Origin of the sequence: Cupriavidus sp. CuC1 (assembly GCF_044627735.1) — a bacterium.
GTDB classification, from domain to species: Bacteria; Pseudomonadota; Gammaproteobacteria; order Burkholderiales; family Burkholderiaceae; genus Cupriavidus; species Cupriavidus ulmosensis.
The window spans coordinates 1-57671 of record NZ_JBIUHC010000049.1 but is presented as its reverse complement, the minus strand read 5'-3'; the positions used below and the strand labels follow the sequence as shown (position 1 = coordinate 57671).

At 66.1% G+C, this 57671-nt stretch carries 46 protein-coding genes; 27 read left to right on the top strand and 19 right to left on the bottom strand.

Annotation, left to right across the window (positions count from 1 at the left end):
* Positions 1–241: 241 nt before the first annotated feature.
* Together ilvA and queF are read left to right on the top strand one after the other, a co-directional pair.
* Entirely contained in the window at positions 242–1768 is a 1527-nt protein-coding gene (gene ilvA, locus ACGLHR_RS21505) for a threonine ammonia-lyase, biosynthetic (protein ID WP_400096272.1), read from the top strand.
* Between the two features lie 15 nt (positions 1769–1783).
* Positions 1784–2617 (top strand): NADPH-dependent 7-cyano-7-deazaguanine reductase QueF, encoded by an 834-nt coding sequence (queF, locus tag ACGLHR_RS21500; protein WP_400096271.1) that lies wholly within the window; start codon positions 1784–1786, stop codon positions 2615–2617.
* A gap of 78 nt (positions 2618–2695) precedes the next feature.
* Here the strand turns inward: queF and ACGLHR_RS21495 are convergent, their stop codons facing one another.
* Positions 2696–4105 carry a carbohydrate porin gene (locus ACGLHR_RS21495; RefSeq protein WP_400096270.1) on the bottom strand — a complete coding sequence of 470 codons (1410 nt, stop codon included), beginning with the start codon at positions 4103–4105 and terminating at the stop codon, positions 2696–2698.
* Positions 4106–4312: 207 nt separating this feature from the next.
* Here ACGLHR_RS21495 and ACGLHR_RS21490 point away from each other — a divergent pair, with 207 nt between their 5' ends.
* From ACGLHR_RS21490 to ACGLHR_RS21470, 5 genes are read left to right on the top strand one after another with little or no spacing between them, the layout of a single operon-like run.
* Positions 4313–5017, top strand: a complete 705-nt coding sequence (locus ACGLHR_RS21490) for a TetR/AcrR family transcriptional regulator (RefSeq protein WP_400096269.1) — start codon at positions 4313–4315, stop codon at positions 5015–5017.
* Positions 5018–5044: 27 nt separating this feature from the next.
* The gene (locus tag ACGLHR_RS21485; protein WP_400096268.1) at positions 5045–6043 is read left to right on the top strand and encodes an HlyD family secretion protein; all 999 of its coding nucleotides are present in this window, start codon (positions 5045–5047) and stop codon (positions 6041–6043) included.
* Complete coding sequence (locus ACGLHR_RS21480) at positions 6040–7047, top strand: ATP-binding cassette domain-containing protein (protein ID WP_400096267.1); 1008 nt, start codon at positions 6040–6042, stop codon at positions 7045–7047. The genes ACGLHR_RS21485 and ACGLHR_RS21480 overlap by 4 nt, the downstream gene beginning before the upstream one ends.
* Positions 7044–8222: an ABC transporter permease gene (locus ACGLHR_RS21475; protein ID WP_400096266.1), complete on the top strand. Its 1179-nt coding sequence runs from the start codon at positions 7044–7046 to the stop codon at positions 8220–8222. Before ACGLHR_RS21480 ends, ACGLHR_RS21475 begins: the two co-directional genes overlap by 4 nt.
* A gap of 11 nt (positions 8223–8233) precedes the next feature.
* A complete protein-coding gene (locus ACGLHR_RS21470) occupies positions 8234–9724 on the top strand; it encodes an efflux transporter outer membrane subunit (RefSeq protein WP_400096265.1) in 1491 nt (496 codons plus the stop codon).
* 918 nt (positions 9725–10642) lie between these two features.
* Here ACGLHR_RS21470 and ACGLHR_RS21465 read toward each other — a convergent pair.
* The 4 genes from ACGLHR_RS21465 to ACGLHR_RS21450 form a co-directional block, all read right to left on the bottom strand.
* Positions 10643–11842: a pyridoxal phosphate-dependent aminotransferase gene (locus tag ACGLHR_RS21465; protein WP_400096264.1), complete on the bottom strand. Its 1200-nt coding sequence runs from the start codon at positions 11840–11842 to the stop codon at positions 10643–10645.
* Positions 11843–12186: 344 nt separating this feature from the next.
* Positions 12187–12507 (bottom strand): hypothetical protein, encoded by a 321-nt coding sequence (locus ACGLHR_RS21460; RefSeq protein WP_400096263.1) that lies wholly within the window; start codon positions 12505–12507, stop codon positions 12187–12189.
* A 175-nt stretch (positions 12508–12682) separates the two neighbouring features.
* On the bottom strand, positions 12683–18574 hold the full coding sequence (uvrA, locus tag ACGLHR_RS21455) for an excinuclease ABC subunit UvrA (RefSeq protein WP_400096262.1): 5892 nt from the start codon (positions 18572–18574) through the stop codon (positions 12683–12685).
* 359 nt (positions 18575–18933) lie between these two features.
* Positions 18934–20286 (bottom strand): cytochrome-c peroxidase, encoded by a 1353-nt coding sequence (locus ACGLHR_RS21450; protein ID WP_400096261.1) that lies wholly within the window; start codon positions 20284–20286, stop codon positions 18934–18936.
* Between the two features lie 229 nt (positions 20287–20515).
* Between ACGLHR_RS21450 and acpA the strand changes: the two genes are divergently transcribed.
* Positions 20516–22651, top strand: a complete 2136-nt coding sequence (acpA, locus tag ACGLHR_RS21445) for an acid phosphatase (protein WP_400096260.1) — start codon at positions 20516–20518, stop codon at positions 22649–22651.
* Between the two features lie 167 nt (positions 22652–22818).
* Here acpA and ACGLHR_RS21440 read toward each other — a convergent pair whose 3' ends face one another.
* Positions 22819–23571: a GntR family transcriptional regulator gene (locus tag ACGLHR_RS21440; protein WP_318231558.1), complete on the bottom strand. Its 753-nt coding sequence runs from the start codon at positions 23569–23571 to the stop codon at positions 22819–22821.
* Positions 23572–23731: 160 nt separating this feature from the next.
* On the opposite strand from ACGLHR_RS21440, the gene ACGLHR_RS21435 reads away from it, so the two are divergent.
* The 5 genes from ACGLHR_RS21435 to ACGLHR_RS21415 all read left to right on the top strand — a co-directional run bounded on the left by ACGLHR_RS21435 (position 23732) and on the right by ACGLHR_RS21415 (position 28223).
* Positions 23732–24013, top strand: a complete 282-nt coding sequence (locus ACGLHR_RS21435) for a UxaA family hydrolase (RefSeq protein ID WP_006159396.1) — start codon at positions 23732–23734, stop codon at positions 24011–24013.
* Between the two features lie 47 nt (positions 24014–24060).
* Complete coding sequence (locus ACGLHR_RS21430; RefSeq protein ID WP_400096259.1) at positions 24061–25236, top strand: UxaA family hydrolase; 1176 nt, start codon at positions 24061–24063, stop codon at positions 25234–25236.
* Entirely contained in the window at positions 25236–26171 is a 936-nt protein-coding gene (locus tag ACGLHR_RS21425) for a hydroxyacid dehydrogenase (protein ID WP_400096258.1), read from the top strand. The genes ACGLHR_RS21430 and ACGLHR_RS21425 overlap by 1 nt, the downstream gene beginning before the upstream one ends.
* The gene (locus ACGLHR_RS21420) at positions 26168–27172 is read left to right on the top strand and encodes an Ldh family oxidoreductase (RefSeq protein WP_318231561.1); all 1005 of its coding nucleotides are present in this window, start codon (positions 26168–26170) and stop codon (positions 27170–27172) included. The genes ACGLHR_RS21425 and ACGLHR_RS21420 overlap by 4 nt, the downstream gene beginning before the upstream one ends.
* 67 nt (positions 27173–27239) lie before the next feature.
* Positions 27240–28223, top strand: coding sequence for a Bug family tripartite tricarboxylate transporter substrate binding protein (locus ACGLHR_RS21415; RefSeq protein WP_400096257.1), 984 nt, complete (start codon positions 27240–27242; stop codon positions 28221–28223).
* 27 nt (positions 28224–28250) lie between these two features.
* On the opposite strand, the gene ACGLHR_RS21410 is transcribed toward ACGLHR_RS21415, so the two are convergent.
* Complete coding sequence (locus ACGLHR_RS21410; RefSeq protein WP_400096256.1) at positions 28251–29207, bottom strand: LysR family transcriptional regulator; 957 nt, start codon at positions 29205–29207, stop codon at positions 28251–28253.
* Between the two features lie 202 nt (positions 29208–29409).
* Here ACGLHR_RS21410 and ACGLHR_RS21405 point away from each other — a divergent pair, with 202 nt between their 5' ends.
* The 9 genes from ACGLHR_RS21405 to ACGLHR_RS21365 all read left to right on the top strand — a co-directional run bounded on the left by ACGLHR_RS21405 (position 29410) and on the right by ACGLHR_RS21365 (position 37797).
* Positions 29410–30123 carry a 2Fe-2S iron-sulfur cluster-binding protein gene (locus tag ACGLHR_RS21405; RefSeq protein WP_318231563.1) on the top strand — a complete coding sequence of 238 codons (714 nt, stop codon included), beginning with the start codon at positions 29410–29412 and terminating at the stop codon, positions 30121–30123.
* Entirely contained in the window at positions 30120–30473 is a 354-nt protein-coding gene (locus ACGLHR_RS21400) for a succinate dehydrogenase (RefSeq protein ID WP_267605445.1), read from the top strand. Before ACGLHR_RS21405 ends, ACGLHR_RS21400 begins: the two co-directional genes overlap by 4 nt.
* A 20-nt stretch (positions 30474–30493) precedes the next feature.
* On the top strand, positions 30494–30832 hold the full coding sequence (gene sdhC / locus ACGLHR_RS21395) for a succinate dehydrogenase, cytochrome b556 subunit (protein WP_400096255.1): 339 nt from the start codon (positions 30494–30496) through the stop codon (positions 30830–30832).
* Between the two features lie 64 nt (positions 30833–30896).
* The gene (locus tag ACGLHR_RS21390; protein WP_400096254.1) at positions 30897–31892 is read left to right on the top strand and encodes a tripartite tricarboxylate transporter substrate binding protein; all 996 of its coding nucleotides are present in this window, start codon (positions 30897–30899) and stop codon (positions 31890–31892) included.
* A 41-nt stretch (positions 31893–31933) separates the two neighbouring features.
* Entirely contained in the window at positions 31934–32809 is an 876-nt protein-coding gene (locus ACGLHR_RS21385; RefSeq protein ID WP_400096253.1) for a fumarate hydratase, read from the top strand.
* Positions 32810–32811: 2 nt separating this feature from the next.
* The gene (locus ACGLHR_RS21380) at positions 32812–33426 is read left to right on the top strand and encodes a FumA C-terminus/TtdB family hydratase beta subunit (protein ID WP_318231567.1); all 615 of its coding nucleotides are present in this window, start codon (positions 32812–32814) and stop codon (positions 33424–33426) included.
* Positions 33423–35150: an L-aspartate oxidase gene (locus ACGLHR_RS21375; protein ID WP_400096252.1), complete on the top strand. Its 1728-nt coding sequence runs from the start codon at positions 33423–33425 to the stop codon at positions 35148–35150. The genes ACGLHR_RS21380 and ACGLHR_RS21375 overlap by 4 nt, the downstream gene beginning before the upstream one ends.
* Positions 35151–35176: 26 nt before the next feature.
* Positions 35177–36163, top strand: coding sequence for a Bug family tripartite tricarboxylate transporter substrate binding protein (locus ACGLHR_RS21370; protein WP_400096251.1), 987 nt, complete (start codon positions 35177–35179; stop codon positions 36161–36163).
* A gap of 8 nt (positions 36164–36171) precedes the next feature.
* Positions 36172–37797, top strand: a complete 1626-nt coding sequence (locus ACGLHR_RS21365) for a thiamine pyrophosphate-binding protein (protein WP_400096250.1) — start codon at positions 36172–36174, stop codon at positions 37795–37797.
* A gap of 20 nt (positions 37798–37817) precedes the next feature.
* Here the strand turns inward: ACGLHR_RS21365 and ACGLHR_RS21360 are convergent, their stop codons facing one another.
* Complete coding sequence (locus ACGLHR_RS21360) at positions 37818–38570, bottom strand: sulfite exporter TauE/SafE family protein (protein WP_400096249.1); 753 nt, start codon at positions 38568–38570, stop codon at positions 37818–37820.
* A 201-nt stretch (positions 38571–38771) separates the two neighbouring features.
* Here ACGLHR_RS21360 and ACGLHR_RS21355 point away from each other — a divergent pair, with 201 nt between their 5' ends.
* Entirely contained in the window at positions 38772–39710 is a 939-nt protein-coding gene (locus tag ACGLHR_RS21355) for a LysR substrate-binding domain-containing protein (RefSeq protein ID WP_400096248.1), read from the top strand.
* 106 nt (positions 39711–39816) lie between these two features.
* Positions 39817–40800, top strand: coding sequence for a Bug family tripartite tricarboxylate transporter substrate binding protein (locus ACGLHR_RS21350; protein WP_400096247.1), 984 nt, complete (start codon positions 39817–39819; stop codon positions 40798–40800).
* Positions 40801–40841: 41 nt separating this feature from the next.
* Here the strand turns inward: ACGLHR_RS21350 and ACGLHR_RS21345 are convergent, their stop codons facing one another.
* The 10 genes from ACGLHR_RS21345 to ACGLHR_RS21300 all read right to left on the bottom strand — a co-directional run bounded on the left by ACGLHR_RS21345 (position 40842) and on the right by ACGLHR_RS21300 (position 51343).
* Positions 40842–41456 (bottom strand): membrane integrity-associated transporter subunit PqiC, encoded by a 615-nt coding sequence (locus ACGLHR_RS21345; RefSeq protein WP_400096246.1) that lies wholly within the window; start codon positions 41454–41456, stop codon positions 40842–40844.
* Positions 41453–43123, bottom strand: coding sequence for an intermembrane transport protein PqiB (locus tag ACGLHR_RS21340; protein ID WP_400096245.1), 1671 nt, complete (start codon positions 43121–43123; stop codon positions 41453–41455). The genes ACGLHR_RS21345 and ACGLHR_RS21340 overlap by 4 nt, the downstream gene beginning before the upstream one ends.
* Positions 43101–43742, bottom strand: coding sequence for a paraquat-inducible protein A (locus ACGLHR_RS21335; protein ID WP_400096244.1), 642 nt, complete (start codon positions 43740–43742; stop codon positions 43101–43103). Before ACGLHR_RS21335 ends, ACGLHR_RS21340 begins: the two co-directional genes overlap by 23 nt.
* Entirely contained in the window at positions 43739–44389 is a 651-nt protein-coding gene (locus ACGLHR_RS21330) for a paraquat-inducible protein A (RefSeq protein ID WP_400096243.1), read from the bottom strand. The genes ACGLHR_RS21335 and ACGLHR_RS21330 overlap by 4 nt, the downstream gene beginning before the upstream one ends.
* A 258-nt stretch (positions 44390–44647) precedes the next feature.
* Complete coding sequence (locus ACGLHR_RS21325) at positions 44648–45313, bottom strand: DUF3313 domain-containing protein (protein ID WP_400096242.1); 666 nt, start codon at positions 45311–45313, stop codon at positions 44648–44650.
* A 537-nt stretch (positions 45314–45850) separates the two neighbouring features.
* A complete protein-coding gene (locus ACGLHR_RS21320) occupies positions 45851–46432 on the bottom strand; it encodes a TetR/AcrR family transcriptional regulator (protein WP_400096241.1) in 582 nt (193 codons plus the stop codon).
* A gap of 739 nt (positions 46433–47171) precedes the next feature.
* On the bottom strand, positions 47172–47930 hold the full coding sequence (locus ACGLHR_RS21315; protein WP_400096240.1) for a hypothetical protein: 759 nt from the start codon (positions 47928–47930) through the stop codon (positions 47172–47174).
* 918 nt (positions 47931–48848) lie between these two features.
* Positions 48849–49121, bottom strand: a complete 273-nt coding sequence (locus ACGLHR_RS21310; protein ID WP_400096239.1) for a hypothetical protein — start codon at positions 49119–49121, stop codon at positions 48849–48851.
* A gap of 214 nt (positions 49122–49335) precedes the next feature.
* A complete protein-coding gene (locus ACGLHR_RS21305) occupies positions 49336–49896 on the bottom strand; it encodes a single-stranded DNA-binding protein (protein WP_318231578.1) in 561 nt (186 codons plus the stop codon).
* Between the two features lie 190 nt (positions 49897–50086).
* On the bottom strand, positions 50087–51343 hold the full coding sequence (locus tag ACGLHR_RS21300) for an MFS transporter (RefSeq protein ID WP_400096238.1): 1257 nt from the start codon (positions 51341–51343) through the stop codon (positions 50087–50089).
* A 383-nt stretch (positions 51344–51726) separates the two neighbouring features.
* On the opposite strand from ACGLHR_RS21300, the gene uvrA (ACGLHR_RS21295) reads away from it, so the two are divergent.
* From uvrA (ACGLHR_RS21295) to ACGLHR_RS21285, 3 genes are all read left to right on the top strand, one after another.
* Entirely contained in the window at positions 51727–54591 is a 2865-nt protein-coding gene (gene uvrA, locus ACGLHR_RS21295) for an excinuclease ABC subunit UvrA (protein WP_400096237.1), read from the top strand.
* 6 nt (positions 54592–54597) lie between these two features.
* Positions 54598–54951 (top strand): hypothetical protein, encoded by a 354-nt coding sequence (locus tag ACGLHR_RS21290; protein WP_267606659.1) that lies wholly within the window; start codon positions 54598–54600, stop codon positions 54949–54951.
* 112 nt (positions 54952–55063) lie between these two features.
* A complete protein-coding gene (locus tag ACGLHR_RS21285) occupies positions 55064–55549 on the top strand; it encodes an adenosine-specific kinase (protein WP_267606580.1) in 486 nt (161 codons plus the stop codon).
* A 28-nt stretch (positions 55550–55577) separates the two neighbouring features.
* On the opposite strand, the gene ACGLHR_RS21280 is transcribed toward ACGLHR_RS21285, so the two are convergent.
* Positions 55578–57263, bottom strand: a complete 1686-nt coding sequence (locus ACGLHR_RS21280) for a Na/Pi cotransporter family protein (protein WP_400096236.1) — start codon at positions 57261–57263, stop codon at positions 55578–55580.
* Positions 57264–57671: the final 408 nt, after the last annotated feature.

The following is a 57671-nucleotide window of genomic DNA, read 5'->3' as shown; positions in this document are numbered from 1 at the left end:
CGTTACACCGTATCACGAGTGTTCCGGCACCGTCCACCGGGCTTCGTCCTACAAGGTGCGCAAGCGCCCCTTCGGCGCGCCACGACGGTGCCTGCGCCGCTGCGGTGCGCAGCGCGCGCCAGCGCCCGAAGGTGCACTTGCCTGCCCTTCGCAGCCGCTTGCGCAGGGGTGCAGTCATCGACGCACCCCGCCATCCTTTATCATTAGCGGTTTCCGCCAATCCCCGCCCCGGCTGTCCACGATGACCCGCAAACCCGATTACCTGAGAAAGATCCTGACCGCCAAAGTGTACGACGTGGCCCAGGAGACCGATCTCACCTACGCAACCCTGCTCTCCGCGCGCACCGGCAACAAGGTGTGGTTCAAGCGCGAGGACACCCAGCCGGTGTTCTCGTTCAAGCTGCGCGGCGCGTACAACAAGATGGCCTCGCTGTCGCCGGAGGAGCTCAAACGTGGCGTGATCGCCGCCTCGGCCGGCAATCATGCGCAGGGCGTGGCGCTATCGGCTGCGCGGCTCAAGTGCAAGGCGCTGATCGCGATGCCGGTCACCACCCCGCAGGTGAAGATCGACGCGGTGCGCGAGCGCGGCGGCGAGTGGGTGGAAATCGTGCTGCACGGCGACTCGTACAGCGACGCCTACAACCACGCCGCGGAGCTGGAGAAAAAGCACAAGCTGACCTTCATCCACCCCTTCGACGATCCCGAAGTCATCGCCGGCCAGGGCACCATCGCCATGGAAATCCTGCGCCAGCACCCGGGCCCGCTGCACGCGGTGTTCGTGGCGATCGGCGGTGGCGGCCTGATCTCCGGCATTGCGGCCTACATCAAGGCCGTGCGCCCGGAGATCAAGGTGATTGGCGTGCAGACCGTGGACTCCGACGCGATGAAGCGCTCGGTGGACGCGGGCAAGCGCGTGGAACTCAAGGAAGTGGGCCTGTTCTCGGACGGCACCGCCGTGAAGCTGGTCGGCAAGGAAACCTTTCGCATCACGCGCGAGCTGGTCGACGAGATCATCCTGGTGGACACCGACGCCATCTGCGCCGGCGTCAAGGACGTGTTCCAGGACACCCGCAGCATCCTGGAGCCGGCAGGCGCCATGGCCGTGGCCGGCCTGAAGCTCTACGCCGAGCGCGAGAAGCTCAAGGGCCAGCACCTGGTAGCCATTGCCTGCGGCGCCAACATGAACTTCGACCGCCTGCGCTTTGTCGCCGAGCGCGCCGAGGTGGGCGAGGCGCGCGAGGCGATCTTCGCGGTCAGCATCCCCGAGGAACGCGGCAGCTTCAAGCGCTTCTGCGAGCAGCTCGGCACGCGCAACGTGACCGAGTTCAACTACCGCATCGCCGACAACAGCATGGCGCACATCTTCGTGGGCGTGCAGATCGCGAGCCGCGCGGATAACGAGAAGATAGCCGCCGGTTTCCGCCGCCACGGCTTCGATACGCTGGACCTGTCCAACGATGAGCTGGCCAAGCAGCATATCCGCTACATGGTCGGCGGCCATTCGGCGCTGGCGCATGATGAGCTGCTGTACCGCTTCGAGTTCCCGGAGCGTCCGGGCGCGCTGATGCGCTTCCTGTCGAGCATGAGCCCGAACTGGAATATCAGCCTGTTCCACTACCGCAACCAAGGCGGCGACACCTCCAACATCCTGGTTGGCATCCAGGTGCCCAAGAACGAGAAGCGCGCCTTCCGCGCCTTCCTCGCCACGCTGGGCTATGTACACTGGGAAGAGACCGAGAACCCCGTGTACAAGCTGTTCTTGTCCTGATCATCCGAGGCAACCATGAGCCTTCCCGAACATTCGCCGCTAGGCAAACCTTCGGCCTACAAGACCGAGTACGACCCCACCCTGCTGTTCCCGATCCCGCGCCAGCCCAAGCGCACCGAGATCGGGCTGGCGGAAGGCCGCGCCCTGCCGTTTTTCGGCGTGGACATCTGGAACGCCTACGAGCTATCGTGGCTGAACATGAAGGGCAAGCCGCAGGTCGCGCTGGCCAGCTTCATCATTCCGGCCGACACGCCGAACATCGTCGAGTCCAAGTCGTTCAAGCTGTACCTGAATTCGTTCAACCAGAGCAAGATCGCCTCGCCCGAAGCCTTGCAGCAACTGCTGCACCACGACCTGTCCGAAGCCACCGGCGGCACGGTGCAGGTGCGGCTGGTGACCGAGGCCGATCTCGGCACGCAGAAGATGGGCGAGCTGGACGGCGTGCAGCTGGACCGGCTCGACATCGAGACCGACATCTACGAGCCCGCGCCGCACTTGCTGCATGCCGCCCAGGACGAATCGCCGGTGGAAGAAACGCTGGTCTCGCACCTGCTCAAGTCCAACTGCCTGGTGACCGGCCAGCCCGACTGGGGCAGCCTGCAGATCCGCTACGTGGGTGCGCCGATCAACCAGGAAGGGCTGCTCAAGTATTTGATCTCGTTCCGCAACCATAACGAGTTCCACGAGCAATGCGTGGAGCGCATCTTCACCGACGTGATGCGGGAGTGCAAGCCGGTGAAGCTGGCGGTTTATGCGCGCTACACGCGGCGCGGTGGGCTGGATATCAATCCGTTCCGCACCAACTTCAACACGCCGTGGCCGGACAACCGGCGCAACGCGCGGCAGTGAGCAACGCGAAGGCGTGAAGCAAATAAAAACCCCGGCACGCACGCCGGGGTTTTTATTTGCGCAAAGATCCCGGCCTGCTCAAAACTCAGCATGGAAGCGCACGCCATAGAACTTCGCCGGCCCGCGATCGCGGTTGTAGCCGGGATTGCGGATGTACTGGAAGTCCGGGCTGATGCTCAGGTACTTGACCGGCTGGAAGCTATAGAACAGCTCAACGATCTGCTCAGGCCCATACCGCAACGCGCCATCGCCAAGAAAAGCGCCCTGCCCGCCGGCAGCCAGGTAAGCCTGGTGCCGCGCCCCCAACATATTCACCGACACCGCCAACCCCACCACATCGCGCGGGCGGCCCCAGGCAGTGCCATTGAGCACGCCGCCGGCGGCGACCTGGCGGCCGATTTCCGTAAAGGCGTAGGTCTCGGTCTTGTCGTCCGACATATTGGCGCGCGCGAACACACCGAGTGAATCGTTGACCCGCTGCATCAGCGCCAAGCCCGCGCCGAGCTTGGCGTGCTCCTCGCGCACATTGGCCACGTCCGGTGCGGCGCCGGTGGCGGCGCCGAGCTGCAGCGCATCGCTGAACGCGCCCATGCGCGCCTTGTTGCGCCAGAGCATCAGGCGCGCCACGCCGGGCTGGCCGGCCAGCTTGTAGCGCTTCTCGAATTCGAGAATGTCGCCATAGTGCTGGAACATCCGCGTATCGAGCTCCAGCCCGTTGGATTCCAGCGGCTGCAGGAAGCGGCCAAGCCGCACCGACCACATGTCGCCGATGTATTCCAGCGCCATGCCCCAGTTGTAGCCGCGCGCATCGGCCGGGTAGTCGAAGGAGCCGTGCGCCATGAAAGACCAGTTCATGAACTGGGTGCGCGGGTCGGAGCCGTACTCGTTCTGGTCGAACACGTCGAGCACGCCGAAGTTGCCGGCGGTCAGCACCACGCGGCGCTTGTCGACGCTGCCGGCCAGCTGGTTGAAATCGGCGTCCACTTGTTCGCTGCCGCCGCCCAGTCCCCAGGTCTGGCGGATAAACGCGCGCGCCCGGTAGAACACCGGGTTGGTGCTCGATACCTTGGCCAGCTCGCCGTTGGTCGGCCCGCCCAGGCCGTGCAGCTCGGAGAACGGTACACCCTGGGTCACTTCCGGGTTGAAGTGAAACTCCGCGCCGCGCCACAGGCGCAAGCCAAGATCGAGCGTGGTGCTGAACGAGTAGCTCTTGGCGCGATCCGCCGTCAGGCTGTTGGCGCCGGAGTAGGCCGAGCCGAAGGACGGCTTGCGCTGCCAGATATAGGTGGTCTGGCCGTGGAAGGCATAGTCCTCAGGGGCCTCGGCCTGCACCGGTGCGTCGCTGCTTGCCCTGGCCTGTTCCTGCGCCAGGGCGGGCATGGCCGCCATACCGGCAAGGCCGGCCAGCGACAAGGCCACACCCGCAAGGCGAGTGGCAAAAAACAGGCGTGGCCGCACTGGGGCGGCTGGGAAGCGACAAAGCAGCATGAAAAGTCCGGGGAACGGCAGCGGGCGCAATAGGGGTCAAGCCCGGCTGACGGGCGGACGAAGCATAGCCAAGCCTTTATGACATGTCTACCTTGTATTGCTGCGATGCAACATGATTCAAAGGCGGGTGGCCACAACATTACGTTGTAATCGGCCTTGAATTAATTAATTCATAAATTAATATTATTTGCAGATTCAGGAGCCGCCATGCCGCCTGCTGCCGACCACCCGCCCCCAAGCCGACGCCCGGGCCGGCCCGCCGCCGGGGATGCGGGCAGCGCTGGCCAGCGCGAGCAGTTGCTCGACGCCGCCACCGAACTGTTCGCCCAGCGTGGCGTTGCCGCCACAGCGATCAAGACCATTGCCAGCCATGCGGGCGTCACGCCGGCGCTGGTGCACTACTACTTCCGCGACCGCGACCAGTTGCTCGATGCCGTGATCGACGAGCGCCTGCAGCCCCTGGTCGAGCTGGTATTCGCGCCGGCCGCCGCCGACAGCGCGGACCCGGCCGCCATGCTGGTGGGCATTGCCGGGCGGCTGATCCGCACCGCCGCCGCCACGCCCTGGTTTCCCGGGCTGTGGATCCGGGAGATCGTCGGCGCCAACGGGCAGTTGCACCAGCGCGTGCTGCAGAAGATCGCGCTGCAGCGCGCCGGCCTGGTGCTCGGCCCGCTGGCGGCGGCGCGCGCGCGCGGCGAGATCAACGCCAGCCTGGAGCCGGCGCTGCTGATGGTGTCGCTGATCGGCCTGACGCTGCTGCCGCTGGCCACCACCCATATCTGGCGCCGCCTGCCCGGCGCCGGCGCCATCGACAGCGAGGCACTGGTGCGCCACGTGAGCGCGCTGCTGGCGCACGGCCTGGGCGTACCGCCGGTACTGCAGCCCGGGTCGGCCGCGCCGCCGTCTGCCTGAATCCAGCCTGCCCGCCACGGAGCCCGCATGCCTCGCCACGCTCAGCCTGATTCACCCCGCCCCGACCCGATCCTGGGTACAGGTTGGCCGTCGGCCGCCCTGATCGGCGTGGCGCTGCTATCCGCCTGTGGCGAGCCGGCGCCCACCTCCTGGCAAGGCTATGTCGAGGGCGAGTTCGTCAGCGTGGCCTCGCCCTTTGCTGGCCGGCTGGACCAGATCTCCGTCCAGCGCGGGGAGCAGGTGGCAAGTGGCGCGCCGCTGTTCGCGCTGGAGGCCGACGACGAGCGCGCCGCCCGGCAACAAGCGGCAGAACAAGTGCGCGCGGCCGAGTCCCAGCTGGCCGACCTGCAAACCGGCAAGCGCGTGCCGGAAATCGACGTGAGCCGCGCGCAGCTGGCGCAGGCCCAAGCCGCCGCCGCGCGCAGCGCCGCGCAACGCCAGCGCGATGAAGCCCAGTACGCCATCGGCGGAATCGCGCTGGCACAGCTGGAAGACAGCCGCGCCACCGCCGCCTCCGATGCCGCCCGCGTGCGCGAGCTGCAGCGCGATATCGACGTGGCCCGGCTGCCGGGACGCACCGCGCAGCAAGCGGCCCAGCAGGCCCAGGTGGCCGCCGCGCGCGCCGCGCTGGCGCAGGCCGAGTGGAAGCTGTCGCGCAAGACCGTGGGCGCGACCCAGGCGGGCCTGGTCTACGACACGCCCTTCCGCCTCGGTGACTGGGTGCCCGCGGGCAGCCCGGTGGTGCGGCTGCTGCCGCCGGGCAACGTCAAGGTGCGTTTCTACGTGCCGGAAACCGTGCTCGGCGCGTTCAAGAACGGCGAGTCCGTGCGCGTGCGCTGCGATGGTTGCGCCGCGCCCATTGCCGCCACGGTCACCTACATCTCCAGCCAGGCCGAGTACACGCCGCCGGTGATCTACAGCAATGAAACGCGCCGCAAGCTGGTGTTCCTGGTGGAGGCACGGCCCGCGGCGGCGGACGCGCCGAAGCTGCACCCGGGCCAGCCGGTCGAGGTGGCAAGGCCATGAACGCAACCGTTGCTCCCCAGGACGGCGTGCCTGCCGATGCCAGCGCCCCGGTCATCGACGTGCATGACATCAACAAGCACTACGGCGACAAGCACGTCGTCAACAACCTGACGATGCAAGTCGCGCGCGGCGAGATCTTCGGCTTCCTCGGCCCCAACGGCAGCGGCAAGACCACCTCCATCCGCATGATGTGCGGGCTGCTCACGCCGGACTCCGGCACCGGCACCTGCCTGGGCTACGACATCCTGCGCGAGACCGCCGAGATCAAGCGGCGCGTGGGCTATATGACGCAGAAGTTCTCCTATTGGGACGATCTGTCCATCCGCGAGAACCTGGATTTCGTGGCGCGCGTGTACGGCATGCCGAGGCGCCGCGAGGTGGTGGACCGGGCGCTCGAGGACCTGGGCCTGGCCAGCCGCGCGCAGCAACTGGCCGGCGCGCTCTCGGGCGGCTGGAAGCAGCGCCTGGCGCTGGCCGCCTGCCTGCTGCACGAGCCGGAGCTGCTGCTGCTCGACGAGCCCACCGCCGGGGTCGACCCGAAGGCGCGCCGCGATTTCTGGGAGCAACTGCACCAGCTCGCCGCGCGCGGCATCTCGGTGCTGGTCAGCACGCACTACATGGATGAAGCCGAGCGTTGCCACAAGCTCGCCTATATCGCCTACGGCAAGCTGCTGGCGCAGGGCACCGCGAGCGAAGTGGTGGCCAGCCAGCAGCTCGTCACCTGGAGCGTGCAGGGCGAGCAGCTCTTCGCGCTGTCGGATCAGCTAAGGGGCGCACCGGGTGTGGAGCAGACCGTGGTGTTCGGCAGCGCGCTGCACGTCACCGGGCACGATGCGCCCGCACTGGAAGCCACGTTGCGCCGCATCACCGGCCCGCAGCACCGGATCGAGCCGATCGAGACCAGCCTGGAGGACGTCTTCATCCACATGATGAGCGGCGCTGAGGACAATATGCGCGCCGGCAAGCAAAGACAGAAGCAGGACGGCAAGGAGGCCCGAGCATGACGCGCGACGCAGGCGCACCTGCCAAGGCCACCAACGGCGCGCGTCTCCCGCTCTCCCTGCAGCGCTGGTGGAGCATCGTGCTCAAGGAGTTCCTGCAGCTGCGCCGGGACCGCGTCACCTTCGGCATGATCGTTGGCCTGCCCATCGTGCAGCTGATGCTGTTCGGCTTCGCCATCAACACCGATCCGCGCCACCTCACCACCGCGGTCATCGCCGCGGACCAGAGCGAGTTCACCCGCTCCTTCGTGGCCGGCATGCAGGCGACCACCTACTTCAACGTGATCGGCACCCTGCCCGACGAAGCCGCCGGGCGCGAAGCGCTGATGAAGGGCGAGGTGCAGTTCGTGCTCACCATCCCGCCCGACTTCACCAGCCGGCTGCTGCGCGGCGAGCGCCCCGCGCTGCTGGTCGAGGCCGATGCCACCGACCCGTCCGCCACCGGCTCGGCCATCGCCGCGCTGGCGCAGCTGCCAGTCTCGGTCGCGGACAAGGACCTGCAGGGCGCGCTGGCGCACCTGGCGGGCGGCAAGCCGCCGTTCGACGTGCAGGTGCAGCGCCTCTACAATCCGGAGGGGCTCACGCAGTACAACATCGTTCCCGGGCTGATGGGCGTGATCCTGACCATGACGATGGTCATGATGACGGGCCTGGCGATGACGCGCGAACGCGAGCGCGGCACCATGGAAAACCTGCTTGCCACGCCGGTCCGGCCGCTGGAGGTGATCAGCGGCAAGATCGTCCCCTACATCTTCATCGGCCTGATCCAGGCCACCATCATCCTGCTGGCCGCGCGCTGGGTCTTCGACGTGCCCTTCGTCGGCTCGGTGGTGGCGGTCTACCTGGCGGCGCTGCTGTTTATCGCCGCCAACCTGACGGTGGGCATCACGCTGTCGTCGCTTGCGCAAAACCAGTTGCAGGCGGTGCAGCTGACGTTCTTCTACTTCCTGCCGAACCTGCTGCTGTCGGGCTTCATGTTCCCGTTCCAGGGCATGCCCCGCTGGGCGCAGGCGATCGGCAACGTGCTGCCGATGACCTACTTCAACCGCCTGATCCGCGGCATCCTGCTCAAGGGCAACAGCTGGGCTGAGCTTTGGCCGAACGTGTGGCCGATGGCGCTGTTCACGGTAATCGTCATGACCATCGCAGTGCGCTTTTATCGCCGCACGCTGGATTGAGGGAGCCTGCCATGCAAGCCTCGCCACACGGCAAGCCCACATCCCACACGGTCCTCGCCGCACTGGCGGCCGCCATGCTTTCGGCCTGCGCAGTGGGCCCGGACTTCACCGAGCCGGCCACGCCCGCCGCGCCGTCCTATACCGCCGGCACGCAGCCCACCCGTACCAGCGCCGCCGACGTGCCGCACGGCCAGGCGCAAACGCTGGAGAGCGGCGCCGACGTGCCGGCGCAATGGTGGGCGCTGTTCCGCAGCCCGGCGCTGGACCGCACCATCCGCGCGGCGCTGGATGCAAGCCCAACGCTGGCGCAGGCACAGGCCCGCATCGAACAGGCGCGCCAGGAGCTGGTGGCCACCACCGGCGCGCGCCTGCTCCCGCGCGTGGACGCCAAGCTGAACACCACGCGCCAGCAGGTCGACTTCAACTCGCTCGGCATCACCGCCTTCCCCAGCCCCGGGCCGTTCACGCTGTACGGCGCCAGCGTGGAAATCTCCTACACGCTCGACCTGTTCGGCGGCCAGCGCCGCGAGCTGGAAGGCCTGCGCGCAGCGGTGGACTACCAACGCTTCGAGCTGGAGGCCGCGCGCCTGACGCTGGCTGGCAACGTGGCCACGGCCGCCATCCGCGAGGCCGGCTTGCGCGCGCAGATTGCCGACACCGAGGCCATCGTGGCGGCGCAGCAGCGCCAGCTCGCCATCACCGAGCAGCGCTTGCGCGCCGGCGGCGTGGCGCAGGTGGACGCACAGCGCCAGCGCAATGAACTGGCGCAGAGCCAGGCCTTGCTGCCGGGCCTGGCGCAGCAGCTTGCGGCCACGCGGCATCAGCTTGCCGTGTACCTGGGACAGGCGCCCGCCAGCGCCGAGCTGCCCGAATTCCGCCTGGAAGATCTCACGCTGCCCACCACGCTTCCGGTGAGCCTGCCCTCCGCCATGGCGCGGCGGCGCCCGGATATCCGCGCGGCCGAAGCGCTCCTGCACCAGGCATCAGCCAATATCGGCGTCGCCACCGCGCAGCTCTACCCGCAGCTCACGCTGTCCGGCAGCGCCGGCACGCAGGCGCTGTCCGCGCGCAATTTGTTTGACAGCCTCAACGTGTGGTCGCTGGCCGCGGGGCTGGTGCAGCCGGTGTTCCGCGGCGGCGAACTGGTGGCGCGCAAGCGTGCCGCCGAGGCTGCCTACGAGCAATCGCTGGCGGCGTACCAGCAAGCGGTGCTGCAGGGCCTGCGCGAAGTCGCGGATTCACTGCGGGCGCTGGAAGCCGATGCCAACACCTTGCAGGCGCGCGCCGACAGCGCGAAGCAGGCGGCCGCCACGCTGTCCGTCGTGTCCGGCCAGTACCGTCTCGGCGGCGTCAGCCAGCTTGCGGTGCTCGATGCCGAGCGGCAGTACCGGCAGGCTGCTCTCGCACTGTCGCAGGCTACCGCCAGCCGATTTACGGATTCCGCGGCGTTGCTGCAGGCGCTGGGGGGTGGATGGTGGCAGGTGGACGCAGCAGCCCGCTGACGCGGGGGGGGGGTCTCTTGAGGGTGGGATTTTATTGCTTCTAGCTGCTGTCGCGGCTGTACGGTGTTGCCGTTTTGGAACATGTGGGATGGTGGGGTTTTCACGCCACTAGCCCCGCTGACGCGGGAATCTCGTTTGTGGGCGGGATTTTGATGCTTCTAGCTGCTGGCGCGGCTGTACGGGGTTGGCCGATTTAGAACGTGTGAGATGTCACTTCTCTTTACTCGTAAAGAGAAGTGACCAAGAGAAAGCGATCCTTGCAGGAGGCTGGCTTGTCGGGGTTGCGTAGCCCGGTGGTTTCGTCGTCAGGCCCTGGGTTCTAATGGCCTCATGCCGTTACCGGTTTGAATGGCCACGATCCAGCGGAACACGCTGGTTTCGTGGTGAGGCTGCTCGGTAGCAGCATCCCTGCCCATTCGCCCATCTGCCGGTACCGGATCGGAGCATCACGATATATCACGCCGTGATGGTTTCGTGGTGGGGTGGGCGCGGTGGTGAATCCCTCAAAACTATTCCGGCGGTGCCACCGCGCCCACGACGAAAACGGGACGCTTGCAACTTCGTGGCCGCCCGCGCCGCGAGCGACAGACGGCATGAAACAAGTGGTGGTGGCTACCGGTGGGGGCCACCACGAATCCCCGGGCATTGGCAGCGTCGTGGTGGTCTAAACTGGTAACGGCACGAGTCGGTTAGCACCCGGGGCCGTACGACGAAACCATTGGGGTTCCCAATGACGCCACGCCAGCCTCCTGCAAGGATCGCTTTCTTTTGGTTACTTTTCTTTACGAGTAAAGAAAAGTGACATCTCACACGTTCTATTTAAAACGGCCAACCCCGCACAGCCGCGACAGCAGCTAGAAGCCTCAAAACCCCGCCCACACAAGAGACACCCCCCGCGTCAAGCGGGACTACAAAGCATCAAACTCCCAACCCTCCCCTCAACCTCCTGACCCCCTCCTCCAACCTCCCCAAATCACACGCATAACACCACCTGACAAACCCCTCCCCCTCCTCCCCAAATGCACTCCCGGGCGCCAGCCCGATCCGCGCCTCGCGCACCAGCCGCTTGCAAAGCGCGAGGCTGTCGCCGGCACCGGCCAGCCGGAAGAACACATACATCGCCCCGTCCGGCGCATGCACATCCACGCCCGGCAGCTCGGATAGCGCCCCCACTAGGTGATCGCGCGCGGCGCGCAGCCGCCCTACCAGTTCGCGCGTAAAGGCTTCGCCCTCTCGCACCGCCACGATGCCGGCCTCCTGCACGAAGGAAGGCGCGCAGGACGTGTTGTACTCGATCAGCTTGCCGAGATCGTCGGTCAGTGCCGCGGGCAACACCATCCAGCCCAGCCGCCAGCCGGTCATCAGCCAGGCCTTGGAGAAGGAGTTCACGCAGATCACGCGCTCGTCGCGGCTGGCGATGTCGAGGAAGGACGGGGCGACGGCGGCTTCGCCGCCGCCGTCGCCGTAGTACAGCCGTTCATAGACCTCGTCGGCAATGATCCAGATGCCATGGCGGCGGCAATGCGCCAGCACGGCTTGCTGCTCCGCGCGGGACATCACCCAGCCGGTGGGATTGTTGGGCGAGTTGATCATCAGCAGCCGCGTGTCCGGCGTGAGCGCGGCCAGCAGCTTGTCGAGGTCCAGGGTCCAGCCGTGCGCACCGTAATCGAGCGAGACGGTCTCCACCTCGGCGCCAAGGATCTTGGGGATCTCCACCAGGTTGGGCCACAGCGGCGTGACGGCCACCGCGCGGTCACCGGGCCCGGCCACCAGCTGCGCGGCCAGCATCAACGCGTTGACGCCGGCACTGGTTACCACCACGTTGTCCAGAGCGGTTGCGCCGTGCAGTGCGCTGACGTAGCCGGCCAGCGCGCTGCGCAGCGGGGCAATGCCAAGGTTATGCGTGTAGAAGGTGGCGCCGCCGGCCAAGGCGCGGCTGGCGGCGTCGCGGATAAAGGCGGGCGTGACCTGGTCGGACTCACCGAACCAGAAGGGCAGCACGTCGGGCAGGCCGATGCCGGCATTGGCCACCTCGCGGATGCGCGATGCGCGCAGGTGATGGACGGTGGCGCGGGCTACGGCCGGGGCGGACGCAAAGCCGGACTGGCTGGTGGACATCTGAGCTCCTTGCGGTGTAAGGGTCGGACTGCGGGTCGGACTGCGGAATCCATAGAGCGTACCGCAAAGGCACTCCCGCCGGTATGCCCGGAAGCATGGCGGCCGCCCGTGCTGCACTGCGCCGCGGAAATTTCTGCCTTGCGGCATGACAGGCCTCAGGGTTGCAGAAACCGCGCAAGCCGTGCGTGCGGATGACCTGCTGGATGTGCTGGAAGCGCGCGACGCCGAAGGCCGTACCGCGTTGCTCGAAGCCATCCTGCTCTCCGATGGCGCAACGCCGCGGCTACCAGTCCGTCAGTGCTTTGCTGCGCGCCGCGGGCGCGCGTTGAGGCAACCCCGGGTTGCTAACGCCCGGGACCGGCGGAATCGTCCTGCTGCGGCCAGCCGGGTTTCATCCGCAGGCCAAAGCTGCTGCGCGGCTGCACGTCGCGCTCGGGGCGCAGTGCGTATTGGTCGTGGTTGACCTGGGACGACGTGGTGGCTTGCTGGGCAGCCCGGGACGTTGGCGTCGGCGCGGAGGCCGCACGCTTGCCCGCCTTGGCAGGCGCGCGTGCGCCGCTGGCGTCCGATGCGCCAGCGGCCGCCGCCGGCACGGACGTGCTGGCCAGGGCGAGCCATAGCGCCGTCACGATGGAGAGGAGGGAGAAAAGGGGTTTTGCTGTCACGCTGTCATGCGGCGGCTACGCATGGCCCGCCCGGCCGCCACCTCTACGGCGCACGGCTGGACCGGCGGCGGCCGCCAGTTGCTGAATCCGTCATTGTGTCAGCTACCGGGGCCGCCAGGTGAAAACGGCCTGCAGCCTCGCCTTCCGGGAGGGTGGCGAGGCTGCCGCGGCGGCTTTACTGCGCCGCCGCGAGGCGGCGCCTGCCGCCGTTGCCACTCTCGGCCGCCTCCTTGCCCTGCTCCTTGCCGCGCGCCAGCACCGGTGCCAGCGCCGCGCCGGTGTGGCTGGCCCGCACGCGCACCAGCCCCTCGGGATCCGTCGCGGCCACGATGCCGCCGCCCGCCACGCCGCCTTCCGGGCCCAGGTCGAGGATCCAGTCGGCCTCGGCGATCACATCGAGGTCGTGCTCGATCACCACCACGCTGTGCCCGCCATCGGCCAGCCGGTGCAGCACGCGGATCAGCTTGGCCACGTCGGCCATGTGCAGGCCCACGGTAGGCTCATCCAGCACGTACAGCGTGTGCGGCGCCTGCTGCCCACGGCGGGTGATGTCGTCCCGCACCTTGGACAGCTCGGTCACCAGCTTGATGCGCTGCGCCTCGCCGCCGGACAGCGTGGGCGAGGGCTGGCCCAGCGTCAGGTAGCCCAGGCCCACGTCCTTCATCAGCTGCAGCGGGTGCGCGATATTGGACATGGCGGAGAAGAACTCCACCGCCTCGTCGATCTCCATCGTCAGCACGTCGCCGATATTCTTGCCGCGCCAGGTGACCGCCAGCGTTTCCGGGTTGAAGCGCTGGCCGTGGCAGACATCGCAATGCACCTTCACGTCCGGCAGGAAGCTCATGCCGATGGTGCGCACGCCCTGCCCCTCGCAGGCCGGGCAGCGCCCGTCGCCGGTGTTGAAGGAAAAGCGCGAGGCGGAATAGCCGCGCGCCTTGGCCTCCAGCGTCTGCGCGAACAGCTTGCGGATGGTGTCCCACACGCCGATATACGTGGCCGGGCAGGAGCGCGGCGTCTTGCCGATCGGGGTCTGGTCGACCTCCAGCACGCGGTCGATGCTTTCATAGCCGGTGATGGACTCGCAGCCCTGCCAGTTGTGCGTGACCTCCAGCTTGCGGCGCGGCTCGGCGCGCGCGGTGGCTTGCGAGCGCGCGGGCGCTTCGCTGCCGGCGGCCTTGCGCGCGCGGCGCGTGGCCGGCGAGGACATCACCGAGCGGCCCACCGCGTCGAGCAGGTTGGCCATCAGCACGTCGCGCGCCAGCGTGGACTTGCCAGAGCCGCTGACGCCCGTGATGGCGACCAGCCGCGCCAGCGGAATGCTGGCGGTGACGTTGCGCAGGTTGTGCTTCGTGGCGTTATGCACGGTCAGCCAGCGCTCGGGCACAGCCTCGCTGTTCTTGCCCTCCGGCTTGACCACGCGGCGCGGCTGCAGCGGATGCAGGATGGGTTGCGCAAGGAACTGGCCGGTGAGCGAATCGGGGCTGGCCGACAATGCCGCCACGCCGCCCTGCGCCACCAGCGTGCCGCCGCGCTTGCCGGCGCCGGGCCCGATGTCGATGATGTGGTCGGCGCGGCGGATGGTGTCTTCATCGTGCTCCACCACCACCAGCGTGTTGCCCTTCTCGCCGAGCTTGCGCAGGGCGTCGAGCAGGATCTGGTTGTCGCGCGGATGCAGGCCGATGGTGGGCTCGTCCAGCACATAGCACACGCCCTGCAGGTTGCTGCCGAGCTGCGCGGCCAGGCGGATGCGCTGCGCCTCGCCGCCGGACAGGCTGGGCGCGGCGCGGTCCAGGCTCAGGTAGCCCAGGCCGACTTCCTCAAGGAACTGCAGGCGGCTGCGGATCTCGCTCACCACGTCGCGCGCGATCTCGCCTTCACGGCCGGCCAGGTGCAGGCCCTGCACCCAGCGGTGCGTGTCGGACACCGTCCACTGCGCCACTTCCACGATGGGGTGCGCATCAAAGGTGACCGCGCGCGCCACCGGGTTCAGCCGTGTGCCGCCGCAGTCCGTGCACGGCGTATCGGCCACGTCATCGGGCTCTTGCTGCTCCGAGGGCAGGGTCTGCTCGCGCCCGCGGTTGTCGTCGGCCATCACGGTATCGTCGTAGACGGCGCGCTGCTCACGGGTGAGGGTCAGGCCGGTGCCCACGCAGCTGGTGCACCAGCCGTGCTTGCTGTTGTAGGAGAACAGGCGCGGATCCAGTTCCGGATAGCTGGTGCTGCACACCGGGCAGGCGCGCTTGGTCGAGAACACGGTGGTGCTGCCGACGCGGGCGGTGCCGCCGTTGCCCATCGCATGCTGCAGGCCATCGAGCGGGGCCAGCAGGTGCATCACGCCCTTGCCGGCTTCCAGTGCCTGCCCGAGCATCGCGCGCAATGCGGCTTCGTTGTCCGCCGATACGTTGATGTCGCCGACCGGCAACTCGATGGTGTGCTCGTGGAAACGGTCCAGGCGCGGCCACGGGTCCACCGGCAGGAATTCGCCGTCCACGCGCAGGTGCGTGTTGCCGCGCGCCTTGGCCCATTTGGCCAGGTCCGTGTAGACGCCCTTGCGGTTGACCACCAGCGGCGCCAACAGGCCCACATGCTGGCCCTTGTAGTCGCGCAGCAACTGCGCGGCGATCGACTCCGGGCTTTGCGAAGTGACCGGCGTGCCGTCATGGATGCAGTGCTGGATGCCCAGCTTCACATACATCAGCCGCAGGAAGTGCCAGACCTCGGAGGTGGTCGCCACCGTGCTCTTGCGGCCGCCGCGCGACAGGCGCTGCTCGATGGCCACCGTGGGCGGAATGCCATACACCGCATCCACCTCCGGGCGCCCGGCGGGCTGCACGATGGAGCGCGCGTAGGCATTGAGGGATTCGAGATAGCGGCGCTGCCCTTCGTGGAACAGGATGTCGAACGCCAGCGTGGACTTGCCCGAGCCGGACACGCCGGTGATGACGTTGAACTTGCCATGCGGAATATCGACGTTGAGCGCCTTCAGGTTGTGCTCGTGCGCGTTGACGATGCGCACCACGTCCTCGCCCTCGATGGCGCGGCGCGCGCGGGCGGCGCGCAAGGCGGCCTGCAGCGGCACGCCCGCATCTTCCGCGACAAAGGCGTGGCCCACGGCGCGGTCGTACTGCAGCAGGGCCTTGCCGGTATGCGAGTGCGCACAGCGCTTGACATCTTCCGGCGTGCCCACGCACAGCACTTCACCGCCGGCGTCGCCGCCTTCGGGGCCCAGGTCGATGATCCAGTCGGCAGCGCGCACCACGTCGAGGTTGTGCTCGATCACGATCAGCGAATGGCCGCCATCCAGCAGCTTGCCGAAGGCGCGCATCAGCTTGGCGATATCGTCGAAGTGCAGCCCCGTGGTGGGCTCGTCGAACATGAACAGCTTGCATTCGTACGGCATCGGCTTGACGCGTACATTGCTCGCCTGCGCGGTCTCGGCGAGGTAGCCGGCCAGCTTCAGCCGCTGCGCTTCGCCGCCGGACAGTGTCGGCACCGGCTGGCCCAGCTTCACATATTCCAGGCCCACGTCGACGATCGGCTGCAGCACCCGCAGCACGGCCGCGTCGCCAGCAAAATGCGCCACGGCCTCGCTCACTGTCAGCTCAAGCACATCGGCCACGCTGAGCGCGCGCGGCGGCTGGCCCGGCAGTGCGCGCTCGATCTTCACCTCAAGGATTTCCGCGCGGTAGCGCCGGCCATCGCAATCCGGGCAGCGCAGGTAGACGTCGGAGAGGAACTGCATCTCGACGTGCTCGAAGCCCGAGCCGCCGCAGGTGGGGCAGCGCCCGTCGCCCGAGTTGAAGCTGAACATGCCCGCGGTATAGCTACGCTGCAGCGCCATGGGCGCCTTGGCGAACAGCTTGCGGATCTCGTCGAAGGCGCCTACGTAGCTGGCAGGGTTGGAGCGCGCGGTCTTGCCGATGGGCGACTGATCGACGAAGACCACATCCGCCACCTGTTCCGCGCCGGTCAGGCTACGGAAGGCGCCGGGCGCATCCGTGGACTTGCCGAACTGGCGCGCCATGGCGGGATACAGCACGTCCTGCAGCAAGGTGGACTTGCCCGAGCCGGAGACGCCGGTCACGCACACCAGGCGCTGCAGCGGGATCTCCACCGTGACCTCTCGCAGGTTGTGCTCGGTCGCGCCTTCCAGCACGATGCGCGGCGTGTTGGCCTCCACCGCGCGCGGTTGCCAGCGAGAGAGATCGGTCACCTGGCGGTGCCCGGCAAGGTACTCGCCGGTGAGCGTGCCTGAGCTACGGATATCGGCAGGCGTGCCGTCGAAGATGATGTTGCCGCCGCGCTCGCCCGGGCCGGGGCCCATGTCGATGAGCCGGTCAGCCGCGAGCATCACCGAAGGGTCGTGCTCGACCACCACCAGCGTGTTGCCGGCATCGCGCAGGCGATGCATGGCTTCGACGATGCGGTTCAGGTCGCGCGGGTGCAGGCCGATGCTGGGCTCGTCGAGCACGAACAGCGTCTTCACCAGCGAGGTACCCAACGCCGTGGTCAGGTTGATGCGCTGCACCTCCCCGCCGGACAGCGTGCGGCTCTGGCGGTCCAGCGTGAGGTAGCCCAGGCCCACGTCGCACAGGTATTTCAGGCGCGTGCGCACTTCGGCCAGCAGCAGCTTGAGCGCGTCGTCGAGCATCAGGCTCGGCAGCGTGAGGTCGTCGAAGAACTTGCGGATGCGCTCGATGGGCATCAGCATCAGGTCGTGCACGGTGAGGCCCGGCAGCGCCTCGAGTTGAGTGCGGTCCCAATCGACACCGCGCGGCAGGAAACGCTTCCCGGGCGCACACACGGCGTCCGCACCCGGCTTGCTGCCCAGGCGCCACAACAGCGCCTCGGTCTTCAGCCGCGCGCCGCCGCAGGTCTCGCACGGCGTATAGCTGCGGTACTTGGACAGCAGCACGCGGATGTGCATCTTGTACGCCTTTGACTCCAGGTAGTCGAAGAAGCGCTTGACGCCGTACCAGTGCGTATTCCACTTGCCGTTCCAGTCCGGCGAGCCGTCGATGACCCAGGCGCGCTCGGCCGGGGTGAGGCTGGACCACGCCACGTCGCGCGGGATGCCCGCCTTGGCGGCGTAGCGCATCAGGTCGTCCTGGCATTCCTTCCAGGCCGGCGTCTGCATCGGCTTGATGGCGCCGCCGCGCAGCGTCTTGCGCTCGTCCGGGATCACCAGGCCAAGGTCGACGCCGATCACGCGGCCGAAGCCGCGGCAGGTCTCGCAGGCGCCGTAGGCGGAGTTGAACGAGAACAGCGCGGGCTGCGGATCGGCATAGCGGATATCGCTCTCAGGGCTGTGCAGGCCGGTGGAGAAGCGCCACACCTGCGGTTCCGCGGCTTCGTCCGTCGTATTGAGCACGTAGACGTTGACCCGGCCGCTGCCGCGCTTGAGCGAGGCCTCGATGGCTTCCACAGCCCGCACCTTCTCTGTATTGCCCAGGCGGAAGCGATCGGCCACCACGTCGAGCACCTTGCGCGGCCCGGTGGGCGACGCCACCACGCGCTGCGCCTGCACCCGCGTGTAGCCGCTGACCGACAGCCACTGCTCGATCTCGGCCTCGGTGGTGGATTCCGGCAGTTCCACCGGGAAGGTGACCACCAGGCGCGGATCGCCGTCCGCGGCACGTGCCTGCAGCTCCGCGTAGATGGTCTCCGGCGAGTCATGCCGCACGGGCTGCGCGGTCTGGCGATCGAACAGTTCGGCGGCGCGCGCGTACAGCAGCTTCAGGTGATCGTTGAGTTCCGTCATCGTGCCGACCGTGGAGCGCGAGCTGCGCACCGGGTTGGTCTGGTCGATGGCGATGGCCGGCGGCACGCCGTCCACCCGGTCCACCTGCGGCCGGTCCATGCGGTCCAGGAACTGGCGCGCGTAGGCGCTGAAGGTCTCGACATAGCGCCGCTGCCCTTCGGCGTAGAGCGTATCGAACACCAGGCTCGACTTGCCCGAGCCCGACGGCCCGGTCACCACGGTCATTTCGCCAGTGTGCAGGTCGAGGTCGAGATTCTTGAGATTGTGCTGACGGGCTCCGCGGATACGGATGACACCGGATGACATGGGATGCGTCCTTTTTGGCTTGCGAGTGGCTAGCTGGTTGCTTGCGTGCGGCGTGCGACTTGCGGGGCGGGCGGGCTGGGCACAGGGCGCCGGGAGCGCGGTGAAAAGCCGCCGCAAATCGCGGTATGGATACGGTCAGGCCGCTATCCTATCCCGAAGGACGGCAGCGTGCCGCGCGACGAAGTGTGGCGCTGACATCTCCTGACAGTACGGTGTCAGGAGGAAATGGGGACGGATCCGGAAAAGGAAAGGCCCGGCGTAGCTTGCGGCGCATGCCGGGCGAGGCCGGGGGGGCCGTCGCGCCACCCCGCGCTGCCCCCGCCGAGCAAAGCCGGGCGCGCCATTCCGGTTCAGAACGCTCAGTGCGCCGCCGGAATCCGGTAGCCGTCGTTGAGGGTCTTCAGGAACACGATGACGTCGCGGATTTCCGCCTCCGACAGGGCCGGCTTGCTGCCGGGCGCGCCGCCGAACGGGGGTTCCATATTGACGTTGTCACGATGCCGCGCCGACAGGTCGTCGAACTTGTCGATGCTGCCGTCGGCCTTGCGCGGGTACCACTTGCCGGGATTGCTGTCCCGTTGCACGTAGAAGCGCAACACCTCTTCGAGCGAATGAAAGGCGCCATTGTGGAAGAAGGTCTTGCGTTGCGCCACGTTGCGCAGCCCGGGAGTGCGGAACAAGCCACAGTACTCGGCCCGCTCCTTCAGGTCGGTACGGTCCGGCCCGCACAAGCCCATGTCGAAGAAGGCCGGATCGGCATTGACCGCCAGCTTGCGGTTGCGCGGTACGCCCAGCGCGATAAAACCGAAGTCGCTGAAGGCCGGGAACACGCCGTCGGCGCTGATCGCGCTCGGGTGGCAGGCCGCGCAGTTGCCCTTGGCAGGGTCGTTGAACAGGCGCAGGCCGCGCGCTTCCTGCTCGCTCAGCTTGACCTGCCGCCGCAGGAACGCATCGTACTTGCTGCTGTAGGGATAGAACTCGGACGGCGTTTCCTGGAACACCTCGAGCGCCATCAGCGCGGCCTGGAAGGCTACCTCGTCGCGCTCCAGGATGTCGGCGCCAAACACCTCGCGCAACGTTTGCGCGTGCTTGCCGGCGCGCAGCCTGGCGGCCACCGTCGCCGCGTCCGCGTTCGCCATCTCATGCGGCGACAGCAGCGGAATACTGGCCTGCTCGTGCGTGGACGACGCCCGCCCGTCCCAGTTGTGGCCACCGGTGGGGCCCTGGTCTTCGCTGTCGTTGCCGTCGTTCTCGTGGAAGTGCTCGGAGAACGGCGGCACGTTCTGCACATAGCGCAGCGACGGTGCCGCGCGCGCGCCGGTGCGCAGCATGTCGCGGCCGCCCAGTTGCACCGAGAGATCGTTGGCCGGCCCATAAGCGTGTGCCGGGCTGTGGCAGCTCGCGCACGCTAGCCGGCCGGACGCCGACAAGGCGGGATCGAAAAACAACGCCTTGCCAAGCGCGGCCATCGCCGGCACCGAGGGCCGGCGCGTTGCCATCATGTTGTAGAACGCATCGGCGTAGGCCGGCCGCGCGGGCGCGGCGGCCTGGCTGGCAGCCGGAGCGGATGCCGGTGCCGCAGCCACTGCCGCTCCCTCCTGGCCGGACTTGTCACAGCCCGCCAAAGCCAGCGCGAAAGCCAGCAGCAGGGCTCCGGTGGCAAGGCGGGGGATCGGGGAAGGAACTGGCAGCAGGACGGAGCGCAGTGGCATCTGTGCGGCGAAGTGGAATGGCGAGGGCGGGATGGCTACACCAGCCCAGGCACAGGAGATTCAGGAAACGGGCCGCCAAGCTAGCACGCACGCATGACAACGGCGTGTCATCCATGGCCGGATGTCTTCCTTTCGTCCCCGCGCCATCATCAATCTGACATGGAGCAGCGCGAAAATCGCGCGGCTGTACAAAAAAAACCGCCTCGCAAATAACGAAACAGGAAACTCCATGCGCCGAGCCTTGAGACTTTATCCCCTTGCAGCGGTGGCCGCCGCTGCCATGGCCGCCTGCGGCGGCAGCGACTCCGGCAGCGGGAGCGCCGTCACCACCTCGGGCGTGGTGACCGGCAGCTACTTTGAGCACGCCAAGGTCTGCATTGATGCCAACAGCAATGGCAAGTGCGATAGCACCGAGACCAGCACCTACACCGACAAGAACGGCGCCTTTACGCTGACCGGCCAGGGCGCGATCGCCGCCGAGATCGGCAGCGACGCCTTCCGCAACGATGACGCCGGCGGCCACGCGGCCGTGACGCGCCCGCTGGTGTTCCGCGCACCGGCCAGCGCCAACGGCGTGATCAGCGCCATCACGACCGAGCTGGTCGCGATCATGGAGTCCAACGGCGGCGACCTCAACGCGGCCAAGGCACGCCTGGCCACCCGCATCGGCGTGACGGCGGACAAGCTGCTGGCCGACCACAACAAGGAAACCGACAAGACCGTCAAGGCAACCCTGCAGGCAGAGATCGACCAGACCATCGACCTGATCGCGGACTCGGTCGCCGGCGGCGGCGACATCGCCCAGACACTGCGCGACGGCGTGGCAAAGCGCGTCGCCCTCGACAACATCAAGACCGTGGTGGTGATCTATGCCGAGAACCGCGGCTTCGACAACCTCTACGGCCTGTTCCCGGGCGCCAACGGCGTTCCCGGCGTGAACCCCACCTCGACCGGCACCGTCGAGCCGCAGAAGGACTTCGACGGCTCCGCGCTGCCGGTGCTGCCGCCGACCTGGGGCGGGCTCACCGCGGCAGGGCAAACCGTGCAGCTGCCGCAGGCCAGCACCGCCAACTGGGCAAACAAGCCGTTCCAGATCGATATCCCGGCCGGCGTCAACGGCACCGGTGTGGTGGTTTCGCAATCGGTCACCACGCGCGACCTCGTGCATCGCTTCTATAACAACCAGATGCAGATCAACGGCGGCAAGAACGACAAATACGCCGCGTTCTCCGACGCCGGCGGCCTGTCGATGGGCTACTACGACGGCAGCAATATGGCGATGTGGCAACTCGCCAAGCAGTACGTGCTGGCCGACAACTTCTACATGGGTGCCTTTGGCGGCTCGTTCCTGAACCACCAGTACCTGATCTGCGCCTGCGCGCCGCAGTACCCGAACGCCGACGCGGCCACCTCGCCGGCCAAGGCCTCGATCTCGGCGATCGATGTCGACGCCAACGGCAACTTCGTCCGCCTGACCCCGGGCACCGGCAATCCCACCTCCGTGCTCTCCGGCAAGGCCGTGTACCAGAACGACAGCACGCTGACGCCGAAGGATGCCAGCGGCATGTTCTACGCCGTCAACACCATGCAGCCGGACTACCAGCCGAGCGGCAACAAGCCCGCCACCACCGATACCACGGGCCTCTACGCCGACCCCACCAAGGCAACCACGCTGCCGCCGCAGACGCAGACCACCATCGGCGACCTGCTGAACGCACGCGGCGTGAGCTGGGCCTGGTACGCCGGCGCCTGGGCCAAGGCCACGCAAGACCCGACCGCCATCTACAACAACACGGTGCCCAACTTCCAGCCACACCACCAGCCGTTCAACTACTACGCCAACTTCGACCCGGTCAGCCAGGCCGCCAACCGCAGCGCGCACCTGAAGGACTTCGACAGCCAGTTCCTGCAGGACGCCGCCGCCGGCAACCTGCCCGCGGTCGCGTTCTACAAGCCGCAGGGCAACCTGAACCAGCACCCCGGCTATGCCAACGTGACCGACGGCGACGCCCATATCGCCAGCGTGATCGCGCAGCTGCAAAAGAGCCCGCAGTGGAAGAACATGCTGATCCTCGTCACCTACGACGAGAACGGCGGCTTCTACGACCACGCGCAAGTGCCCACCGGCGACCGTTGGGGCCCGGGCACGCGCATCCCGGCGATCCTGGTGTCGCCGTACGTGAAGAAGGGCTTTGTCGACCACACGCAATACGACACGGCCTCGGCCCTGCGCTTCATCACCCGCCGCTTTGTCCTGCCGACCCTGCCGGGCCTGCAGCAACGCGATACCGCCCTGCTCGCCAACAAGGGCAAGGCCATGGGCGACCTGACCAACGCGCTGGACTTCACGGCCATGGCGCACTGAAAGCGCTACAGCGTCGTCATAGCAGCGGCGCTGGCCCATCCGTCGGCGCCTTTCCAGACCGCCGGTTAGCTCCCCTCTCCCACTTGTGGGAGAGGGAGAGACAGCCGTCGTCATGACGCGCGGTGTCGGCCCATCCGTCGGCTTCGACTGATGCGTCAGGTTTGCCCTCAGCTCTCATCCTTCGGCATCTGCGACACGATGAACTCGTGCTCCGCCGTGTTCAACGTCGACACCCGCCACTCCACCGGCTGCCGGTGGTAGGAAAACGCCACGCGGTGAATGCGCATCAGCGGCGCGCCCGGCTCCACGCCGAGCAATGCCTGCTCCCGCTCCGTGGCCAGCACCGAGCGCAACCGCTCCTCGGTCTGGATCACGTTGACGCCGAACGCTTCCTGGTAGAAGTTGTACAAGGTGTTGGGCCGGCCACGTAACTGCGCCTCAGTGAGCCCGGCAAACAGCCGTTCCGGCAGCACGATGTCGTCGATCATCACCGGCCGCTCATCCAGCGACAGCACGTTGGTCAGCTGAAACGCGCGCGCGCCGGCCTCCAGCCCAAGCAGCGTGCACACGCTCTTGTCGGCCTTGATCTTGCGGAACGACTCCAGCTCCACGGTCGGGTAGCCGCGATGGCCGTCCAGGTGGGCCACCTTGAAGAAGCGGAAGAAATGATCGTCGCGCCGGTGCGTGGCCACGAAGGTGCCCCTCCCCTGGTGCCGGATCAGCAGGTTTTCCGCCACCAGTTCGTCGATGGCCTTGCGCAGCGTACCGATCGACACGCCAAAGCGTTCGGTCAGCTTTTTTTCCGACGGTATCGCCTCGCCGGGCTTCCATTCGCCATCGGCCAGCGCCTGCAATGCATGCCGTTTCACGTCCTTGTACAGGACGCCGCCCGGCGGAGGGATCTCTCGTAGGTTACTCATGGCTTGGCACTCTTTCTGAATGACTGCAATGTACCAGAGATTCACTCATCCAACTCATACATATGACATAGTTGACATGAAGGAATTCAGAACCTATTCTTTGTTCCATCGGTTGCCGCTCACCGCATGCTGCGCCGTAACAAAAACCCAAGGAGGAGCAATGATTCACGTAGTGCTGCACGATGCAAAAGACACGGTCGCCGTAGCGGTGGTCGAGGGGATCGAGGCCGGGACCGAGCTGAACGCCTGGATCATGGACGAGGACAAGGTCATCACGGTGGTTGCCAAGCAGCCCATTCCGATTGGGCACAAGGTCGCGCTGCGCGACATGGAAGTGGGCCAGACCGTCTTCAAGTACGGCATCGACATCGGCAAGGTGGTTGCGCCCATCACGGCCGGCGACCACGCCCACGTCCACAACATCAAGACCAAGCGCTGGTAAGCCGCGCCGCGCCGCGTCCCCCAATACCCCATACCGAGAAAACATCCATGTCCGTCATCGACAACCAGACCACCTTCCGAGGCTATCGCCGCGACAACGGCCGCGTCGGCGTGCGCAACCACGTCATCATCCTGCCGCTGGACGACCTCTCCAACGCCGCTGCCGAAGCCGTTGCCGTCGCCATCAAGGGCACGATGGCGATCCCGCACCCATACGGCCGCCTGCAGTTCGGCCCCGACCTCGACCTGCACTTTCGCACCCTGATCGGCGCGGGCAGCAACCCCAACGTGGCGGCTGTGGTGGTGATCGGCATCGAGGATGGCTGGACCAAGAAGGTCGTGGACGGCATCGCCAAGACCGGCAAGCCGGTGGTGGGCTTCGGCATCGAAGGCCACGGCGACCACGACACCATCATGCGAGCCTCCAAGGCCGCCAAGGAATTCGTGCAGTACGCCACCGCCCTGCAGCGCGTGGAATGCCCGATCAGCGACCTGTGGATCTCGACCAAGTGCGGCGAATCCGACACCACCTCCGGCTGCGGCGCCAACCCGACCGTGGGCAACGCCTTCGACAAGCTGCATCCGCTGGGCACCACGCTGGTGTTCGGCGAGACCTCGGAACTCACCGGCGGCGAGCATATCGTGGCCGCGCGCTGCGCCAACGACAAGGTGCGCGACGACTTCATGACGATGTTCAACCGCTACCAGGGCATGATCGACCGCTGGAAGACCACCGACCTGTCCGAATCGCAGCCGACCAAGGGCAATATCGCCGGCGGCTTGACCACCATCGAGGAAAAGGCGCTCGGCAACATCCAGAAGATCGGCAAGAAATGCACCGTCGACGGCGTGCTGGACAAAGCCGAAGAGCCGACCGGCCCCGGCCTGTGGTTCATGGACTCGTCCTCGGCCGCGGCTGAAATGGTCACGCTGTGCGCGGCATCGGGCTATGTCGTGCACTTCTTCCCGACCGGCCAGGGCAACGTCATCGGCAACCCGATCGTGCCGGTCATCAAGCTGTGCGCCAATCCGCGCACCGTGCGCCTGATGAGCGAGCATATGGACGTGGACTGCTCGGGCCTGCTGCAGCGCGAGCAGACGCTGGACCAGACCGGCGACAAGCTGCTCGAATGCATGATGGCCACCATCAACGGCCGCTGGACCGCCGCGGAAGCGCTGGGCCACCGCGAGTTCGTGCTCACGCGCATCCACGAGTCCGCCTGATGAAACAGGTCTGCATCAGCGAGTTCATGGACGCCGATGCCGTGGCGGAGCTGGACGCTTGCGTCCGGCTGCGCTACGAGCCAGCCTGGGTGGACCAGCGCGATGCCCTGCTCGGCGCCCTGGCGCAGACCGATGCGCTGATCGTGCGCAACCGCACCCGGGTCGATGCCGAACTGCTCGACGCCGCGCCCGCGCTGCGGGTGGTCGGCCGGCTTGGGGTGGGACTGGACAATATCGACGTCAAGTCCTGCGAGGCGCGTGGCATCCGTGTGATTCCGGCCACCGGCGCCAACGCGCGCTCGGTGGCCGAGTATGTGGTCACGACCGCGCTGATGCTGTTGCGCGGCGCCTATCAGAGCGGCGCGCCCATGGTGGCGGGAAAGTGGCCGCGCGCGCGCCTGTCGGAGGGGCATGAGGCTCTGGGCAAGACGCTCGGCCTGGTCGGCTTTGGCGATATCGGCCGGCTGACCGCGCGGCTTGCGCAGGCGCTGGGCATGCAGGTGGTGGCGCACGATCCGGCACTGCCGGCCGATCATCCGGTGTGGCACGAAACCGGCGTGGCGCCGATGAGTCTGGAAGCACTCCTGGCCAGCGCGGATGCGGTGAGCCTGCATGTGCCGCTGGTGCCGGCCACGCGCCATCTCATCAATGCGGAGCGCCTGCGCAGCATGAAGCGCGGCGCGGTTCTGATCAACACCGCGCGCGGCGGCGTGGTCGACGAGACCGCACTGGCCGCGGCGTTGCACCAGGGATCGCTGGCGGGCGCCGCGCTCGATGTCTTTGAAGCGGAACCGCTAGGTGCGGGCGGTATCCTGGCGGACGCGCCGAACCTGGTGCTGACGCCGCATATCGCCGGCGTCAGTTTTGAGGCCAACGTGCGCGTTTCCATGATGATTGCGGACGCAGTCAAGAACGCATTGGGAGTGCAGAGATGACCGCCTTTCGGGCAGAAGAACTGGAACAACTCGCCGCGAACGCGCTGAGAAGCGCGGGTGCCAGCGCGGCGCAGGCAGGCCCCACCGCGCACGCGCTGGTGCAGGCCGACCTCGCCGGGCTGCCGTCGCACGGCGTATCGCGCGTGCCGATGTATGTGGCGCACCTGCGCCACCAGCGCGTGAACGGGGATGCCCAGCCCACGGTGGCGCGACAGACGCCCGGCACCACGCTGATCGACGCGCAAGCGGGCTTCGCCTTTCCCGCCTGCGCGCAGGCGGTCTCGGCCGCCATCGCCAGCGCTCACGAATGCGGCATTGGCGCCGGCGTGGTGACCAACAGCCACCACTTCGGCGCTGCGGCCCTGCATCTGGACCCGGTGGCGCAAGCCGGCATGATCGGCATCGCGATGGGCAACTCACCGGCAGCGATGCCGGCCTGGGGCGGCCGCACGCCGCTGTTCGGCACCAATCCCATCGCGGCAGTGTTTCCTCGCAAGGACGCCGATCCACTGGTCATCGACCTGTCGCTCTCGGAAGTCGCGCGCGGCAAGATCATGGTCGCCGCCAAGCAAGGCAAGCCCATCCCGCTGGGGTGGGCGCTCGATGCCGACGGCAACCCCACCACCGATGCGCAGGCGGCACTGCGCGGTTCGATGCTGCCCGCGGGCGGCGTCAAGGGTGCGATGCTCGCCTTGCTGGTGGAGACGCTGATCGTGTCGCTGGCCGGCGCCCACTTCGGCGCGGAAGCCGATTCCTTCTTCGAGGACGCCGGCAACCAGCCACGCATCGGCCAGTTGTTCCTGGCCTTCAACCCAGGTAGCTTCGCAGGAGATGCCGCTTACCACGCCCGACTCGAAGCCCTGATCGCCGCCATGCTGTCGGACAGCGGCACCCGCCTGCCCGGCTCGCGGCGCATCGACGCGCAGGCCAAGGCGCGCGAGCACGGCATCGAGATCCCCGAAGCCCTGGAAAAGGAGTTGCGCACGCTAGCCAAAGCCTGACTACAGCCTGACCGCACCGCATCCACGGCGCCCACCAGAAGGCGCCGGTCCCACCAAAGGAGACACCATGCATTGCACCTTCCTCCGGCGCATAGCCGGCCCGTCGCTGCTTATGCTCACGCTGCTTGCCGGACCGGCCGCAGCCAGCAGCACACCTGCAGCCTTCCCGGCCAAGCCGGTCCGCTATGTCGTTCCGTTTGCCGCCGGAGGCCTCACCGATATCTCGGCGCGACAGGTCGGCCAGTACCTGGCCGAGGAATGGAAGCAGCCGGTGGTGGTGGAGAACAAGCCCGGCGGCAATGCGAATATCGGTGCCGAGCAGGTCGCCCGCGCCAGCGCCGACGGCTACACCTGGCTGGCGGTCACGCTGGCGCATTCGTCCAACGTCACGCTGTTTCCCCGCCTGCCATTCAATATGCAGAAGGACCTGGTGCCGGTGGCGCGCATCGCCTCGTCGCCGATGATGGTGGTGGTGCCTGCCAACTCGCCGATCAAGTCGCTGAAGGACCTGGCGGAAGCGGCGCATAAGGGCCGCCTGACCGCCGGCTCCAGCGGCAACGGCACGCCGCCGCACCTGGCGCTGGCACTGTTCGAACGACTCACCAAGACCACCATCACCCACGTGCCCTACAAGGGCGGCACGCAGTCCATGACCGACCTGATCGGCGGCCAGATCGACGTGGTGTTCTCCAACTTCCCTGAATCGCTGCAGAACGTCAAAGGTGGCAAGCTGCGCGCCCTGGCGGTGACGACGCGCGAGCGCCATCCGCTGATGCCGGATGTGCCGACGGTGGCCGAGGCCGGCTTTCCCGATCTCATCGTGGAGAACTGGACCGGCCTGATGATGCCCGCCGGCACGCCACAGGCCGTGATCGACAAGGTTGGCAACTCGGTGACCAGCTTGCTGGAGGTCAAGGGCGTGCGCGAGCGCATCATCGCCAGCGGATTCACGCCGGCACCGATGGCCAGCGCGGCGTTCACCACCTACTTCAATGGCGAAGTGGCACGCTGGGCCAAGCTGATCAAGGAACAGGACATTCACGCCGACTAAGACCCGCGGCGCTTGCGCCTTCGTCCTTCAGTCTTCAGTCTTCAGTCTCCATCGAGAGGCTGCACGCTCATCGCGTGCGGCCTCCGGCTGCCTGCCGCCGCGAATCGCACCGCTTTGCCGGAAGTATCCCTTGATGACATCCGTAAATGCCAGGCGCGCATGCGTCGTGCGTTCCAGCAAGCCAACGCGGCGCCGCACGTCGACACCGTCGAGCGGCACCAGGCGCAACAGCCTGTCGCCCTCCCAGGTGACGTTGGCCAGCTGCGGCACGATGGAAACGCCGAAGCCCTGCCGCACCAGTTCGATGATCGCCTCGTTCGAATTGAGTTGCATGCTCTCGTTCACGGTCACGCCGCACTGGTCCAGCACCTCCTGCACCAGGTTGCCGGTCCACGTGCCCGGCTCGAAGCGGATGAATGGCGCCTCGGCAAGCATCTCGCGGCTATCGTCGGGCAGGAAGAAATGCGGGTGGCGCGGCACGATCAGCACCATCGGCTCGGTATATAGCTCGGTCCACACCAGATTCCTTGCCAGCGGGCGCGGCGAGCGCGTGACCACCGCGGCATCCAGTTCGCCGTGTTCCACCTTGAGCGCAAAATCGGCCGAGAGGCCGGCGAAGAGCCGCACGTCCAGGCGCGGATGCTCCTGCTTGATCGCCCACAAGGCATCGGCGAACGCGCCCATCAGTACCGACACCAGGGCGCCGATCGCTACCGTTCCCGAGAGGCCGTCATCGCTTCCGCAGGCCAGTGCTTCGTATCGTTGCACCAGCGCCTCCAGCTCCGGCACCAGGCCGCGGCCGGCGGGATTGAGAATGGCCGCGCGCGCATTGCGGTCGAACAGCTGGCAGTTCAGGTCTTCCTCCAGCGCGCGGATCTGCAATCCGACCGCGGCGGGCGTCAGCCCGATCTGCTTGCCCGCCGCGGCAAACGTCCCGCACCGTGCCACAGCGAGGAACGTCTTGAGGGTGCGGATGGAAGGCATTGCGGCTCCGGGATGGCAGTGCGGGGGAAGCGGTCGCGCCAGGTCCGGCACGCGAGCAGGGAAAGGAATTCTTTATCTGGACAAGAGAATTACTAGCTTTTTGCTTGCCGCGCAATCCGGAACAATACGAGCGGACCGCCCGTATCGACAAGCGCCGCAGAGACCGCAGCGGCGCACCGAAAACTCTCCCCCAATCGACCCCATGACTACTCTCAACGTTCGTGTATGGCGCGGCAATGAGGACGGCGAATTCGTCTCCTACCAGGTGCCGCGCAACGCCAGCCAGACGGTACTGGACGTGGTGACCTACATCCAGCGTCACCTCGAGCCGGACCTCGGCTACCGCTTCGCCTGCCGCGTCGGCATGTGCGGCTCATGCGCGATGACCGTCAACGGCAAGGCGCGCTGGAGTTGCCGCACGCACGTCGCCAAGGTCGTGCAGGGCGGCGCACTCGAGATCGCCCCGCTGTCGAACCTGCCTGTCATCAAGGACCTCGCCACCGACATGACGGCCTTCTTCGACAAATGGGCCGCCGCCAAGGGGCAGTTCAAGGGCGCTGCCACGCGCCACGATGCATTCGCCAGCGTCGAGCCCGCCTCCCCCGCGCGCAAGGCCGCGGATGCCGGTATCGAGTGCATCGGCTGCGGCGTCTGCTACGCCTCTTGCGATGTGGTCGGCTGGCGTCCCGATTATCTCGGTCCGGCCGCGATGAACCGCGCGTGGACGCTGGTCAACGATGTGCGCGACGTGGTGGGCACCGAACGCCTGCGCGCCGTTGCCGGCGACGCCGGCTGCCACAGCTGCCATACGCAGGGCTCCTGCACGGAGCGTTGCCCCAAGCAGCTTGCGCCGACGGCGGGCATCGCCGGGCTCAAGCGCATTGTCGCCAAGGCCGCCATCAAGGGGGAGCTATGAACAAAGCCATATCGGTCGGTACCCAGGCCAGGCTGTGGTACTGGCAGCGCATCAGCGCCATGGTGCTGGCGCTGTGCGTAGTGGGGCATCTCATCGTCATCATGGTCGCCGTGCGCGGCGGACTCTCCGGCGCCGAGGTGCTGGCACGCACGCGTGGCAACTGGGCCTTCGGCGTCTTCTACGCCTGCTTCGTGCTGGCCTGCGCGGTGCATGTGCCGATCGGCCTGATGCGGGTCGCAGAGGAATGGCTGGCATGGCGTGCGCGCAGCGTGGTGACGGCGGCATGGCTGTTTGCCGCCGTGCTGGGCTTGGCCGGCCTGCGCGCCGTCTACGCGGTGGTGATGCCATGAAGAGAAACAAGAGAAACGACATGCGCGCGCGCAACCATGCCGCCTATTGGGCCTTCCTGATCCACCGGCTTTCCGGCCTCGCGCTGGCGCTGTTCCTGCCAGTGCATTTCTGGGCGCTCGGCCATGCCATCCGGGGCGAGGCGGCGCTCGACGGCTTCCTGAAACTCACCGACAACCCGCTGTTCAAGGCCGCCGAGTGGGGACTGGTGATCCTGCTCTCGCTGCACATGATGGGCGGCATCCGGCTCCTGCTGATCGAGTTCCGGCCGTGGACGGGCCTGCGCAAGGACTGGGTCGCATTCAGTCTCGGTGCCGGGCTGTGCACCGGGCTGGCTTTCATGCTCTCGCTGTTTTCGTAGGTTCGCAACGATGAGCGTCGCCGGCTGAAGCGGCGCCATTCCCACAACACCAAAGGAGACCACCATGACACCTTCCCCGAAGTCCGCCAGCCGCAGGCGCTGCCTTGCGCTCTGCCTCGGCGCAGCTGCCGTGCTCGCAGCCGGCGCCGCGCAGGCGGATCCATGGCCGACTCGCCCGGTCACGATGATCGTCCCGTTCGCCGCAGGCGGCAGCACGGATGTACTCGGCCGCGTGATCGGGCAGAAGCTGAGCGAGATGTGGAAGCAGACCGTGGTGGTCGAGAACCGCTTGGGCGCGGGCGGTGCCGTCGGTGCGCAGGTCACCGCCAAGGCGGCGGCCGACGGCTATACGATGATGCTGGCCTCGGGCAGCATGTTTACCGTCAACCCGTTCATCTACCAGCGTCTTCCCTACAGCGCCAAGGACTTCACCTTTATCACCAACGTGGCCAGCGGCCCGATGCTGGTCGTCGTCAATCCCGGTGTTCCCGCCAGGAACCTGAAGGAGCTGATCAGCCTGGCGAAGTCCCAGCCGGGCAAGCTCAACTTCGGCTCCGCCGGCACCGGCAGCCAGGTGCACATGGCGGGCGAGGCCTTTGCCGATGCCGCCGGCATCGACATCGCACACGTGCCTTACAAGGGCGAATCGCTAGCCTACAACGACCTGATGGCGGGCCAGCTGCAACTGATGGTGGGCAACATCGCGGCGGCCTCGCAGTTCGTGAAGGGCGGCAAGCTACGCGCGCTCGCGGTCACCGGCACCGAGCGCTCGCCCATGCTGCCCGACGTGCCGACCGTGGCCGAGGCCGGCCTCACGGGCATGGAGGGCGTGACCGGCTGGTTCGGCTTCGTGATGCCGGCTGGCACGCCGCCGGCGATCGTCAGCAAGGTGCAGCAGGACACGGTCAAGGTGCTGGCGGATCCCGACACCCAGGCACGGCTGCTCGCACAGGGCATGAAGCCGGTCGGCAATACCCCGCAGCAACTGAGCGCGGCCATCGCCACGGAATCGGTGCGATGGGAAAAGATCGTCAAGAACCGCAACCTGACGGCCAACTGAGCGCCAGCCAGACACATCCAAGCCGAGCATCGAGGACAGGCATGAACATTGATCTCTCCCTACTGGAAGACGCGGCCAGGGAACTGTATATCCGCGCGCTGAAAATACTGCCGCCCGACGTCAAGGACGGCATCGCGCAACTGCAGGAGAACGAAACCTCCGCCACGGCACGTAGTGTCCTTGCCACCATGAGCAAGAACATCCGCGTCGCGGAGGAGACCGACAACCTGCTGTGCCAGGACACCGGCGTGCCCATCTACAACATGACGATCGGCACTGGCATCGCGGTCGACGGGCATGCCTTCAAGCAGGCCATCCGCCGCGGCTGCGAGCGCGCCACGCGCGAGCACCCGCTGCGGTCTTCCGTGGTGCATCCGCTGACCCGCAAGAACAACCACACGTCTTGCGGCATCGAGGTGCCGGTGATCCACATCGACTTCGACGACACGCCCGGGCGCATGACGCTGGAGATGGTGCCCAAGGGCAGCGGCTCGGAGAACAACTCCTTTCTCAAGATGGCGATCCCCGCCGAAGGCATGGATGCCATCAAGACCTTCGTCATCGACAGCGTGATCGCCGCCGGCGGCAAGACCTGCCCGCCGACCATCGTCGGCGTGGGCCTGGGCGGCACCTCGGACCTGTGCGTGGCGCTGGCCAAGCGCGCCGCCACGCGCGCGCTCGGCACGCAATGCGCCGACCCCGACGGCGCCGCGCTGGAAGCGGAGCTGTCGCGCGCCGTGAACCAGCTCGGGGTCGGCCCGCAGGGCCTGGGCGGCGATGCGACTGCCTTCGCGGTGCATATCGAGCTGGCCTCGACGCATATCACGATGAACCCCATTGCCGTCAACATGCAGTGCCATTCCGCGCGCCGCGCAAGTGCCACCTTCACTGCTGGCGGCATCAGCTACGGATTCTGACCATGGCGCACTACGAACTCTCCACGCCCGTGACGGAGGCACAGATCCGTCAACTGCGCGTCAACGACACCGTGACCTTGCAGCAGACGCTGTTCGGCATCCGCGACGCCACGCAGATCCATATGTTCGACCGCGGCCGCAAGACGCGCTTCGATCTCTGCGGCCATGCGGTGATCCACACCGCGCCCAATGTGCGCAAGGTGCCCGCCAGCGCCGAGCATCCCGCCGGCTACCAGCCGGTCTGCATCGGCACCACCACCTCCGACCGCATGGAGCGCTTCACCCGCCCGCTGATGACGCAGAACGGCGTACGCATGATCGTCGGCAAAGGCGGCATGCGCGAAGGCTCGCTGGAGGCATTCCAGGAACTGGGCGGCGTGTACCTGGCGATCATCGGCGGCACGGCGGCGCTGGAGACCACGTGGATCGAGCAGATCGAGGACGTGGATCTGGACGACCTCAATCCCGAATCGCTGTGGCGCTTGCGCATCCGCGATTTCGGCCCGCTGCTGGTGGCCATGGACAGCCACGGCAACAGCCTTTACACGGCGGTCAAACAGAACACCGCCGACCAGCGCGCCGCCGTGCTGGCCAGCCTGGGAGTGGCAAAGCCATGAAGACCATCAAGCGACTGCAGACCGACGTGCTGATCCTCGGCTCCGGCGGCGCCGGCCTGTTCGCCGCGCTGCATGCGCACCAGCAGGCGCCGGAACTGTCCATCACCGTGGCCGTGAAGGGGCTGCTTGGCAAGTGCGGCTGCACCCGCATGGTCCAAGGCGGCTACAACGTGGCGCTGGCGCAGGGCGATTCGGTCGAGCGCCATTTCATGGACACCGTGGAAGGCAGCAAGTGGCTGTCCGACCAGGAGCTGGCGTGGACGCTGGTCACCAAGGCGGTCGAGCGCATCCACGAACTCGAGAACGAACTGGGTTGCTTCTTCGACCGCAACCCGGACGGCACGGTCCACCAGAAGGCCTTCGCCGGGCAGACCTTCGACCGCACCGTGCACAAGGGCGACCTGACCGGCATCGAGATCATCAACCGCCTGGCCGAGCAGGTCTGGAGCCGCGGCATCAACCGGCTGGAAGAACACCGCGCGGTCGAGCTGATCAGGACGCCGGATGGCAAGTCGCTGTCCGGCGTGCTGATGATCGACATGCGCAGCGGCGAATTCGTCTTCGTGCAGGCCAAGGCCGTGCTGCTGGCCACCGGCGGCGGGCCGACCATGTACAAGTTCCACACGCCCTCGGGCGACAAGAGCTGCGACGGCCTGGCGATGGCGCTGCGCGCCGGCCTGCCCCTGCGCGATATGGAGATGGTGCAGTTCCACCCCACCGGGCTGCTGGCGGGCAAGGACACGCGCATGACCGGCACCGTGCTGGAAGAGGGCTTGCGCGGCGCCGGCGGCTACCTGCTCAACGGCGACAAGGAACGCTTCATGCACAACTACGATCCGCGCGGCGAACGCGCCACGCGCGACATCGTGTCGCGCGGCATCTATGCCGAGATGCGCGCGGGCCGGACTTCGCCCAATGGCGGCGTGTATATCCAGATGGGGCACCTCGGCCCTGACAAGGTGCGCAAGCAGTTCAAGGGCATGGTCGAGCGCTGCGGCGACTGCGGCTTCGACCTCGCCGGCGATCTCGTCGAGGTGGTGCCCACCGCGCACTACATGATGGGCGGCGTGCAGTTCCGTCCCGACTGCAGCACCGAGCTGCACGGCCTGTTTGCCGCCGGCGAAGACACGGGCGGCGTGCATGGCGCGAACCGCCTGGGTGGCAACGGTGTCGCCAACTCAACCGTGTTCGGCGGCATCGCCGGCGACAGCATGGCCGCCTGGACGCGGCGCAACAACACGCTGCGCGCGCCCGACGAAACCGCGATCGCCGCCGCCATCACTGCCATGGAGGCCCCGTTCGGCAAACAGGCAGGCAGTCTCGAACCGATCCGCGAGGCGCTGTTCGATTGCATGTGGGACCACGTTGGCATCATGCGCACGCGCGACGGCCTGATGCGGGCTCGCGAACGCCTGGCGGAACTGGAGCAGATGCTGAAGGCAACCGGCGTCGCCGATGGCCATCGCGCGTTCAACGTCACCTGGCACGACTGGATGAACCTGAGCAGCCTGATCGGCGTGAGCCAGGTCATCGTGGAAGCCGCCCTCTCCCGCGAGGATTCGCGCGGCGCGCATTTCCGCGAGGATTTCCCGGCCACGGGCGACCTGCCCGGGTCCAGCTTCACCGTGGTGCGCCAGCGCGACGGCATGCTGCAGCTGACCCGCTCTCCCGTGCAATTTACCCGCGTGGCTCCTGGTGAGACGATCCTGGAGGAGGCGGCCTGATGTAGTGCGCAGGTGGAGGAGACCCAATGAACAAGAAAAAGACATTACGCGCGGCGGCGCTCGCCGCGATGCTGCTCTGCGTCGGCAGCCTTGCATCAGCCGATAGCGCCCCCGCACGGCCGATTACCGTTGTGGTGCCTTACAGCGCCGGCGGGGATGCGGACCTGTCAGCGCGCAACCTCTCCGCCGGGGTCAGGAACGTGACGGGCGAAACCCTGGTCGTCGTCAACAAGGCCGGGGCCGGCGGCGCCATCGGCTCGCAGTTCGTGCGCGACGCGAGGCCAAACGGGCAGACGCTGCTGCTCGGGCGCGTCGGCGCGCAGGCGATCCTGCCGGCGTTGCAGGCCGACCTGGGCTACAAGTGGAATGAATTCACGCTGCTTGGCCTGCTGGAGTTTAACCCGGTGGTCTGCGTGGTCAAGACGGCAACCGCCTACAAGACGCTGGACGACCTGCTCGCCGCCATCCGCAGCCAGCCCGGCAAGCTGAACTACAGCACCTCCGGCCCCGGCACGGTGCTGAACCTGACCACCCAGGCCTTGCTGCAATCGGCGCGGCTCGACAAACAGGCCGTGGTACAGGTCGCCTACAAGGGCGGCGGGGAGGCTACCGCGGCGGTGCTCTCCAGCGAGGTCGATTTCACCTGCAACAACTTGACCGCATTGATCGGCAACATCAAGGGCGGGAAACTGCGCGCGCTGGTGACCACCTCGCCGCAGCGCCTGCCGGACCTGCCCGACGTGCCGACCGCGAGCGAGACCGGCCATCCCCGGCTGGAAGCGCTCAACGGCTGGAGCGCCCTGTATGGCCCGCCTGGCATGGACCCGCGCCTGGTGGAAAAATGGGCGACGGTGCTGCCGAAGGTCGCGAGCGATCCGCAGTGGAAGACCGGGGTCCTGACCATTGCCTCGATCCCCATGGTCATGTCGCCATCCGAGACGCACAAGTTTGTCGAAGCCCAGGTTGCGATGTACGAGCAACTGGGCAAGTCCCTCAACATCCAGCTCAAATAGGAACTCCAATGGCGAAGTCCCATCGCGGCGCCGATGCGCTGGCAGGCACGCTGGCCAAGGCCGGCGTCAGGCGCATATTCACCTTGTCGGGCAATCACATCATGCCGGTGTTCGACGCCTGCCTGGACGCGGAAATCGCGTTGATCCACACGCGGCATGAAGCCGCCACCGTGCACATGGCCGATGCGTGGTCGCGCATCACGGGCGAAGTCGGCCTGGCGATGGTCACCGGCGGGCCCGGCCACGCCAACGCGGTATCCGCGCTCTACACCGCGCAGATGTCGGAGTCGCCGCTGGTGCTGCTGTCGGGCCATGCGCCGAACAGCCAGCGCGGCTTTGGAGCCTTCCAGGAAATGCGGCAGGCCGAGATGGCCGCACCAGTCACCAAGGCATCGTGGGCCAGCGCCAGCGCTGACACCGTTGCTGCCGATATCGCGCTGGCCATGCGCATCGCGCAATCCGGGCGGCCCGGCCCTGTGCACTTGAGCCTGCCCACCGATGCATTGGAGAATGCCGTGACCCGCGCCGGTGAACTTGCCTCGATCGCTACGCCGCAGGAAGCGCCTGCGTTCGATGCGCGGACAGCGTCCGAGGTGCTGGCGGCACTGGCAGCGGCAAGGCGCCCGCTGATCCTCGCCGGCCCCGCCTGGCTCACCGCGCGCGGGCGCAGCCGCACGGCGGAGCTGGAAGCGCGCACCGGCATTCCCGTCGTCGGCATGGAAAGCCCACGTGGCAATCACGATCCGAGCCTTGGCGCGTTCGGGCAGATGCTGGCGCAGGCCGACTGCATATTGCTGCTGGGCAAGCGCCTCGACTTCACGCTGAAGTTTGGCCAGTCTCCCTCCTTCGCGGCCGACTGCAGCTTCCTGCAGATCGATGCGGACGATGCTGAGCTGGAGCGCAGCCGCCGTGCGGCTGGCGCCCGCTTGCAGCTCGCGCGGCGCGCGGACGTCGGCAGCGCCATCGCGCAGCTGATCGCCTGTGCGGCCGGCCGGGAGCAGCATTACGCATGGCTTGAGGATGTGAAGGCTGCCATCCGCTATCGTCCCGAAGCATGGAAGACCGCATCGTCGACGGGCGCGCTGCACCCGGTCCAGGTGTGCAGTCCCCTGCAGCCGGTCCTGGACAGTCATCCGGAGGCGGTGCTGATCTCTGACGGCGGCGAATTCGGGCAGTGGGCGCAAGCCTGCCTGCAGGCGCCGCACCGCGTCATCAACGGGCCGGCGGGCGCCATCGGCAGCGCCCTGCCAATGGCGCTGGCGGCGCGGGTGGCCAAGCCGGACGCGCCGGTCATCGCCATGATGGGCGATGGCACCACGGGCTTTCATATTGCCGAGTTCGACACGGCGGTCCGCTACGGCCTGCCCTTCGTCGCCGTGGTCGGCAACGACGCGCGCTGGAACGCCGAGTACCAGATCCAGCTCAACAGCTACGGCAAGGACAGGCTGGTGGGATGCGAACTGCTGCCCACGCGATACGACCAGGTCTGCGCGGCATTTGGCGGACACGGTGAATTCGTGCAGGCGCCGGAGCAGCTGTTGCCAGCCGTGCAGCGCGCCATCGCATCGGGCCGGCCGGCCTGCGTCAATGTACAAATGGAAGGTCTGCCCGCGCCGGCCGTGTCACGCAAGTGAAAGGCGCGGCGCGCCGGGCCTTATCCCAGCGCGCTGCGATAAACCAGGCCGAAGCCGGCAGCGATCAGGATGGCCCATACGGCGCGGATGACCTTGGCCGGGGCGATACGCCGGTGCAGCCAGCCGCCCATGAAGTAACCAGCGATGGCGCACGGCATCAGCATCGCCACCAGCGTGAAGATCGCGGCATTGGCATAGAGTCCCACTACCGCGAAAAGGATCAGCCGGCCGAACGCCGTCAGCACGATCAGCGTGCTGGTAGTGGCCCGCAACTGCGCGGCGTCCCGCAACCGTCCTGCCAGGTAGATTGTGTACAGCGGGCCGCCGGTACCGAACATCGCGGTCAGCATGCCCCCTACTACGCCGAATGGCACCGACAGCCGCGGATCCAGCTCGCTGAAGCCGCGCTTGAACAGCAGGTTCCACGCGGAATACAGCAACACGAACAAACCGAGCAACAGCAGCAGCGGACGCTCCGGCGCGAACATCAGCAGCGCCAGGCCCGAGATCATGCCCACCAGCACGCTCGGCATCAGCCTGCGCAACTCGCCCACATGCACGTGGCTACGGCTGCGCATGCCCAGCAGGGTTCCCGCGACAAGATCGAAGAACAGGATCATCGGCACCGCGGTGCGCAGCGGAACGATCTGCGTGAGCAGCGGCATCGCCATGATGGAAGAGCCGAAGCCGGTGAGCCCGAAGATCGTATAGGCCCACAGCACGATCGGCGCCAGGCAGGCGAGTTCGAGGGGAGTCAGCTGGGTCTGCGACAACAGGGATTCGATCAGCAAAATAGGCGGGCAAGGAGCGATGCGGGGGGGCAGTCCCATCATAGGAGGCAACGCCTACCCAAGTCAACTAACTCATCTATATGACTCGATGAAAACGGCAACAGACACGAGATGCCTATCGCCCGGCCGCGCGCGCGAGGCACAATACGGCGGTCCTACGGGCATGGAAAGCGGGAAAGGAACATGGAACTTCGGCAGCTGCGCTACTTCGTGCAGGTAGTGGAACTGGGCAGCATGGGGCAGGCAGCCCAGAAGCTGGGGGTGGTGACCTCGGCATTGAGCCAGCAGATCAGCCGGCTCGAAAGCGAGCTGTCGACCCGCCTGCTGCAAAGGACCTCGAGCGGGGTCGTGCCCACCGACGCGGGCCTGGCCTTCTGGCGGCAGGCGCAGCTGGCGATCCGCCACGCCGACGACGCCGTGCGCGCCGCGCAGTTGGCACGCCTGTCCGGCCATGTCAGCGTGGGCATGGCGCCGAGTACGATCGCCGTGCTCGGCTTGCCCTTCATGCTGGCCATGCGCGAGCGCTACCCTGATATCCGGCTGCATCTGGTCGAGAACCTGTCCGGCAACCTGGCCTCGATGATCGGCGCGCGGCAACTCGACCTCGCCGTGCTGTTCCAGGTCGAAGGTACCCAACGCTGGAGCGTGACGCCGCTGCTCGACGAGCGGCTGTTCGTCATCGCCAAGGATGGGCTCCCCGGATTGCCAGTGGCTGCGCCCGTGCAGCTCGAACAGCTTGGCAACCTGCCGCTGATCCTGCCGAGCAGCCCCCACGGCTTGCGCGCCTTGCTCAATACCGCGTTTGCGCGCAGCCAGCATCCGCTCAACGTCATTGCCGAGATCGACGGCCTGGCGATGCTGATGGATGCGGTGCGCGCCGGCCTCGGCGCCACCATCCAGCCTGGCGCGGCGGTGGCCCGGCTGATCGGCGAGCCGCTGCGCATGATGGAAATCGCCGACAGCAGCAGCACCGGCACGGTCCATCGGCCCAACCTGCTGGTCAGCCTCTGCGACGACGAACTCTCCCCGGCCGGCCTGGCGGCCCGCACCGTGCTGGCCAGCGTGACCCGCGCACTGGTCGAGGACGGGCGCTGGCCCGGCGCCACTCTTCACAAAGCCTGAAGACCCCTTGCCGGAACGTGACTGGCGCCCGCCTGTGGCGCTAAGTACAGTCTTGCCAGCAAAAAAACGCCCCGCCGACTACCAGAACGTTCCCGCAGGAGACAAGATGAAGTCCACCGCACGCCGCGCCGTGATCGCCGGCATCCTCGGCACCGCCCTCATGTCGGTGGGTGTCGTCGCATTCGCGGCGGACAATTGGCCAGCCAGGCCGATCTCGCTGGTCGTCCCGTTTGCCGCTGGCGGCACCACCGACATCATCGGCCGCACCATCGGCCAGAAGCTCGGTGAAGCGTTGCGCCAGCCGGTGGTGATCGACAACCGGCCCGGCGCCGGCGGCACGCTCGGCGCCGCCAATGTGGCAAGGGCGCAGGCCGATGGCTACACCTTCCTGCTTGCCACCGTGGCGCATACCATGGCGCCCGGCATCTACAAGACGCTCCCCTACGATTTCACCAAGGACCTCGACCCGGTCGGCATGGTCGCGCTGACACCCAACGTGCTGCTGGTCAACCAAATGATCCCGGCCAAGTCCGTGCCGGAACTGATCGCCTACATCAAGGCACATCCGGGCAAGGTCAACTACGGCTCCGCCGGCACCGGCAGCACCGAGCACCTCTCCGGCGAACTGTTCCGCTCGATGACGGGCACCGACATCGCCCACGTGCCCTACAAGGGCGGCGCCCCGATGATGACGGACCTGATCGCCGGGCAAATCCAGATGGCCATCGAAACCAGCCCCTCCGCCGCGCCCCACGTGCGCAGCGGCAAGGTGAAGGCGCTCGCCGTCACCACGGCGAAGCGGTCCACCGCCTATCCAGGCGTGCCAACGCTCGACGAAAGCGGCGTCAAGGGATTCGAGGTGACGACGTGGTACGCGCTGATGGCGCCGCGGGGCACGCCGCCCGCGGTCGAGCAGCGTGTCAGCGCGGAGCTGGCCAAGGTGTTGAAGCTGCCCGAGGTGCAGAAGCGCTTCGAGGAGCAAGGCGTGGCGGCGGGCGATATGACGCCGACGCAGTTGTCCGGGTTCATCCGTTCGGAAACTGCCAAGTGGACCAAGGTGGCCAAGGACTCCGGCGCCAGCATGGAATGAATGCCGTGCCGTTGCGGACCACGCCAGACCCGCCCAGGCACTCACGATCGTAGCGGGCGCACCGCCGCCGCGATGTCGGCGGCGTTGTTGATCACTACCTGCTGATAGGCGGCTACAACGCCATCCACGCCTCCCGCCGCTGCCAGCGCCGCCCGCGTGTACCCCACCGTCACTTTGCCGTCGGGCAACCGGTGCACGGTCCAGTGGACGATGGCGCTGACACGTTCGTCGATGGCGGCATCGATCTGTACCACTTCGGCGCTGACGCGATAAAGTGGCTCCGCGCCGGGCCTGCCATGCTGGTACGTATCGACGGCGCCCAGGCTCACTTGCAAGCGTTGAGACAGCGCGTCGCGAAATTCGTCCGGGAGCGATGCCGACCAGCGATCTTGCTGCAACAGCTTGAGCCTGCCACTGCTGTTGCTCAGGACAAGATTGACCCGGTTGACGCGTTCCGGCACGCGAACGGGTGCCACTTCGATCCATACAGGCTCCGGTGCCTGGCCAGTCACCGGCATGGCCGCAGGACGAGCCTCCGCCGCCGGTGACAAGGTGTAATACCGCGCCTCGGACGAAGCGCAGCCGGCCAGCACAGCGGCGGCAGACACGATCACCAGCCCCGCAGCCAGTCGTGGCTGATTGATGCCTTTCATCATGGTGTCTCCTGATCCGTTTTGCCGCGCACCACGGCTTCCGGATGCCCTTCCAGATAGTCCGTCAAGGTGCGCAGCGAGATGGCGGTGCGCGTCAACTCCTGCATCATGCGGCGCGCGTCTTGTTGCATCGGCGCGTTTGCGTCGAGCGCGCCGTTGGCCATCTCCAGTGTCCTGTGTGCATCGCGCAGCGCGGTGGTGACTTGCGGGATCACATCGCCGTTGAACTGAGTCACCAGCTTGTCGGCATTGCTCAGCATCTTGTCCAGCGACGCCATCGTGGCCCGGAGGTCTTGGCCAATCTGATCAAACGGCACCTTATCCAGCTTGGAAACGATGTTGCCCAACTTGGTCTGCAGCTCGTCCAACGTCCCCGGTATGGTGGGGAGTTCGGGCACCGCGTTGTCCAGGCTTAGCTTTGCCGGTGGCGCGCCAGGGAAGAAATCAAACGCCACAAAGACCTGGCCGGTCAGCAGGTTGCCGGTGCGCAGCTGCGCCCGAAGGCCGCGCTTGTTCAGGACATCGGCGATGCCCCTGGCGTGGGGCTTATCCGCGAGATCACGCGCGGATAAGCCAATGCGGGACGGATATAACTCCACTACGACGGGCATGCGGAACGCTTTTTTGTCGCGCTGGTATTCGATGCCGATGGATCTCACCTGGCCCACGGCTATGCCGCGAAAGTCAACCGGAGCGCCGGGCGACAAGCCGCGCACGGACTGGTCGAAGTAGAGCACGGCCAGCGTAGGCGCAAGTTCGTCGGATGCCTTGAAGGCGTTGGCCTGGTCGCTGGCGAGCATGAACTGGGTGTTTTCTCCTGCCACGGCGGTGGCCTTGGCATCGTCCGGGGCCTGGAAGGCAACGCCACCAAGCAACATCGTGGCAAGCGACTGCGTGTTGAGCTTGAACCCCCCCGAGTCGAGCTTGATATCGACGCCGCTGGCGTGCCAGAAGCGCGCATCCACGGTGACCATCTGGTCGTAAGGCTTGTTGATGAATACCCGCACGGATAGATCTCGGCCGTCGGGATTGAGCTGGTAGGCCACCACCTGTCCGACCTGCACGCGCCGGTAGTAGACCGGAGAGCCGATATCGAGTGAGCCAAGGTCGGCGGCGCGCAGCACGAATTGCTTGCCGGAGGCATCGGTGGTGACAACAGGCGGTGCTTCCAGTCCCGTGAAAGCGCGTCTGCGTACCTCCGACCTGCCGGCGTCCACGCCGATATAGGAGCCGGACACCAGCGTCTCCAGGCCCGAGATGCCGGACACGGCAATCCTCGGGCGCACCACCCAGAAGCGCGTATCGCTGGTCGAGAAGCTCTCGGCATCGCTAGTCAGCTCGATAGTGGCGACGACATGCGAGCGGTCCGGCGCCAGGCGCAGTGACTTGACAAGGCCGATATCCACGGCCTTGTAGCGCACCGGGGTCTTGCCGGGGATGAGTCCTTCGGCGGAGCGGAAACTCACGGTGATCGAAGGGCCGCGCTCGGCCAATGTGTGGAGCAGCAATGACAGCGAGATCACGGCGGCGACAAGCGGAATCAGCCAGACGAGCGAGGGTACCCAGCGCCCGCGCTGCCGGCGCTCCGGCCCGGGCATCGGCGGCGACGGTGGCCACGTGGGAGAAGGCGGAAGGGGCACGGATGCCTCAAGGTCGGACATGTCTTGCATCCAGCGAAACCCACAGCAGGCGTGGGTCAAAACTCAGCGAAGCCATCATGGTGAGCACCACCACGGAGCCGAAGGCGATCGCCCCGCCTCCTGGAACAATGGTCGCTAGCGAACCCGCCCGTACCACCGAAGCCAGCAGCGCGACCACGAAGATATCGAGCATCGACCAGCGACCAATCAGTTCAAGCAGGCCATAGAGGCGGGTCTGCTGGCGGATGCGCCAGCTTGAGCGCAATTGCACGGTGAGCAGCAATAGGGTAAGGATCGCCATCTTCAAGAGCGGCACGACGATGCTCGCAATCAGTACGATGATGGCGAGCAGATTGGCGCCCGACATCCACAGGTAGATGACGCCGGAGAAGATGGTGTCGCGCTGCGTGCCGAGGATGGATTGCGTCACCATCACTGGCAGCAGGTTGGCAGGGATATAGAGCATGTAGGCCGCCAGCAGGAAGGCCCATGTGCGGGTCAGGCTCCGCAGTTTGCGATGATGCAGGGTGGCGCCGCAGCGCGGGCAGGGTTCGCCCGCCAGATCGCGCGGGCTGAGCGCGGCGCAGGCGTGGCAAGACAGAAGACCCAGTGAGGCAGCCGTGTGTGCTGTGGCGGTTGGGATTCTCATCGTGGCGCATCCTCATCCAGGTACCGCCAGAGGTCGCGCGGGTCGAAGCAAAGCATCGCGGCGAGCACGATCATCAGTGCGGCGAACGACCACAGCGCGACGCCCGGCAGCACCTGGGCAACGGTCGAGAGCTTCACCAGCGTGACCAGCACGCCGATCATGAACACTTCGAGCATGCCCCACGGCCTGGCCTGCTGGACACCGCGGACAAGACGACCGAATCCCGGGGGCATGCGGCGCAGGGCCATCGGCACCAGCAGGCAGAGCATCATCAGCATTTCGGCAAAAGGAAACAGGATGGTGGTAGCGAACACCAGGATGGCCACCGGTGCCATCTGGCCGGTAGCGAGGGCCTGTATCGCGCCCCACAGCGAGGTCTCGATGCGCACGCCCTTGAGATCCATCTCGACGATGGGACAGGCGCTTGAGAGAATGAACAGGATCAGCGCGGTCACCACCAGCGGCAGCTGGCGCTGATAGGCGCGCTGACTCTCGCGATACAACAGACCGCCGCAGCGCAGGCACAGCGCGCGCTCGCCCTCGGCGAGATCAGCTTGCTGATGGACAGCGTCGCAATATTTGCAGGCGATCAAGTGCGGGATGCTCACTGGGTGAGCCGAAGCATCTCGCTTCACGAAGGGGGGCATTACGGTACCTCACGGGCGCAAAGCAGGTTCGAGCGTCGCAACGGCGAACACTACGTGTTGCCGTCAACTACGCTGACTACGGCATCGCAAGCCACTGCGCCATCTGACCGGCGATCCAGCCGCAGCCAATGCAGAGCGCCACCCATGCCGCGACAATGGCGGCACAGCTTCTGAGGTCCATGACTCAACTCCGGCTGGATGCCGCTTGCTGCTCAACTTAAGACCAGCCAGCAAGCGGGACACGTGGCAGCGACGTGGTCACCGGAGTTGTTCTACGAGTGCATCCGCACCTTTATCGATGCCAGTCCTGGACGCAGTCAATGCGCCGAAATTGGCGACAACGTTCATGGCATTGGGGTATTGCTTGGTGATGTATGCCTTGAGAAGCCGGTTGCTCTGCGCATCGAAAATCTCGACGGCGTAAATGACATAGCCCGTCATCGCGCCCTCTCGCCCCCGGATCGCCTGCACCCCGTTATAGAGCCCACCGGCAATGTCGAAGCGCAACAATGGCCCGAGAACAGGTGTAGTGGTAGTCGCACCGGTCAGGGTCAGCTTCAGGCGCAACGTGTCCCGGGCCGGGCTGTTCACTACAGCAAAGCGGGTTTTAAGTTTTTCGGAAAATTGCGACTGCATGTAGCTCGCAAGCGCGGATTTGTCTTCAGCGGACATATCTTCGAACTGATGGTCCCTGCCTTTGTAGATTTCAACCGGGTCAACGATGATCGAAGTGTATTTGCGCCAGTCCACCGTCGTCGCATAGCTATACGGAATACGCTCGGCTTCCTCTTTGGCGTTGGTTGTCAGCACGGTTGACGATGAGATGCCGGAATAGGCCACGGGCTTTGTGCTCGCGCAACCTGTCATGACCACGGCAAGTACTGCCATCACCAGAAGTCGGTTCGTTGTATTGGAGGCGAGCATTTGAAATCCCTTCGTTGATTTGCCCAGCGGACAGCGTTCGCTATTGAACGGAGGTCGGAGGCCATTTGGTGGGTGAGCCATGCTTGCGAATCCAAGCACTGGTCGACTCTGGTTCTATTCCCTGGACTGTGAAGCAGCGCCGCTGCAAACAGGCGCACGAATCCACAGCACCAAAAGGCGCCAATGTTTCGCGTTATCCATGGAAGAGCAGGGCTCTGACGTAACGAGCGCTGCCTTGGGACGCAAGTATAGCGTCTCGCAATCAATTTGCAAACAATACAGTCGGTTTGTTTTTGAGCAGGAAAGCGGCTGAAGACTAACAATCGCTGGAGGTCGGGAGGGGGGCGGGAGGGGGGCGGGAGGGAGAGACGGGCAGACGGAGCCAGCGCGGTGCCGCCCGATGCTTGCCCTATTGCGGCAAGTCCCGGGGCTCCTGCTTCAGATCAGACGCTTTGCACGTCCGTGGGCGGCAGCCTGGCTGCCGCCTGGGCAGATATCGCCGACGCCTTGCCAGGCACCGTCTAGCTCTAGCGCGGACTACTTTCTTTTCTTGGGCTTGGGCTGCGTTGTCCAGGCCTGGCTGTCGAGCAGCCGGTCGAACAAGCGGTCGCGCTCCTGCGGCGCAAGCGGGCAGAGCCCCAGCATCTTTGCGAGCACCATCCCCTGGGCAGCCTGCCAGCGCAGGAGCGCCAGATCGGGATCCTCAGCCTCTTCCTTGATGCGCACCACCTTCTCGGCCGTCTTCTCCCTGACCACCGACAACAGTTCGGGGTTCTCCGCAATGGAGCCGAGGATGGCAAAGACGAGCGACTGTGGATGGGAGATGGATTCGCGAAACGCCAGGATCTGCTCCGACAGCTGCGCCTCGGGATTCCCGGCGCCGGCAGCGGCAAAGTAGTCCTTCGCGAACTTGTCGAAGTATTCGATCTGATGCTCCAGCAGCGCCTCCACCACGGCTGCCTTTGTACGGAACTGGTGCATCACCCGGCCCTTGCTGATCCCGCCCTCTTGCGCGATGGCATCGATCGTGAGCCGGCCAGGGCCCTCGCGCGCGAGGATGGCGATTGCCGCGTCGAGGATGATCTGGCGGGATCGCTCCGACCGTACCGTGTTCTCCATTGTCTATCTCCACAGCGGAGGGCTACCCCGCCTAACGAACCCTCGAACATAGCCGGAATTTCGATGAAAAACAATATTTATGTATTGTTTTTGCGCTTACGCCCCTGCGGCACACTCAGTGCGCGTGGGGCTGCGAGCGCCAGCGGTGCGTGGTTGGGGGAAGACAAGATAGGGACCGACTTGTTCACGCATCCCGAGAGGTGGGCTGCAAGACTCAGTCCAGTAACTCCGTCAGAGAGAGGTAAACAAAGAAGCCCACAGCGACAGGGCTGCGGGCTTGTTCTTGACAGAAGCAGAAAAGCAATCGTCAGAACGGTTGTTAATACCAAAAACTCCGAAATGCCCTGTGCGTGAGTGAGCGAATACCGCATACGTACACAGGCCGATTGCACGCATAGTGCTGCAGCACCAAGGAAAAGTGTCAAGTATTTCGTAAAGTTTTGCCCGAAGAGGCATCGAAGACTTTACAGTTTGAACCTCCGGTGGGCCTAGATGCGTCCGGGGTGGAGCGACCGTCGAAGCCGCTTGCAGGGCGCGGGCACCGCTCCTGGCGGGTCAACGATATAAGCCGCGACGTGTGTCTCCTTTAGTGACGATAGTCCGTGGCTTGCATGGGGCTAAAGCGCCCCCATGCCCCGCGAGCCAAGGGGGTCGCTTAAAGTGTTGATGGCGACCCCGTCGTTTCCTGGAATGCCCCTCACAGTAGTAGGCACCGCCACGGCGGATTGCAGCCACGCGATCAGGGAGTTACGGTGATCGTGTATAAAACGTTCTCCGTAAAGTTCCCTACCGTTGAATCGAAGGCACCATGAACCTGAATGGTATGCGTGCCTGGCACAAGTGGTCGCACCAATAGCCAGTAGCCATCGCTTACTGATGTGCCTCGACCTCCATTACCCTGAGTCGGGTTTATGAAAAGGTTATTGTTGGCGGCCGTAAACGTATAGGATGGTGTGGCCGTCCGATAGGCAGTTAAGTTGGTCACAGGAACACCATCGACCGACGCGTTCAAATAGCCGGGGCCGGTGCGTATGTGATCACCGTACGTCGTGGCACACCTGCGGCAATTCTCCTCATCAGTGCAGCCGAAGTTGCCGTTCGGAACCCCAGTCGACGGGAAGAGCGGCTGCTCCTGCGTCGAACACTCGACATTAATAATCGGCAGGAAGATTGCCTTTCCTGCCGGCACTGTGCAATGTAGATTTTGCGTGCCACCAAACGGAGACTCCGCCAAGAACCAGACTGGACCAGATTGGTTAGCGCCACAGTTTGCTGTCGGGTCACCAGTCAGTGAAGTCATGTGTTGCCACCATAAGGTAGCCCACCCGCCATAGGTGTTTCCATAGGCGGCTGATTGGGGAGAGGTGACAAAAGGGTTCTGACTATCCTGGTTATTCTGGTTCTGGGCGAAGGCAGCCGGCGCGGTCAACATGCCAACCGCTATACCTGCCATTATTAACAGGTAGTTTGATTTCGTACTGCTTGTATTGCGTTTCATTTCCAACTCCATTCGGCATTCAGGGAAATTCCATATCCATGGCCGGTGTTGAGGCTGCTCCGGGCACGGGGCATAAACCTCACTAACCTCCGAATATCTGGGCACGAAGGTTCAGCCGCATTACCCTGCGTGTATATGACTCAGGGCTTTAAACATGTCGCACGGCGCGTTGTGCACGCACGTCAGTTCATAGCTGTTCCGTTCCCACCCGTCGGCGACGGAAAGGGAGCGCCCCAGGTACTATCGGCGGTCGGTATCCGCCTGAACGCACGAACTGGCTCACCGCAGCCAAAATCGTGCCAGCCATGCCGTGGCCTTGATTTGGCGCAGGTGCACGGGGTGGGAATGAAAGCCGGGCCGAGCACGCTAATTGAAAGCGTTGCATCGTCGAAACGTTTGGAGCGAAAAGGCAACGGTAGTGGGCTTGTGCTGCCCCGAGTCCTGGACTTCTCGCTGTAGAACGGTTCGCGCCCCGCACGCCGGCCGCGAGAGGCGGCTAAATTTGATTCATCCGTGATACAACACTCCCGGATCGAGCCAATGCACCAACAAATGGGGGGTGCCACGCATGTCAAAGTGGCGCGACTCTCTTGCCGATGGGGATGAAGCCATTGCCAGATTAAAGGCGGCAGGAGTCTTCTAGGGGTGTCCTGGAACTGGACCTATCCGGAAACCCCGGGTCGCCATCAACACCTTAAGCGACCTCCTTGCCTCACGAGCCACTGTTTGGCCCGCGACAAAGGCGAAGCCTGCATCGATTTCTCCGACTGCGTCCGCATGGAACGTGGCGTTGATGCACTGGATACCGCTCCGCCCACCCTTGACTGCCGCCAATGCTTGCCAATCGTCCCCCCTTCCAATCCTCGGCCAGGCGACGGAGTACCGGTATCACGTCGTCAGCAGCACAGTCGATGAAACTCACGCCAGGCCGCTTGCCGGAATAGCTATCCAGTCGAGGAATCTTGTGTCGCGAATATCCGCAGCGATGCTAGGGATGCCAGTTGAGGCGGCTTGGCGGTGGACCTGGGTCAGTCGCGATTGAGGAACTTCCGGGCTGTCATCAATGGCGTCGTGGGCCTGCCAGGCCTCGATGCACTTGATCGCATTGAGAGCGTTGTGGATGGTGTTTACCGCCAGTGCGTTCCCACGTAGATGCACCGTGACCCACAGCGTCGGATAGAACAACGGCATGCCCGACTCATCCACGAGTACAGCGTGCCGTTCTCCGTCGGGGGACTTGATTCGACGTACCGCCAACGCCATAGTCACCTCCATTTTCTTCTTTTTTTCTTGGTATGAGACTATGCGCGAACCAGCAAGTACTTTTTTACGTTTCAAAAAAGACGAAACCCCCGCAGGGCGGGGGTTCCAAGGCAAAACTTTACAGAAAAGTCTCAGGTAATTCTCAGAACGGAATATCGTCGTCCATATCTTCAAAGCCGTTCGACGGAGCCTGCTGCTGGCGACGCGCGCCGCCAGCGCCTTGCTGGCCACCGGCAGCCTGGCCGCCACCGCTGCGTGCACCGCCGCCATAGCCACCGCCGCCACCGCCCGAAGCTTCACGGCCACCACCGTAGCCACCGCCGCCGCCGCCCATGTCGTCGCCACCACCGCCGCCGCCGCCCATGCCCTGGCGCGAGCCCAGCATCTGCATTTGCTCAGCCACGATTTCAGTGCTGTACTTTTCCACGCCGGACTGGTCGGTCCACTTGCGGGTACGGATGCGGCCTTCGATATAGACCTGCGAGCCCTTGCGCAGGTACTGGCCCGCGATCTCGGCCAGCTTGCCGAAGAAGGCGATGCGGTGCCACTCGGTGGCTTCCTTCATCTCGCCGCTGGTCTTGTCCTTGTAGCGATCGGTGGTCGCCAGGCGGATGTTGCTCACGGCGTCGCCGCTGGGCAGGTAGCGGGTTTCCGGGTCCGCGCCCAGGTTGCCGACGAGGATGACTTTGTTGATCGATGCCATGTGAATGTTCTCCCAGGGCCACGCCCTCTGCTGCAAGCGGCGTGGCGATGCCTTGACTGATGCGTAAACGAATAACGCGCCCCCGGCCAAGAAGTCGGGCGCGCGGTCATGCTAGTGCCAATTTACGGCAAAAAGCTATACGAAGTGATGCGGGCAACCCTTGCGGGCCAACCACCGCGGGCTGCCAACTTCAGACAGCGACGGCCGGGACACTGCTTTTCCGGGCCGGAGGCGACTTCATGTTCCAGGCGATTATAAGCCAGAGCAGGAGCACGACGGCACAGCCGATGAAGACCGCGCTGCGGCCCTCATGCTTGAGCAGCCAGCCACCCACCGCGCCGCCCAGGAACAGGCCCATCGCCTGCGTGGTGTTGTAGACGCCAAGCGCCGCTCCGCGCGCCGCGGCGGCGTAGCGCGATACCAGCGAGGGCTGCATGGCCTCCAGCACGTTGAAGGCGACGAAGAACAGCAGCAGCACGCCCACGATGCCCCACAGGCCGTGCACGGCGGCAAACAGCAGCTGCACCGCGGTCATCAGGCCGACAGCGCAGAGCAGCACGGGGCGCACCTTGCCATAGCGCTCGGCGGCCATCATCGGGCCGAGCATCAGGACGAAGGACACCAGCACCACCGGCAGGTAGACCTTCCAGTGCTGGTCCAGCGGCATGCCGGCGTCGCTGAGCATGGCCGGCACCACCATGAACATGGCCACCTGCGACGCATGCAAGGCCAGCACGCCCACGTTCAGGCGGATCAGGTCGGGGTTGAGCAGCACGCTGCGAAACGGCAGCCGCACGGGATGCGGCGGCGGCGGCGTGGGCACCAGGAACAGGGTCACCAGGATGGCGATCACGCCCAGCACCGACATCAGCGTGAAGATCCCCGGCATGCCGATGCTGTGCAGCAGCGGCGAGGCGATCACCAGCGACAGCGCGAAGGTCAGGCCGATGCTGCCGCCCACCATGGCCATGGCCTTGGTGCGATGCTGCTCGCGGGTCAGGTCGGCGATGCAGGCGGTGATGGCCGCGGAAATCGCGCCCATGCCTTGCAGCGAGCGGCCGATGATGATGCCGGACAGCGTGTCGGAATTGGCCGCCACCAGCCCGCCGGCGATGAACAGCAGCAGGCCGGCCACCATCACCGGCTTGCGGCCGACGCGGTCGGACAGCCAGCCGAGCGGAATGTGCAGGAAGGCTTGCATCAGGCCGTAGATGCCCATGGCGAGGCCCACGCGCTGGGCATCGTGCCCGTCGGGCAGGCCGTGCGCGTATTCGGCGAACACGGGCAGGATCAGGAACAGGCCCAGCATGCGCAGCGCGAAGATGCTGGCGAGCGAAATGCTGGCGCGCACTTCCATGCTGGTCATGCGGTCGCGCCCGGCAGCCGGCCGAACCTTGGAATCGTCGGCCTTGGCCGCATCTTGGGAGGAGCTATGGATCGACGACATTGCGATCGTGGGGAATTTCTATGACGGATTGCCGGCTCGTGCACCGCGCACGCACCGCATCACCCCAATGCTGACGGGGCGGCGACAACTTCGATCCATGGCCGGAGCGGAAGTTGCGGCGCTTCTGCCACCGTTGCTGCAGGGCGCAGTCTAACGGCCCAAGCAACCCCCGGAAACCGAAGTTCGGTATATTAACAGGTTTGCTCCGCTGCGCTTTCAGGTCCGGACCGGACGCCGCGAGCCCCGGCGCGGGCTGGCGAAGCCCGGCCCGAGGCTGGCCTGAAGCCGGCTGCAGCCCTGCTGGCATGCTTTTTTCTTGAAATTCCGTGAGACCCGGCCTGTCGACCCGACCGGCGGCCCCGCCTGGCGAAGACAATCGGTATATGGAAGAAATTAGAATCCGTGGTGCCCGTACCCACAACCTGAAGAACATCAATCTCGATCTGCCGCGCAACAAGCTGATCGTGATTACCGGGCTGTCCGGATCGGGCAAGTCCTCGCTCGCCTTCGACACCCTGTACGCGGAGGGCCAGCGCCGCTACGTGGAGTCGCTGTCGGCCTACGCGCGCCAGTTCCTGCAACTGATGGAGAAGCCCGACGTCGACCTGATCGAGGGGCTTTCGCCGGCGATCGCCATCGAACAGAAGGCAACCAGCCACAACCCGCGCTCGACCGTGGGTACGGTCACCGAGATCCACGACTACCTGCGGCTGCTGTACGCCCGCGCCGGCACGCCTTACTGCCCCGACCACAACCTGCCCTTGCAGGCGCAAAGCGTCTCGCAGATGGTCGACGCCGCGCTGGCGCTGCCCGAAGACACCAAGCTGATGATCCTGGCGCCGGTGGTGGCCAACCGCAAGGGCGAGCATTCCGACCTGTTCGACACCATGCAGGCGCAGGGCTTCGTGCGCTTTCGCGTGCGTTCGGGGGGCGGCACCACACATGAGGCGCCGGCGGTGGTCTACGAGGTGGACGCGCTGCCCAAGCTGAAGAAGACCGAGAAACACTCCATCGAGGTGGTGGTGGATCGCGTCAAGGTGCGCCCCGATATCAAGCAGCGGCTGGCGGAATCGTTCGAGACCGCGCTGCGCCTGGCCGATGGCCGCGCCATCGCGCTGGAGATCGACACCAGCCAGGAGCATGTATTCAGCTCCAAGTTCGCCTGCCCGATCTGCTCGTACTCGCTGCAGGAACTCGAGCCGCGCCTGTTCTCGTTCAACAACCCGATGGGCGCCTGCCCGACCTGCGACGGCCTGGGCCAGATCACCTTCTTCGATCCCAAGCGGGTGGTGGCCTTCCCCAACCTGTCGCTGGCCTCGGGCGCCATCAAGGGCTGGGACCGCCGCAACCAGTTCTACTTCCAGATGCTGCAGAGCCTGGCAGCCTACTACGACTTCGAGCTCGAGACGGCTTTCGAGGACCTGCCGGCCGAGGTGCAGGAAGTCGTGCTGCACGGCTCCGGCGAGGTGGAGATCCCGTTCACCTATATGAACGAGCGCGGCCGCACCACGGTGCGCGAGCATGCCTTCGAGGGCATCATCCCCAACCTGGAGCGGCGCTATCGCGAGACCGATTCGATCGCGGTGCGCGAGGAACTGGCCAAGTACCAGAACAACCAGCCCTGCCCCGCCTGCCACGGCACCCGCCTGCGCACCGAGGCGCGCCACGTCAAGCTGGGCGAGAACGACCAGGCGCGCGCCATCTACGAGATCAACGGCTGGCCGCTGCGCGACGCGCTGACGTATTTCCTCACGCTGGACATGCACGGCGCCAAGCGCGAGATTGCCGACAAGATCGTCAAGGAAATCAGCGCGCGCCTGAACTTCCTCAACAACGTGGGGCTGGATTACCTGTCGCTGGAACGCAGCGCCGACACGCTGTCGGGCGGCGAGGCGCAGCGCATCCGGCTGGCGTCGCAGATCGGCTCCGGCCTGACGGGCGTGATGTATGTGCTCGACGAACCTTCCATCGGCCTGCACCAGCGCGACAACGACCGCCTGATCGGCACGCTCAAGCACCTGCGCGACATCGGCAACTCCGTGCTGGTGGTGGAGCACGACGAAGACATGATCCGCGCCTGCGACTACGTGGTCGACATCGGCCCCGGCGCCGGCGTGCACGGCGGCATGATCGTGGCCGAAGGCACGCCGCTGCAGATCGAGCAGTCGCCCAACTCGCTCACCGGGCAGTACATGTCCGGCGCGCGCCGCATCGAGGTGCCCAAGGAGCGCGCCGCGCCCGACGAGGAAAAGCTGCTGCGCATCATCAATGCCACCGGCAACAACCTGCGCAACGTCAGCGCCGAGATCCCGGTGGGCCTGCTCACCTGCGTGACCGGCGTGTCCGGCTCGGGCAAGTCGACGCTGATCAACGACACGCTCTACCACGCGGTGGCGCGCCACCTGTATGGCTCCACGGCGGAGCCCGCGGCGCACGACCGCATCGACGGGCTGGAGCATTTCGACAAAGTCATCAACGTCGACCAGAGCCCGATCGGCCGTACGCCGCGCTCGAACCCCGCTACGTACACCGGCCTGTTCACGCCAATCCGCGAGCTGTTCGCGGGCGTGCCCTCGGCCAAGGAGCGTGGCTACGATCCCGGCCGCTTCTCGTTCAACGTCAAGGGCGGGCGCTGCGAGGCCTGCCAGGGCGATGGCGTGATCAAGGTCGAGATGCACTTCCTGCCTGATGTGTACGTGCCTTGCGATGTCTGCCACGGCAAGCGCTACAACCGCGAAACGCTGGAAGTGCTCTACAAGGGCAAGAACATCCACGAAGTGCTCGACATGACGGTGGAGCACGCGCACGAGTTCTTCCTGGCGGTGCCTGTCGTGCGGCGCAAGCTCAAGACGCTGCTCGACGTGGGCCTGGGCTACATCCGGCTGGGCCAGTCCGCCACCACGCTCTCGGGCGGCGAGGCGCAGCGCGTCAAGCTGTCGCTGGAGCTGTCCAAGCGCGACACCGGCCGCACGCTCTACATCCTGGACGAGCCCACCACGGGCCTGCACTTCCACGATATCGAGCTGCTGCTCAAGGTCATCCACAAGCTGCGCGACCAGGGCAACACCGTGGTCATCATCGAGCACAACCTGGACGTGATCAAGACCGCGGACTGGCTGCTCGACATGGGCCCGGAAGGCGGCGCGGGCGGCGGCCAGGTGATCGCCAAGGGCACGCCGGAAACGGTGGCGGCGAGCCGCGCGAGCTTCACCGGCAAGTACCTGGCGCCGCTGCTAGAGCGTCGCTGAAACGCAGTGCGCGCGCAATCCCGCCTCATCCTGTGCGCCTGGCAATGCGCGCTGCTGCTCGGCAGCGCCGCTGCCGGTCCCGCCGCGGCGCAGGCCACGGTCACGCCCATCGACCTGGCAGCGCCGGCGGCGCGAGCGCTCGATGAACCTGCCGCGACAGCGGCGTCCGCCCCGCCCGCGCAAGCCGCCCAGGACGCCAGCGCTGCCAGCGCTGCCAGCAAGGCCCAGGTGCCAGGCACGGCAAGCGGCGCGGTCTCCGGCAATCTGGCGCTGACGCTGGGCGGCGCGGCTGTGCTCGTGGCCATCGCCGTGATGCTGCAGCGCGCACGCCGCAGACGCCGCCCGCCTTCCTCGAAGTAGGCGCACGCGGCCGCCTTGCATTCGACCTTGCCCGGCCTACCATAGACTGCGAAAGGCCGCGCCTGTCGAAGCCCTTTCCGGGGCTGGCACCGGCCAGAGCAGGAGCACGGCCATGGAGCTCACCGTAGTGCAGATCGCCAAGCCTGAGGCGACCAATTTCATCTTCGGGCAATCCCATTTCATCAAGACCGTGGACGACATCCACGAGGCACTGGCGGGCGCGGTGCCGGGCATCCGCTTTGGACTGGCATTCTGCGAGGCCTCGGGCAAGCGCCTGGTGCGCTGGTCCGGCACCGACGAGGCAATGATCGACCTGGCGTGCCAGAACGCGCTGGCGATCGGCGCGGGCCACAGTTTCCTGCTGTTCCTTGGCGACGGCTTTTATCCGGTCAATGTGCTCGCGACCGTGCGCGCGGTGCCGGAGGTATGCAGGATCTATTGCGCCACGGCAAACCCGACCGAGGTGGTGGTGGCGCAGACCGCGCAGGGGCGCGCGGTGCTTGGCGTGGTGGATGGCGCGTCGCCGCTCGGGCTGGAAACCGAGGCGGACATTGCCTCGCGGCGGACCTTGCTGCGGGAGATCGGCTACAAGCTGTAGCCAGCTCCGTGGAGCGGCAGCCCCGCCCTCAGTGCGCTTGCGGCGACGGCACCGCCCGCACGGGGGGCTCGCCGTCGTCTTCCTTCATGCGGCTGCGGTTAAGCACGCCGGCGTCTTCCAGCACCGGGTAGGCGGTGGCGCAGAACAGCGAGTTCAGGCGCTTGAGATCGCTGATCACGTCGAGGTGCAGCGAACTGGTCTCGATGCTCTCGGCGGTCTGCACGGCGATGCGTTGCAGGTGGGTGCGCGCGTACTGGCGCTCCATCTCGCGGAAGGTCGCCTTCTCCGCCATCAGTTGCTGCGCGCTTTTCAGGTCGCCGGAGAGGAACACCGACAGCCCGAGCCGCAGGTTGGCCACCACGCGCGCATGCATCTGCGAGATCTCCTGCATGCCCGCCTCCGAGAAGGCCAGGTTGTGGGCAATCTTCTTTTCGCGCGCGTCCTGCAGGATGCGCTCGATGATGTCGCCGGCATGCTCGAGGTTGATGGTGAGCGAGATGATCTCGGTCCAGCGCCGGCCGTCGCGCTCATCCAGCGCCTCCAGGCTGATCCGGGTCAGGTAGAGCTTGATCGCGGTGTAGAGATCGTCCACCTCGTCGTCGATGCGGCAGGTGGCGGTGGCGAGCTTGGCATCGTTGGTGCGCAGCACGCGCAGCATGTTGTCCAGCATCTGCTCGATGCGGTCGCCGATGCGCAGCACCTCGCGCGCGGCATTGGACAGCGCCAGCGTCGGCGTGGGCAGCGCGGCGGGATCGAGGTGGCGGGGGGTGACCTGGCTATCGCCGGTATTGCGCCCGGGCAGCACCGCCTCGCACAGGCGCGCCAGCGGGCCCGTGGCGCCCAGCAGCAGCACCGCCAGCGCCACGTTGAACAGCAGGTGGAAATTCACGACCAGCCGCTGCGGATCGGCATCGACCAGCGCCAGCAGGCGTTCGGCCTGCCCCAGCAAGGGCAGCGCAATCACGCAGCCGAGCAGGCGCGAGAGCAGGTTGCCCAGCGTGACGCGCTTGCCGGGCTGGTTGTTGCCCGAGGTGGTCAGCAACGCGGAGATGCCGGAGCCCAGGTTAGCGCCCAGCACCAGCGCCATCGCCACATGCAGCGACACTACGCCGGCCGAGGCCAGCGCGCCGCAGAACAGCACCACCGCCAGGCTGGAATAGCACAGGATGGTCAGGAAGGCGCCGATCAGCATGTCCAGCGTGGGGTCTCCGGTGAGCGTGCCGAACAGCACCTTGACGCCGGCCGCTTCCACCACGGGGCGGGTGGCAATGGAGATCAGCTCAAGCGCCAGCGTGATCAGCCCCAGGCCGATCAGCACGCGGCCCACGTGGCCAGGCTTGTTGCCCTTCCAGGACAGATGCAGGATCACGCCGACGAAGATCAGCAGCGGCGACAGCCACGACAAGTCCAGCGAGAACACCTGCACCATGATGGCGGTGCCGACGTTGGCGCCCAGCATGATGGCCAGCGCCGGGGCCACGGCAATCAGGCCCTGGCCGACGAAGGAACTGACGATGACGGCGGTCGCGTTGCTGCTCTGGACCAGGCCGGTCACGCCGAGGCCGGCGGCAAAGGCCGTGAAGCGGTTGGAGATGCTGGAGGAGAGCACGTGGCGCAGGTTGGCGCCATACACGCGCAGGATGCCGACCTTGACGATGTTGGTGCCCCACACCAGCAGCGCCACGCCGGAAAGCAAATGAAGTAGTACGCCCATGGTGCGCCCTTATGTGACCGGTGCCTCCATTGCATCACGCAAGACTTCGCCCGGCCATCGTATCGTTGTCAATGGGGCATTATGCGCCGCCGCGCATGTGGGGACAACGCCATAGGCAAGCGGCCGGAATGGCCGCAAGTCCAAGGCGTAATGCCGCGCACGCCGTTGGACGCAACTACCGCGGGCGTGCCCGGGGCGGCCAATGCCGGGCGCGCCTTGATTGGCATATTATTACATTTATTGGCATTTTGTTGCATCATTACCAGAAACAATGTAGCCCTGCAACAGCGTCTCATTCCGTTTCTAATTCAATAGTGAATTAATAATCCACGGCCACGCGACAATGGAATGGACACGTTGGCGGTCCAACTCCAGATCGCGGAGAGAGTCGGACAGATGGCGTTCGAG

Bases quoted from the DNA above. Each gene is read 5' to 3' on its own strand.
- ACGLHR_RS21415 (WP_400096257.1), top strand. From the start codon at position 27,240: ATGCATTGCACCTTCCTCCGGCGCATAGCCGGCCCGTCGCTGCTTATG.
- ACGLHR_RS21380 (WP_318231567.1), top strand. From the start codon at position 32,812: ATGGCGCACTACGAACTCTCCACGCCCGTGACGGAGGCACAGATCCGT.
- ACGLHR_RS21385 (WP_400096253.1), top strand. From the start codon at position 31,934: ATGAACATTGATCTCTCCCTACTGGAAGACGCGGCCAGGGAACTGTAT.
- ACGLHR_RS21375 (WP_400096252.1), top strand. From the start codon at position 33,423: ATGAAGACCATCAAGCGACTGCAGACCGACGTGCTGATCCTCGGCTCC.
- ACGLHR_RS21345 (WP_400096246.1), bottom strand. From the start codon at position 41,456: ATGATGAAAGGCATCAATCAGCCACGACTGGCTGCGGGGCTGGTGATC.
- ACGLHR_RS21305 (WP_318231578.1), bottom strand. From the start codon at position 49,896: ATGGCATCGATCAACAAAGTCATCCTCGTCGGCAACCTGGGCGCGGAC.
- ACGLHR_RS21400 (WP_267605445.1), top strand. From the start codon at position 30,120: ATGAACAAAGCCATATCGGTCGGTACCCAGGCCAGGCTGTGGTACTGG.
- ACGLHR_RS21410 (WP_400096256.1), bottom strand. From the start codon at position 29,207: ATGCCTTCCATCCGCACCCTCAAGACGTTCCTCGCTGTGGCACGGTGC.
- ACGLHR_RS21330 (WP_400096243.1), bottom strand. From the start codon at position 44,389: ATGCCCCCCTTCGTGAAGCGAGATGCTTCGGCTCACCCAGTGAGCATC.
- ACGLHR_RS21315 (WP_400096240.1), bottom strand. From the start codon at position 47,930: ATGAAACGCAATACAAGCAGTACGAAATCAAACTACCTGTTAATAATG.
- ACGLHR_RS21350 (WP_400096247.1), top strand. From the start codon at position 39,817: ATGAAGTCCACCGCACGCCGCGCCGTGATCGCCGGCATCCTCGGCACC.
- ACGLHR_RS21450 (WP_400096261.1), bottom strand. From the start codon at position 20,286: ATGCCACTGCGCTCCGTCCTGCTGCCAGTTCCTTCCCCGATCCCCCGC.
- ACGLHR_RS21490 (WP_400096269.1), top strand. From the start codon at position 4,313: ATGCCGCCTGCTGCCGACCACCCGCCCCCAAGCCGACGCCCGGGCCGG.
- ACGLHR_RS21370 (WP_400096251.1), top strand. From the start codon at position 35,177: ATGAACAAGAAAAAGACATTACGCGCGGCGGCGCTCGCCGCGATGCTG.
- ACGLHR_RS21340 (WP_400096245.1), bottom strand. From the start codon at position 43,123: ATGCAAGACATGTCCGACCTTGAGGCATCCGTGCCCCTTCCGCCTTCT.
- ACGLHR_RS21425 (WP_400096258.1), top strand. From the start codon at position 25,236: ATGAAACAGGTCTGCATCAGCGAGTTCATGGACGCCGATGCCGTGGCG.
- ACGLHR_RS21405 (WP_318231563.1), top strand. From the start codon at position 29,410: ATGACTACTCTCAACGTTCGTGTATGGCGCGGCAATGAGGACGGCGAA.
- ACGLHR_RS21355 (WP_400096248.1), top strand. From the start codon at position 38,772: ATGGAACTTCGGCAGCTGCGCTACTTCGTGCAGGTAGTGGAACTGGGC.
- ACGLHR_RS21285 (WP_267606580.1), top strand. From the start codon at position 55,064: ATGGAGCTCACCGTAGTGCAGATCGCCAAGCCTGAGGCGACCAATTTC.
- ACGLHR_RS21300 (WP_400096238.1), bottom strand. From the start codon at position 51,343: ATGTCGTCGATCCATAGCTCCTCCCAAGATGCGGCCAAGGCCGACGAT.
- ACGLHR_RS21310 (WP_400096239.1), bottom strand. From the start codon at position 49,121: ATGCCGTTGTTCTATCCGACGCTGTGGGTCACGGTGCATCTACGTGGG.
- ACGLHR_RS21325 (WP_400096242.1), bottom strand. From the start codon at position 45,313: ATGCTCGCCTCCAATACAACGAACCGACTTCTGGTGATGGCAGTACTT.
- ACGLHR_RS21485 (WP_400096268.1), top strand. From the start codon at position 5,045: ATGCCTCGCCACGCTCAGCCTGATTCACCCCGCCCCGACCCGATCCTG.
- ACGLHR_RS21320 (WP_400096241.1), bottom strand. From the start codon at position 46,432: ATGGAGAACACGGTACGGTCGGAGCGATCCCGCCAGATCATCCTCGAC.
- ACGLHR_RS21480 (WP_400096267.1), top strand. From the start codon at position 6,040: ATGAACGCAACCGTTGCTCCCCAGGACGGCGTGCCTGCCGATGCCAGC.
- ACGLHR_RS21470 (WP_400096265.1), top strand. From the start codon at position 8,234: ATGCAAGCCTCGCCACACGGCAAGCCCACATCCCACACGGTCCTCGCC.
- ACGLHR_RS21430 (WP_400096259.1), top strand. From the start codon at position 24,061: ATGTCCGTCATCGACAACCAGACCACCTTCCGAGGCTATCGCCGCGAC.
- uvrA (WP_400096262.1), bottom strand. From the start codon at position 18,574: ATGTCATCCGGTGTCATCCGTATCCGCGGAGCCCGTCAGCACAATCTC.
- ACGLHR_RS21335 (WP_400096244.1), bottom strand. From the start codon at position 43,742: ATGAGAATCCCAACCGCCACAGCACACACGGCTGCCTCACTGGGTCTT.
- acpA (WP_400096260.1), top strand. From the start codon at position 20,516: ATGCGCCGAGCCTTGAGACTTTATCCCCTTGCAGCGGTGGCCGCCGCT.
- ACGLHR_RS21475 (WP_400096266.1), top strand. From the start codon at position 7,044: ATGACGCGCGACGCAGGCGCACCTGCCAAGGCCACCAACGGCGCGCGT.
- ACGLHR_RS21420 (WP_318231561.1), top strand. From the start codon at position 26,168: ATGACCGCCTTTCGGGCAGAAGAACTGGAACAACTCGCCGCGAACGCG.
- ACGLHR_RS21390 (WP_400096254.1), top strand. From the start codon at position 30,897: ATGACACCTTCCCCGAAGTCCGCCAGCCGCAGGCGCTGCCTTGCGCTC.
- sdhC (WP_400096255.1), top strand. From the start codon at position 30,494: ATGCGCGCGCGCAACCATGCCGCCTATTGGGCCTTCCTGATCCACCGG.
- ACGLHR_RS21440 (WP_318231558.1), bottom strand. From the start codon at position 23,571: ATGAGTAACCTACGAGAGATCCCTCCGCCGGGCGGCGTCCTGTACAAG.
- queF (WP_400096271.1), top strand. From the start codon at position 1,784: ATGAGCCTTCCCGAACATTCGCCGCTAGGCAAACCTTCGGCCTACAAG.
- uvrA (WP_400096237.1), top strand. From the start codon at position 51,727: ATGGAAGAAATTAGAATCCGTGGTGCCCGTACCCACAACCTGAAGAAC.
- ACGLHR_RS21280 (WP_400096236.1), bottom strand. From the start codon at position 57,263: ATGGGCGTACTACTTCATTTGCTTTCCGGCGTGGCGCTGCTGGTGTGG.
- ilvA (WP_400096272.1), top strand. From the start codon at position 242: ATGACCCGCAAACCCGATTACCTGAGAAAGATCCTGACCGCCAAAGTG.
- ACGLHR_RS21365 (WP_400096250.1), top strand. From the start codon at position 36,172: ATGGCGAAGTCCCATCGCGGCGCCGATGCGCTGGCAGGCACGCTGGCC.
- ACGLHR_RS21465 (WP_400096264.1), bottom strand. From the start codon at position 11,842: ATGTCCACCAGCCAGTCCGGCTTTGCGTCCGCCCCGGCCGTAGCCCGC.
- ACGLHR_RS21495 (WP_400096270.1), bottom strand. From the start codon at position 4,105: ATGCTGCTTTGTCGCTTCCCAGCCGCCCCAGTGCGGCCACGCCTGTTT.
- ACGLHR_RS21435 (WP_006159396.1), top strand. From the start codon at position 23,732: ATGATTCACGTAGTGCTGCACGATGCAAAAGACACGGTCGCCGTAGCG.